The sequence below is a fragment of the Achromobacter pestifer genome (assembly GCF_013267355.1).
Taxonomy (GTDB): domain Bacteria; phylum Pseudomonadota; class Gammaproteobacteria; order Burkholderiales; family Burkholderiaceae_B; genus Achromobacter; species Achromobacter pestifer_A.
Genome location: NZ_CP053985.1, coordinates 6,926,579 through 6,981,496, shown reverse-complemented (window position 1 = coordinate 6,981,496; position 54,918 = coordinate 6,926,579). Strand labels below are relative to the sequence as shown.

Genomic DNA, 54,918 nt, shown 5'->3' with positions numbered 1-54,918 from the left:
CTGGGTGCCCGCGGGAATCTTGGCCACCGCCGCGTCCAGCAATAGATAGGCGTCGTAGGTGTAAGGCGCGAAGGCGTTGCGCGAGTCGGCGCCGTAGGTCGCTTCATACTGCTGGGCGTAACGCGTGGCGACCGGCTTGATCGGGCTGTCCGCGGGCAGCTGTTCCACCACCTGTACCGGGCCGCTGGGCACGATCACGCCATCCACGCCCTTGCCGCCCAGCTTCAGGAAGTCCTTGTTGATGACGCCGTGGGTGTTGTACTGCACGCCCTGATATCCGCGTTCGCGCAGCGACAGATGGGGCAGGGCGCCTGGCGTGCCCGAGCCGCCCACCAGCACCGCGCCGGGATTGAGCGAGACGATCTTCAGCACCTGCGCCGTGACCGAGTTGTCGGTGCGCGCGTAGCGTTCGTTGCTGAGCACCTTGATGCCGCGCTTGGCGGCCGATTCCTGCAGCGCGCGGTAGACAGCGTCGCCCCAGGCGTCCGAGAAGCCGATGTACGCCACGCTCTTCACGCCGCGCTTGACCATGTCGGCGGTCAGTGAATCCACCATCAGGTCTATGCCGTGGGCCACCACGAAGATCCATTCGGCGCGGTCAGGGCTGACCACGATGGGCGCCAACGACAACTGAGGCGTGCGCGCTTCGCGGGCGACCTCCGTGACCGCCATCGAGGTCGGCACATTGCTCGGGCCGATGATGGCGTCCACCTTGCTCTCGGTGACCAGCTTGCGCGCCGTCTTGACCGCCGACGAGGGATCGGTCGCATCGTCCAGCGCGATGTACTCCACGGGCTGGCCGCCCAATGTCTTGGGCAGCAGCGGCACGGTGCTGCGGTACAGCGAACCCATGGAGGCTCCGGGTCCGGTGCTGCTGGCGATCACGCCGATGCGGATGTCGGCGGACGCGGCGGCAGGCGCCAGGGCGCAGGCCAGCGCCAGCGCGGCAAGACGACGATACATGGCTATTCCCCTTTTTTCTGGATATGGCCCGGCTAGCGGGATGACCCCAGTATGAGCGTCTTGCCGATAACTGGATAATTGCGATTCCTTATCGATCGATAACCACTTGCCGGGCGCATTCCATGCCGGACATCCCCACTTTGCAGCAGCTGCGGTCGCGCCTGCGCATCCGTCACCTGGTCTTGCTGGACGAGCTGGGACGGGTCGGCAATCTGCACCGGGCGGCCGAAGCGATGCACCTCAGCCAGCCCGCGCTGAGCAAGCTCCTGGGCGAGGCCGAGGCGCTGGCAGGCCTGCCCTTGTTCGAGCGTTCGCATCACGGCGTCGCGCCGACCGCGCTGGGCCTGCTGATGATCGACCGCGCGCGTCTGCTGCTGAATGAACTGGACGCGACACATGCCGAGCTCGCGGCCGCTGCCAACGGCGCCAGCGGCAAGGTGCGGGCGGGCATTTTTCCGGTGGTGGCGCATCTGCTGGTGCCCTTGGCCGTGCAACGCCTGCAGGAAACTCATCCGGCCCTGCGCATCGAGTTGTCCGAAGGCCTGGAAAAGCAGTTGCTGCCCGCCTTGCGCGCAGGCGAACTGGATTGCGTCGTGGGGCGGCTGGGGGTGGAGGGCGCGGACGCGGACCTGCAATGCGAGATCCTTTACGACGAGGCCACCGCCGTCGTCTGCGGTCCGGCCCATCCGCTGGCCTCGCGCAGCCGCCTGAGCGGCACGGCGCTGGACAAGTGCCGCTGGGTGCTGCCGTCGCGCAACGCGGCGCTCTACAGCATGGTGGCTGCAGCCGTTTCGGCGCGCGGTGCGGGCTTTCCGCAGGTTGCCATCGAATCCAGCGCCATCCTGACCATCGTCTCGCTGCTGCAGCGGACCTCGCTGCTGTCGGCCATTCCGCTGCGCGTGGCGCGCGACCTGGCCGAAAACGGGCAGTTGGCCATCCTGCCGCTGGCCTTGCAGGCGCGGCTGCATCCCGTGGGCATCATGACCCGGCGGGATGCGCGCGCCGCGGCTGCGGCCTCGCTATTCCTGCATGCGTTGCGGGGCGCGGCGACGACGGTGCGCGTTGACGCAAACGCCTGAAAAGCGGCAAATTTCTAGGCCGTTCTGGGAAGCAGTGTAGGCCAGTCAGGGCTCAATGGGATTGGGATCGAGCCCGAAATCATTCCGCCGCGCGCAATGGGGATTGGCATAGAGAGTCGGCCATTTCTGTTGATACTGCTTCCAATCGGGGTGGTAGTTTTGCAGCAGCCAGCGCCGATAGATATCGGCGGCATCCTGTTTCTCCTGGGCGGTATCCAATCCCGCATCGTTGGCTGCCATTTCCTCAATTCTGGATATTGCCTGCGGCGGGGAAAAAAGACTCGGGCAGCGCGATCGATAGCCATACTCGCATTCCTGGCCCCATTCCCAGGTAATGCCCGCCGCGGACAGCCTTGCAAGAGACGCCTGAAAAGCCGGGTTCGCTTCCAGCAAGGCTTGCCGTGCGTCGGCTTGCGCATCCATGACCGCGATCTCCTCGGCCGTCGCGCCTATGCTGCGGGCCGTCGACAGAATGAGCGGCTGCGCGCGCTGACCTGCATGCTCGCGAGGCGCATTCCGTGTAATGCCGATCATCAATTCATCGAAAAGCCGCAGGGGCGAGAGTTGCTCCAGGGCATGCTGAAGATATTGCGCGTCGTCCCCTCGGTCGGGTACCAAGGTGCTGGCCGCAATGTCCATACGTATGGCAAGGAATTCAATGACAGGGAAAAGGTTTTTAGAAGCCGGAAATATTTATTCTCTAAGTCATTGTCGAACGAGTATATAAAAAGTGAACTGGTTATCACATTTATTTATATTTTGAAATATTTCAGGAGTTTAACTATATTGTGTCAGCGGCCACTTTATTTTCAGCCGTGCAACTTTCGAGTGCGAGCAATATAAATGCACGGGGATGGAATTTGGAATGAAGCCGTGGGTACATGAGTTACTATTAGTTACCAATAGGGCAACCACTGAGCAAGCCGTTTTCACCGAGGTGGCGGCTATCGCGCAAGAGTTGGGGTTTTCTTATTGCGCGTACGGTTTGCGGGCGGCCTTGCCGTTTACCAATCCTCAGGTCGTAATGATCAGTAATTATCCGGCCGTGTGGCAGGAACGGTACGCACAGGCGCGCTACCTGGAAGTCGACCCCACCGTAAAACATTGCAGCCGGTCCGCGATACCTATCGTATGGTCGGACAGGGTATTTGCCGATACGCCCCAGCTTTGGAACGAGATGCAGGCGGTGGGACTCTGTGTGGGATGGGCCCAGTCGAATCTGGACGCGTACGGAACTTGGGGAATGCTGACGTTGGCCAGGCAGAACGAGCAGCTTTCCGATGCGGAGCTGCTCGGCAAGGAATTGAGGATGCGATGGCTGGTAACCGCGGCACACCTCGCATTCAGCAGGGTTTTGCTGCCGCGATTCAAATTGACGCCGGATGTTCCATTGACCCGTCGCGAGACCGAAATTCTAAAATGGGCGGCGGACGGAAAGACCAGCAGCGACGTGTCCGAAATACTGGCAATTGCCGAGTCGACGGTCAGATTTCATACGAAGAACGCGATCTCCAAGCTTGGCGCCCGCAATCGGACGGCAGCCGTCGCCCGCGCTGCGCTACTCGGACTCCTGAGTTGATCGGCTGGAGTTCATCGGTGGGCCATCGCCTTGCACGCCGGATCGAGGCCGTGCACACGCCCGAAAACGGCCCATAAAGCAAGACAGGGCACTACATCGCTAAATGTAGTGCCCTGCGTAGTGCCCTGCGTAGGGCTCTGTCTTGGCGGGAATTTTGGTGGAGCGGAGGAGGATCGAACTCCCGACCTTCGCATTGCGAACGCGACGCTCTCCCAGCTGAGCTACCGCCCCAATGAAGCAAGACCAAAACTATACAGGAATATTCCTAGCGTGCGCAACATGCCGCCCGAACAAAAATTCAGGCGAATTCCAAGGTCGCGACGACCGGGGCGTGATCGGACGGCTGCTCGTTGCGGCGCGGTTCCTTGTCGATGACGCAGGCCGTGCAGCGTTTGACCAACGGGGCGGACAAGAGGACATGATCGATGCGCAGCCCGGCGTTGCGGCGGAACGCGAACTGGCGGTAGTCCCACCAGCTGAAGGACTTCTCGGGCTGCTCGAACAGCCGGAACGAGTCGGCCAGGCCCAGGTCGAGCAGGGCAGTGAAGGCCTTGCGTTCCGGTTCGGACACCAGCACCTGGCCTTCCCATTTTTCAGGATTGTGCACGTCTTCGTCGGCCGGCGCGACGTTGTAGTCGCCCAGCACCGCCAACCGCGGATACTGCTTGATTTCGTCGGCCAGCCAGGCGCGCATGGCTTCGAACCAGTCCAGCTTGTAGGCGTACTTGTCCGAGCCCACGGCCTGGCCGTTGGGACAATAGGCGCAGACGACGCGCACATCGCCTTCGGGGCTGGGAAAGGTCAGCGCCAGGACGCGCTGCTGCGGATCCTCATATCCGGGAATGTTGCGCACCATGGACGTGCCGGGCACGCGCGAGATGATGGCGACGCCGTTATAGGTTTTCTGGCCGGCCCAGACGGCGTGGTAGCCGGCTTCGGTGAAGGCGGCCTCGGGAAACTTGTCGTCCGTGAGCTTGAGTTCCTGGATGCACAGGACGTCGACGGGATGGGCGGCCAGCCAGTCCAGCACCTGCGGCAGGCGCACATTCAGGGAGTTCACGTTCCAAGTGGCTAATTTCATGATTTTGACAGACCGTTCGTTTATGCGGCTTTCGGCGGCGTCGCCTTCCACAATTCCGGTCCAGCGACTCATCTGGCCACACATCCGGGGCGGGGTTGGCGGTCGCCGGGGATAGAGGCAGATGATACCGTGGCTGCGCCGTCGGGGGGCGGCGGGCGGTCCGCGCCGAAGCCGGGCTTGCGATTCTCGGGGCGCCGCGCCGCAAGCTTCCGGCGGCCGGGTTTAGTCCTATAAAAAGCGCCAGGATAGGGCTTTGAACGCGCTGTAGCGATGGACATTCGCATCTTCACTAATGATAATTGTTCGCAATAAACTGAGTTATTACAAGTCACCATAAATCTGTGTGCGGAGGCACTTCGATGTCCATCGGTTTGCAGGGAGCGGGGGGGCTTGGAGATGTTTTTATTGCGCATCGAGCGCAACTCCGCCGTATCGCGCAAAGAATCGTCGGCACTCCGGAAATCGCGGACGAAGTGACGCAAGACGCCTACCTGAAGCTCATGGAAGGTTCATGCGCGCGCGAAGTCAACAAGCCTTATAGCTACTGCTGCCAGGTGGTCCGCAATCTGGCGTTGGACCATTGCCGCCGCCAGGCCGTCGAATCGACGTATCGCATCTATACGGACGATGGGGAATTGCCGCAGGTTGCTGGCGGTTGCGTGCCGGACCGGCGCTTCCAGGAGCGACAGGTGATCAATGCCATAGATCAGATTCTCGGCACCCTGCCGACCAGGACGCGGCGCGCCTTTGAACTCTACAGGCTGGGCGGCTTTACGCAGCGGGAGGTGGCGAGGCAGATGGGTTGCTCGGCCACGCTCGTGAACTTCATGCTCCGCGATGCGACCCAGGCAGTCGCCGGTTGCCGGGATTTGCTGGAGGTCTGATCCCGCCGGGATCAGGCTGCGGAGTGGTTCCATTGTTCGGGCTGCGGCAGGCACGCGGTCTGCGAGCCGAGGTCGCTCAAAAAAGTTATCGCAGATAAGCTTTTCCGATACCATAGCGCCACTTAGCCTTTCAGCTCCAAAAGGTGGCCTATGGGCGATGACATCAATCCGAAGCGGGATCCGGTCTGGGATGTTGCCTGGTCCTGGGTGCTGCGCCAGCACGAGCGCGAGAGTTTCGACGCAAATGCGCAAGCCGACCTGACGCAATGGCTTGCCGTCGATGCGACCCATCGCCAAGCCTATGACAAGGCTGGCCGCCTGTGGTTGATGGTGGGTCTGGTTCCTCCCGTCAGCGATATCGATATTCCCGGCGCCACGGAGCCTGAAGGCAAAGCCTAGCGCTCGGACCTTCACTGTTTTCCGGCAGGCCCTTGGGCGCGTGTGCTTCCAAGGCGATCCTCTTCCCCGTTCCATACTCATCAACGCCATGCCGCCTTATGGGGCTTGCGTCTTCTGTGCGCGACAGGTTTACCCGTCTGGCATCCGCAAGGGACGCCAGACGGGTAAACAAACCGAACACCTGACTCGTCTTTGATTGCGGTGACCCGTAAGTCGGCAGTGGGCCGGCTCGACGTGAAGTCACCTCATTCAATGCGCGAGGCAGTCCATGTCGACCAGTTGTTTTGACCGCGAAGACGAGACCTTCATCGTTCTCGTCAACCACGAAGATCAGTATTCGATCTGGCCTCATTGGAAGGCCGTGCCAGGCGGCTGGCGCGCCGTCGATGGGGTCAAGGGAGACAAGAAGACCGTTCTCGATTACGTCGAGAAAACCTGGACCGACATGCGGCCGCTGTCGCTGCGCAAGTGGATGGACGAACAGTCCGCGGCCGCGAATCGCTCCAGCGCCACGGCGGCCTGATGTCCGGCTCCACCCATACGCCCTCCATCGATCTGCTGGCGTTGCCTTGCGCGGGGGCGAGCGCGACCATGTACCTGCGCTGGCGTCGCCTCCTGCCGGAATGGATCCGCGTCGTTCCGGTGGAACTGCCGGGGCGGGGCGCCCGTACGGGCGAGCCCTACGTCGAGGATTTCGCGCGGTTGGTGGCGCGGATCTGCGATGAGCAGGCTACCGCGATGCAAAACCGCTATGCCCTGTTCGGCCACAGCATGGGAGCCCTGCTGGCCCATGCCGTGGCGCAGCGCCAGCATGCGCTGGCCCAGCCCATGCCTCAAGCTGTGTTCGTGTCCGGCAGCCCCGCACCGTCCCGCCGCGATCCGGACCGCTTTGCAGGCATGGACAACGACTCCGCCTTGATGGCCGATCTGCGCAAGCAGGGCGGCACGCCGGACGCGGTGTTCGAGAGCACCGAATTGTTGCGCCTGACGCTGGACGCGCTGGCCGCCGACTACCGGGTCTGCGGGAGCTTTCGCTATCACCCGTCCGAGCCGCTAGCCGTACCGATGCACACCTTCGCGGGGCGCCAGGACGACATCCACCCGGAGCGCATCGGAGCCTGGCGGCAAGAGACCCGCCATACCTTTACCCTTGATTGGTTCGAAGGCGGGCATTTCTTCATCCGCCAACAAGAGCAGCAGGTGCTGGCGGTCATCGTGCGCGAGCTGGCTCGCCTGTTTTCCGGAGTGGGCCATGCAGCCGCTGCATCTGCCTGAATTTCTTCCGGCTGGCATTCAGGTGTTCCAGCTCGCGCTGGATCTGGCTGCACCCTTGGCCGACAGCGCCCTGGCTTTGCTGAGCAAGGAAGAGGCCGCGCGCGCGCTACGTTTTCATCAGCACGGCGACAAGGTCCGCTTCGTGACTGCGCGTGCGGCATTGCGGCGGCTCCTGGGCGCGCGCCTGGACTGCCGTCCGGAGAGCTTGAGGTTCGCGGCCAACAAACATGGCAAGCCGCGTCTGGATGTGGCGTGCTCGGCCGATCCCGCCCCGTACTTCAACGTTTCCCATGCTGGGGCTTTCGCCCTGATCGCCTTGTCGGACCGTTTTCCTGTCGGCGTCGATATCGAACGTCGGGATCCGCATTGCGACATCGCCGCCATGTCGCGGCTGGCGCTGTCGACGCAGGAGCTTGAGTTGCCCCATGAGCGGCGCCTCGACTTCTTTGACTGCTGGACAGCCAAGGAAGCCGTACTGAAAGCGCTGGGCATGGGCGTGGCGGAGCACTTGCAGCGTTTAACGGTACTACTACCGGGGCTTGCCCAGGGAAGCCGCTATGGGCTGCGTCGTGAACACCTGGAAGGGCCGGGCGTGGATGTCCTGCGTCTCGATTCACCGTCCGACTATGCCGCCGCCCTGGCCTGGCAACCGGACGCCAAGGGAGGACTGCGATGAATGATCTTGTGACCCGATTTGAACGCCGGGCGCCGCTCGGATCCGACCTGCCGGCGCTGATTACGCCAGCCAGTCTCGGCGAGCCGCTGCTGGATGCCTTGCCGCGCCTGCGCGCCGAGATCGAGACCAAGGTGGCGACCGTAGGCGGCGTGCTGCTGCGCGGCTTCGACGTGCCCTCGGTCGAGGGCTTCCGGGAGTTTGCAGCCCGCTTCGGCCACCCGCTGTTGAGCTACGAGTTCGGTTCCACACCGCGGACCGCGGTGGGCGGCGGGGTCTACACCGCGACCGAGTATCCGGCCCACCAGTCCATCCCGCTGCACAACGAACAGGCCTACACGCGCCAGTGGCCGATGAAAGCCTGGTTCCATTGCGTGACGCCCGCGGAGGAGGGGGGCGAGACGCCGATCGCGGACAGCCGCGCGATCTACCGGCGCATGCCGGCCCCTATCCGGGACCGCTTCGCGCCCGGCGTCATCTACGTGCGCAACTACGGTGACTTCGATGTGCCCTGGCAGCAGGTTTTCAACACAGAGAGCCGCCAGGAAGTCGAAGCCTTCTGCCGCAGTAACGGCATCCAATGGGAATGGAAGCCCGACGGAGATTTGCGCACGACCCAGCGGTGCCAGGCCATCGAGACGCATCCCGCCACCGGCGAGGTGGTCTGGTTCAACCAGGCCCATCTCTTCCATGTTTCCAACCTGCAGTCCGAGGTGCGCGAGTCCCTGGTCGACCTACTGGGCATCGAAAACGTGCCGCGCAATACCTGCTTCGCCGATGGCTCGCCGATTCCGGACGCGATGCTGGACGAGGTGCGCGCCGTGCTGGATGCCGAGACGGTGTCCTTCAAGTGGGAGCAGGGCGACGTCACGATGCTGGACAACATGCTGGTCGCCCATGCGCGCTCGCCCTTCAAGGGGCCACGCAAGGTGGTCGTAGCCATGGCCGAGTCTCACGGCAATCTGGAAAAGTTCTGAACGTATCGCCGAACAAGGGAACCCTCATGACGAAGTCGTCCGAGCCGCAAGAAAAATTTGTTCATCCCGAGAATTTTGTCGACCGTCTGCGCCAACTGGCCGCCAGCCGTCCCGAGGACATTGCGCTGACAGTGGTCTCTGGCAGGGAAGGCGAGATCGTCGAGACGGTCTTGACCTATCGCGCCTTCGCACAGCGCGTGCTGGCCCTTGCCGCCGCGCTGCAAGACCGCTACGGGAAGGGTGACCGCGTGCTGATCCTGCTCGACAACGATGAGCACTATGCGGTCAGCATGTTTGCCTGCTTCCACGCCGGCGTGATTGCGGTGCCGGCGTTTCCGCCCGAATCCGCGCGGCCGCAGCATCTGGCCAGGCTTGCCGGCATCGCCGAGGATGCCCAGGCGCGGGGTGTGCTGACGACTGGCGCGCTGCGAGCCCTGGTCGGGGAGGCGGCGCGCCTGTTCGGCGTGCCCGATGTCGTGGCGGTGGACGAGGTCGATCCTGCTGCCGCCGGCCGCTGGCGGCCACAAACGCCGGACGGCGCGGACATCGCCTTCCTGCAGTACACGTCCGGATCCACCTCCGCGCCCAAGGGCGTGATGGTGACGCACGCCAACCTGATGGCCAATGAACGCGCCATCCGTGCAGGGCTCTCGATCGGCTCTGACGACAAGTTCGGCGTGTGGTCGCCCTTGTTCCATGACATGGGGCTGATCGGCGGACTGCTGCAGCCCTTCTACAGCGGCATCCCCTGCGTGCTGTCCTCGTCGCGCTTCTTCCTGGAGCGCCCGGTGCGCTGGCTCGAGATGATCTCGCGTCATCGGATAACGATCAGCGGGGGGCCGGACTTTGCATACCGGCTGTGCCTGGACAGGGTCAAGGAGGACCGGACCGAGGGCCTCGATCTGTCGAGCTGGCGGGTGACGATGGTGCGTAAGCGTGCGCATCCCGCCTTGAATTTCAAGCTACGCGACTTGATGCAAAAACCCACTATCTCCGGTTTGCTCGGGATTGGCGCGGCGTCCGGAGAACCAACCAATCTGGTCTTGCTCAACAGCCCGGTCGCAGAGGCGCCGCCTCTGTTTTGCATTCACGCTGGTTTTGGAACCATTTTTGACTACCGATTGTTGGCACAAGGGCTGCAAGGCACCCGGGCTGCGTCGGCACAGCGAGCTAGACGTTGAGCATCGGATCTTGTTTAGTCGGACCGGTCTGGTTGTTCCGGGGAACGCCGGGGAAAGATGGGGTCGGGAGGTTTCCGCTAAACAAACGAGCCGCGATTTCGTCCCCCATGCGTGGCTTGCGCTGGTGTCTGGCAGGCCGTTCGCTTTTGGACGCTGGGCGTGGCGCCGCGACAAGGCTTGCGGCCCCTGCGGATCCCTTCTTCAAATTTCCTTTCTATCGGGCGCAGATGGCGAAGACGAAGCTTGTTTACGTTTGGTCCCTGAGAAACGCCGCGGCCGACAGGGCTGGGCAATACATTGAATACAAGGGGGAGCAGCGCTATATGAAGTCGCCGCTGGAGTACTTGGCAGATGCCTTGAACGGGACCGGACTGGGCGACGCCTACTCGCTGGAAGCGGTCGTCTTTGACGACGATGAGGGGTCGCCCAGGGATCGCGCAAGCGTCGGGCACCATGACTTTTCATGTCGGCCGGGCGGGCAGTGGTTCTATCCGGCTCCGCTCGAGGCGCGCCTGCTGCACAAGCTGCAGGCCTTGGGCGCGGAGCTGGTGGTGCTCGATGGCCTGCTGGTCATCCTGGACGAGCTGGTGCGTCCCGGCGCTCCGTTCCACCGGAGGATCGTCAATATCCATCCCGGTATCACAAGAATCGAATCGCCGTACGAACGCCGGGGGGCCTACGCGACGCTCGATGCATTGCACGGCGCGCGCGGACAGAAGGTGGTGAATTGGCGGACGGCCGAAACGACGCGGGTACCGGTGGTGGACATGACCGGAGCGTCGTTTCACGACGTCGACTACGGCATCGATTCCGGCGAAGTGATCCTGGATGTGCTCAATACGCGCATCGATCCGCGGGACACCATCCTGGAGCTGCGCTGGAACAATTTCAACAACAGCCTGTTTCCGGCCCTGCATCAGGGACTGGCGCACAGGGCTGGGATGCCCGCGGCGTAGGGCCGGAGCGCGGCCGGGTCGGATATCTGGCATCGGCGTGAGGTACATACTGGAAGGATTGGAAGCATGGTCTTCATGTACTGGTTTTCGGCGGAACGGGATTCGGTCGTTGCTCGCCTTTGGCGCGGGATGCTCTGCGCGGCGCTGTCGCTGGCCGGCTGGTCGCATGCAAAAGCGGCTGAGCCCGCTGTCCGACTGGAAGTGGCGGGTGTCGAGATCCGGCGCACCACGGATGGCATGCCGCATATTCGCGCGGGCGGTTGGCGAGAACTCGGGGTCGGGGTGGGCTACGCGCAGGCCCAGGATGCACTGTGCACCCTGGCCGAAGCGTTCGTGACCTACGAGGGCAGACGTGCGTGGTTCTTCGGAGCCGAAGAGCGGCCGGCGCGGGACTCCACCTTCGGGCGGCCGAAGAACGTCGATCTGGACTTTTTCTTTCGCGCCTACGCCGATGACGAGGTGCTGACCCGCTACCGGCAGCAGGAGCCGCCCGAACTGAACGAACTCGTCGGGGGGTACGCCGCGGGCTACAACCGCTACCTTGCCGACGCCCGCGCTGGCCGGGCGCCGGCGGTCGGCCGTCCCTGCCTGAATCAGTCCTGGATGCGCGATATCTCGGCGGACGACATCCATCGGCGCATGTATGCGGCCCAGATCGCCGCCGGCTATGCCAAGTTCGTCACCGAGATGGCCAACTCCAGGCCGGCGGCTCCCGCCGCCGTGCCGCAAGATGGGGAGGGCGGACGCGCCGCGTTGCGTAGCCGGCTGGCTCAAACAATCGGCGCGCAGCCCGGCATCGGCAGCAATGTACTGGCCTTTGGAAGCGCTGCCACGGGCGGCGATGGAGCGGTGTTGTTCGGCAACCCGCACTGGTATTGGGGCGGGCCGGATCGCTTCTACCAGATGCAGCTGACGATACCCGGGAAGCTCGACGTGGCGGGCGTGGCCTTTCTGGGCTTGCCGATGGTCATGATAGGTTTCAACCACGATGTGGCCTGGAGCCATACGGTGTCGCAGGCGCGCCGCTTCGGATTGTTTGACCTGACGCTGGATGCGGCGGATCCGACGCGCTACCGGATCGACGGCAAGATGGAGGCGATGACGACGCGCGAAGTTGCCGTCGAGGTGCGCGCCGAAGACGGAAGTGCGCGGCGCCTGACGCGCACGTTCTATCGGACGCGATACGGACCGGTGGTGGACCTGGGCGGACACCACGCGGCGTTTGGCTGGGGAGCGGCGCACGCCTTGGCGATCCGTGACGTGAACGCCGACAACTTTCGCATCTTCCGCAATTTCTTCTACTGGAACCAGGCGAAGTCCCTGGATGAATTCATCGGCATCCAGCGCCGCGAGGCGGCTATCCCCTGGGTCAACACGGTGGCCATAGGCCGTGGCGAGGGAAATGGGGACGGCCGGGTATGGTATGGCGACGTTGGCGCCGCGCCCAACGTCCCGGATGCGTTGCGCAAGACGTGCGTCACGGCGTTGGCCACGGCGTTCGCCAGCGTGGACCCGAACACCCCGGTCCTGGACGGCGGCCGTTCGGCTTGCGAATGGCGGTCGGATCCGGCGGCGGTGCAGGCGGGCGCCATGCCGGTTGAGGCGATGCCCTGGCTGTTGCGTGACGACTATGTGGCGAACATGAACGACAGCTACTGGCTTGGCAATGTCGCCCAGCCGCTGGAGGGGTACGCGGCCGTGCTGGGCGGCGAACGCCAGGCGCTGGGGCTGCGGGGGAGGCTGGGGCACCGCATCGCGCTCGACCTGATTCAAGGCAAGGCCGCGTCGGCGGAAGTCCTGAGCCTGAGGCTGATGCGGGAGGTGCTCTTGCCCAGGGCCTACTCCGCCGAGTTGTTCAAGGATGAGATCCTGGCCCAAGCCTGCGCGCAGCCGGAGGTCGTGCTGGATGCCGATGCGTTGGCGGCGCCGGGCGGGCTGCGGCAGGAGGTATCGGCCCCGCACAAGGTCGACATCGGGCAGGCGTGCGACATCCTGCGCCGTTGGCCGAACAAGGCGGATGCCCGTGACAGAGGCGCCTTGCTGTGGGAGGCATTTTGGGCCCGGCTGGAACGGAGTCAGGCGGACGCGCTTTACGACGTGGCGTTTGCCAGCGATTCGCCCCTGGAAACCCCTCGCAAGCCGCGCGCGGGGCAGGGCGCGGCGGCCACGGCATTGGCGGCGGCGGTGCTGGAGTTCGGCGACAAGGGATGGCCATTGGATGGCGCGTTGGGAACGCGCCGCTTTGTGGCCAGCGGCGGACGCCACCTTCCGCTCTATGGCGGATGCGGTTCGGCGGGCTACTTCACCGTGGCCTGCAATGAGGATCGTGCCGACCTGTTGGGGCCGGACACCCTGGGCAACAGCTATCTTCAAGTCGTGCGTTTCAGCCCGCACGGCGTGCAGGCGCATACGCTGCTAGCGCACGGCCAGGATGAAAACGCGGTGGCCGACGGGCAAGGCTGGGGGCCAGTGCTGCGGTACGCCCGCAAGGCCTGGCTGCCTTTCCCTTTCAAGGAGGAGGAGATTACGCGGGATCCTGCGCTGGACCATTTGCGTTTGCTTCCCTGATGCCCGCCTAGCGATGGCCGAGGCGCGGCGCCGCGATTGATCTCGGCATTGCGGACGGGATGCCGTCCGCGCGTCCGCCCCCCTAAACATAGGGCCGCGCGGCTCGTCTAGGTGTAGATGGTTCCCGAAGCCATGGCCGCGCGAGCCGTGCCCGCGCTCCTCCCCCTCCCAGTCCAAGGCGATCTCCTTGCTTTCCTACTTGATTCGACAGTCGCGCAAGCTGCTGATGGCCGCGGGCTTGGCCAGTGTGGCCAACGGTGTGTGCAGCGTGCTGCTGCTTACGCAGATCAATGCGGCCTTGACCGCGTCCTCCACGGCAGAGCGCGCTGCGCTGGCGTGGCGCTTCGCGGCCTTCGCGGTGGCGGCCATGTTGAGCCAGATGACGGCCTCGGTGCTGTTCGAGCGGCTGAACCAACGCGCCCATGCCGACCTTCGGCGCTTCATTTCCGCGCGGGTGATCGCGGCGGATTACCGGCGGCTGGAGGAGATCGGCGGTCCCAAGGTGCAATCGGCCTTGTCGGAGCACAGCGCGCGGGTCGCCGAGTTCTTTGTCAGCTTTCCGACGATCCTGGTCAATGCCATCATCGTGTCGGGATGCCTGGCCTACATGGCATGGTTGTCCTGGCAGGTGTTCCTGGCGGCGGTGCTGGTCATCGGGCTCGGTTCTCTTGGCTACCACCTGGCGCATCTGCGCGCGATCCGGCATCTGGAGGTGGCATCCAAGGAGCAGGACCGCTTGTTCGGCCATTTCCGTTCGCTGGTGGAAGGGGCCAAGGAGCTGCGCCTGCACGCCGCCAAGCGCCGCCGCTTTTCCGACGATGTGCTGGGCCGCTCGATCGAGACCGTGCGGCGCGAGCGCGGGCTCGGCATGTCGATCTTCCTGGTGTCATCGGCCTGGGGCAATTTCCTGCTTTACGGCTTTATTGGATTGACCTTGTTCGCGCTGGTGGGCGACGTGCCCGACCGCGCCAGCGTCATGACCGGCTTCGCGCTGATCTTTGTCTATATCGTAGGGCCGCTGGAGAACCTGCTGCTGGCCTTGCCGCGCGCCAATCTGGCCCGGGTGTCCGGCGCGCGCATCGACGAAATCACTGCGCAGCTTGAACACAATGAGGGCGATGGCCCGTCCGCGATTGCGTCGGGTCTGACGAGTCTGGCGCTGCGCGGCGTTAGCCATCGCTACTACCACGAAGGGGCCGACGACCTGTTCACCCTGGGTCCCATAGACCTGGATTTTGCGCCGGGCCAGATCACGTATCTGGTCGGGGGGAACGGCAGCGGCAAGACCTCGCTGGCCAAACTGCTGGCGGGGCTGTACCGGCCGGAGGAGGGCGCCATCCTGATCAACGGCGAGCCGGTGGACGACGCCAGCCGCGATCGCTATCGCCAGACGTTTTCGGCCATTTTCTCGGACTTCCATCTGTTCGAGCATATGCTCGATGCCGCGTCGGCTGAATTGGACGCGCAGGGCAACGCCTTGCTTGAAAAGCTGCACCTGCAGCACAAGGTGCAGGTGCGCAACGGTGCCTTCAGCACGATGGCGCTATCGCAGGGGCAACGCAAACGCCTGGCCCTGACGGTGGCCTATATGGAAGACCGGCCTTTCCTGCTGTTCGACGAGTGGGCGGCGGATCAGGATCCTGTGTTCAAGGAAGTGTTCTACCGCGAGCTGCTGCCGGAACTGCGGGCCCGCGGCAAGGCGGTGCTGGTAATTTCGCACGACGACCGCTATTTCCATCTGGCCGATCGCCTGATCCGGATGGAGAACGGCCAGATCGTGGCGATCGAAATGCCGCCTGGGCGCGCATCCGAGAAATCGGCGTCCGCCGACATGGCCGTCGTGTAATGATGCCTGTGCGGCGCGAAAGCGCTGGCAAGCGCAAGGGCAGCCAGCGCGCCTGGCTGGTGCTGGCGCACCGCTGGGTGGGCTTGGTCATTGCCGGCTTTCTGCTGGTGGCCGGCCTGACAGGGGCGTTGCTGGCCTGGAACGACGAGTTGGAGGCCATGTTCGGTCCGGATCTGTTCCTGGTTGCGCCGCCAGCGGCGATACCCTGCGCACCTGGCTGACGAGCCTGCATATGGCGGCGGTGGGGGGGCGGTGGCCGGCCTGCCGATGAAGCTGTTCATCTGCGCGATCGGGCTGGCGGTGGCCATGCTGTCGATCACGGGCGCGGTGATCTGGTGGAAGAAGCGCCAGGCGCGGCGGCGTGCGGCATTTCCTAGATAGTTTATGTGTGAATCTTTATTTCCGGGTGCAGGCGCGGCCAGCCCAGGAGGCGGGGTTTGTCCGGGCCGCGTGCGGCGCGATATACAAAATGTTCTATTTTTTGCGGTTTTCTAATGCCTGAGACGTGATGTGGCGTCTACGCTTCCTACAGTCCCCTGAACGGAGAGGAGTATGAAGCCCCTTGATTTGGATCAGGTTTCTCCTGGTGTGGCCGGGGTTCCCGGTGTCCCCATCGTCGGTTGGCTGCTGGACGGGCCGCAACCCGAGTTCACCGATGTCGTCAGCGTGGCCCGTCAATGGATGGCGGACGGGCAGCGCGTTTCGGAAGTGGTGCGGGCGCAGGACTACCGGGGAACGCCCAGGATGGGGCCAGGATGCGACATGATGCGCGCCTGCCCCATCGCGGGCCGGTGCTGACGCGCGGAGAGAAAACCATGAGAACCGGCGTGATCAGGCTCAACGGCCACCAGCTCGAATACGAACTCCGGCCGCTTGCGGCGCAGCAGGGCTACGAGGCCTGGGTGCGCACCGCCCCAGGCCGGGAATGGACGCGGATAGGCGTGGGCGATTCCGCTTTCGTGACCGAGGATGCCGCGCTCAAGGGCATCAAGTACGCGGCCGTCGAGATCAGCGCGAGACGGCTGCAGGCCTAGGGCCTGCCGGGGCCCATGGCGCGCCAGGCTGGCGCGTCGTCCATCAGCCTTTTACCAAGCCGCCGTCGACGATCAGGTTCTGTCCGGTCACCGCGCGCGACCAGGGGCTGGCGAAGAACAGCACGGCGTCGGCGAATTGCTCGGGCGTGGTGACTTCGCGCAGCGGCGTGCCCGCGGCAATCATGTCGAAGACCGCGTCCGGCGTGGCCGCAGAGGCGTCGGTGGTGCGCAGCAAGCCGCCCGATACCATGTTGACGGTGATGCCGTCGGCCCCCAGTTCATGCGACAAGGTGCGGGTGAAGGCCAGCAGCGCGGCCTTGGCCGCGGTGTAGTCGTGGTACGGCACCACCGGGTTCTGGACTAGGTTGGTGCCGACGTTGATGATGCGTCCGCCGCCAGCAGTCCGCATGCCGGGCAGGGCGGCCTGGGTGGTGTTGAGCGCGGCGCGCACGCTGCCTTCCAGCTGCGCGTTCATCTGCGCCCAGTCCAGCGCGCCGGCTTGCGGGCGGGCGTCGCCATTGAACTGGAAGGCGGGCAGGGCGTTGTTGACGACCGTGTCCACGGGCTGGCCGAAATGCGCGCTGGCTTGCGTGAACATGGCGGCGACGGCGGCCGGGTCCCGCACGTCGGCCTGCAGCGCGATGGCGCGGTCCGGCGCGCTGGCGGCCAGGGCCTGCGCGCGTTCGGCGCTGTTCAGATAGTTGACGACGACCTTGGCGCCTTCGCGCAGGAAGGCGCGGGCGATGGCGGCGCCCAGGCCGCGGCTGGCGCCGGTGACGATGACGAGCTGCTGGCTCAGGTCCGGGGAAAGGCGTTGCTGTGATGACATGTAGTTAAGGCTTCCTGCTCAGTGTTCCGAGCCGCTGTTCAGCATGCGGCTGCGGGCTTTTTCAATATGGGCGCGCATGACGTTGCGCGCGCCGTCGGCGTCCTGTTCCTGGATCAGCCGGTAGATGTGGCGGTGTTCCTCGATGGCGGCGCGGGTGCGCTTCCAGGGTTCGCTGTGGACCAGGTGGCGCATGACGTTCACGGCATGGCTGACGTCGTACTCCAGCGATTTCAGCACCTGCACGAAGCGCTGGTTGCTGGTGGCCGCGGCGATGGCGCGGTGGAATCCGTAGTCGTGATGGTGGGCGATGGCGCCGGAGGCGTCGGCTTCTTCATAGCCGGTCAGCATGCGGTCCATTTCGCGCAGGTCTTCGTCGGTGCGGCGCAGGGCGGCCAGGTAGGCGCATTCGGGTTCGATCACCATGCGCAGCTCCAGGCCTTCCAGGATGTGGCCGACGCGGCGCGCAGGGTCGACCGCGGGCATGCCGCCCATGAGGTCGGGCTTGGCGCGCACATAGGTGCCCGAACCGCGGATGGACTCCACCAACTGGTCTTCACGCAGCCGGTCCAGCGCTTGCCGCACCACCGGCCGCGAGACCTCGAACAAAGTGGCCAGTTCCATTTCCGTGGGCAGCTTGTTGCCGGGCGCGATCTTGCCGGTCGCGATGGCATAGAACAGGCTCTCGTAGACGCGTTCGGCAAAGCGTTCGGCGCGCACATAGCCCAGGCCCGAGGCCACTTCCGCCAGCACGTCCAGTTCGGGACGGGGGCGGTCTATCGCCACCAACAGCGATTCAAGCTGCGGGTCACGCACATTGCTCATCGGCGCTCCTAATTTGTATTGCCCTGTATTGCCGGGATTGTCAGTCGCCATGACAAATCCAGGGTGGCGTTAAGCCGCTGAATTATTAGGGATTACCCCGAGTGATCAGAAAATATCCTGACTCTTGGGATAAAAGCTGTCAATTCAATTGACAAGTTACGGGCCGCTCCCGTACTTTGACCCGAAACCAAAACGCAACTCGCGCGCGACGCCGCGAGCGGCGCGCTGCCGGTGTCCGCCGGTCCGCGCCTGGAGACGAAACCATCCCGCAACCGGCCGTCCGGCCGCTACTTTACTCCGCACATCGTGACTCAGAAGAACTTTATCGCCAACCAATGGGTGGACGCCGCCACCGGCGCAACCATTCCCGTCCTGAACCCGTCCGATGGCGCGCCTTTCGAGGCAATCGCGCGTTCGACCGCCGAGGACGTGGACCGCGCCGTGACGGCGGCGCGCGAGGCTTATGAAGGCGAGTGGGGCCAGATGGCGCCCGCCGCGCGCAGCCGCCTCTTGATGCGCATCGCCTTTGCGCTGCTGGACCGCCAGGAAGAGCTGGCGCAGCTGGAATCGGCCGACACCGGCAAGCCGATCAAGCAGGCGCGCGCCGATGCCGCCGCCGTGGCCCGCTACTTCGAGTTCTATGCCGGCGCGGTCGACAAGCTGCACGGCGAGACCATTCCCTACACCCCGGGCTTCACCGTGTTGACGGTGCGCGAAGCGCACGGCGTCACCGGCCACATCGTGCCCTGGAACTATCCGCTGCAGATTTTTGGCCGCAGCGTGGGCGCGGCCCTGGCCGCCGGCAACGCCTGCGTGGTCAAGCCGGCGGAGGACGCCTGCCTGTCGCTCTTGAAGTTGGCGGAGATCGCCGCTGAAGTCGGCCTGCCGGCCGGCGCCCTGAATATTTGCACCGGCTACGGCCATGAAGCCGGCGCGGCGCTGTCTGCTCACCCGGGCATCGACCACATCTCGTTCACCGGTTCGCCGCAGACGGGCAAGATGGTGGCGCATGCCGCCGCCGAGAACCACGTGCCGGTCACGCTGGAACTGGGCGGCAAGTCGCCCCAGATCGTGTTCGATGATGCCGACCTGGACGCCGCCATGCCGGTGCTGCTGGCCGCCATCATCCAGAACGCGGGCCAGACCTGCTCGGCCGGCAGCCGCGTGCTGATCCAGCGCGGCGTGTACGAGACCGTGCTCAAGCGCCTGTCGGACGCGTTCTCGGCCACCGTCACCGGTCCGGCCGCGGCCGACCTGGACGTGGGTCCCCTGATCAACGCGCGCCAGCAGGACCGGGTGCGTGGCTTCCTGGCCGAAGCCGAGGCCGAAGGCATGAAGGTCGCGGCCCGCGGCAAGCTCAAGGAAGGTACGCCCGAGGCCGGCTTCTACCAGCCGCCCGTGCTGTTCCGCGACGTGCCGCCCAACAGCCGCCTGGCGCAGGAAGAAGTCTTTGGCCCGGTGCTGGCCGCCATGGTGTTCGACACCGAGGAAGAGGCGCTAGCCATCGCCAACGGCACGCTGTACGGCCTGGTGGCCGGCGTCTGGACCCGCGACGGCGGCCGCCAGCTGCGCCTGGCGCGCAAGCTGCGCGCCGGCCAGGTGTTCATCAACAACTACGGCGCCGGCGGCGGCGTGGAGCTGCCGTTTGGTGGTTCGCGCCAGTCGGGCTACGGCCGCGAGAAGGGCTTTGAAGCGCTGTACGGCTTCACCACCCTGAAGACGATCGCCATCCGCCACTGATCCCGGCTTGCGGGCGGCCCGGCCCCTGGCAAAATATCGGTTAACGTTGATGTTTTGCTTCAGGGGCGCCGCCCCGCATTCAGGATCCGTATGTTCACCGGTATTGTTCAAGGCACCGCGAAGATCGCCAAGATCGCGGATCGCGAAGGCCTGCGCACTTTCACGCTGGATTTCCCCCCTGGTTTTTGCGTGGACCTGGCCATCGGCGCCAGCGTGTCCACCGATGGCGTCTGCCTGACCGTCACGGAAATCCTGTCCGAGAACCAGGCCACCTTCGACGTCATGCTGCAAAGCCTGGCCATCACCACCCTGGGCAGCTATCAGGAGGGCGACCGCGCCAACGTCGAGCGGGCTGCCAAGGACGGCGCCGAAATCGGCGGCCATCCCTTGTCCGGGCACGTGGATTTCACCTCTGAAGTGGTCATGGTGAAGTCGTCCGACACCAATCGCCTGATGCGCTTCAGCATCCCCGAGGCCTTCCGCAAGTACGTCTTCGCCAAGGGTTATATCGCCATCAACGGCGCCAGCCTGACGGTATCGGAAGTCAACCGCGCCGAGGGCTGGTTCGAGGTCTGGCTGATTCCGGAAACCCGCCGCATGACGGTGTTCGAGGACAAGCAGGTGGGCGATTTCGTCAATATCGAGATCGAACGCAGCACCCAGGTCGTGGTCGATACCGTGCGCGAAACCGTGCAGGAAAGCCTGGGCAGGCTGCAGCCGCTGCTGGAAGCCATCCTGAAGGAAAAGGGGCTGACGCTGGAAGACTTCGTCAGTCCGCAGGGCAAGCTGAAGTAGCCTATCGCGCGGGGGGCGGGCGGCGCCCGGCCCTCAGCCGGAAAGCCGGGCGGAAGTCAGGTCGGTCAGCACGCCGTTTTCCAGGACCGCCATCGTCAACTTGTCGACCGTGCCGCGGATTTCGAGTCCGTTGCGGTTCAGTTCATCGCACAGCGATTTCATCAGTGCGCGGTTGGTGGAGGCCCCCATGGTGATGTGCGGCACATAGGGGATGTCCAGGCGCAAGGTCGGAGCCAGCACCTGGCGGTACAGGGCGTCGTGCAGGCGTGCGAGCTGGCTATGGCCTTCGTCGGGGACCAGGTACGCGTAGGCGTGCGCCGGGTCGGCGCCCAGCATGGCGTAGCGGCATACGAAGTCTATCGGGCCGTGCAGGCGGGCGACCTCTTCGAGGTGCAGCTGGTAGGCCTGTTCATCGATGCCCGCGCACCCGAACGCCATGGTGAAGTGCGCCCTGACCAGGGGATGCTGGCCATCATGCTGGCGTCGGAACTCGTCGATGAACCCGGCGTCCTGCGCACCGAGGCGCGGGTAGGCGAGCGTGTGGAGTTTCTTCATGCCGCCAGTCTGCCACCGCGGTGCGCGAAAAAGCAAACCCCGCCGGCGGGCGGCGGGGCGGCGCTCAATAAGAGAACGCCTTGCCTTGCGGGCGCACGCGGATGCCCGGCTGCAGCCGGGTCCAGGGCAGGTCAGCCGGATCGGCCTGCATCGGGCCGGGCGCCTTGGCCACCAGCACTTCGTGGGCGATGGGCTGGAAGTCCGCGCGGAAATGCACGGAACTCTTCACCACCAGTATCGCCATTTCCTCGGGCTGCACGCCGCCCACGCGGAACAGGTTGCGGTCCAGCATCTGCGACTTGGTGGCGCTGACCACCACCCGCACGCCGCCGATCCGCAGGCCGGCCACGGCTTCCAGGTCCACGTCCATGCCGTTCATCATCGGCCCGTCAAAGCGCAGCTTGCCGGGCGACAGGGTTTCGACCACGAATTCGCCTTCGAAGGCCGAGTCGCCGGCCACGCCGGATTGGCCGCCCAGGCTCAGGCGGACCTTGCCGCCGATGCCGGCCGCCGTGGCCTGGCGCACCGCCTCGGGATCGTAGAAGAGCCCCAGCGCGGCGTTCTGGGCGTCGGCCTGCACCAGCGCGCGCAGCATGCCGGTGGTGTTGGCGTCGCCGCCCGCGCCCGGATTGTCCTGCGTGTCGGCGATGACCACCGGACGCGACGCGCCCGCCGCCAGCGCCTGCGCGCGGCGCACGGCCTCGGAGGGCTCGAGGAAGTCGGGCGACCATTGCGGCTCCAGTTCCAGCACGCGCTGGTACAGGGTGTCGGTCACGCGTTCAACGGCCGCCGCGTCGGTGCCGTAGGCCCAGACCACCGGGCCGCACTCGGGGAAGTCCGCCGCCGGAAAGCCGGGCGCGAACGAGATGGAGACCACGCCCGGGGTCTGCTCCAGGCTTTCCAGCAGTTCGTACACGCCCTTGGACGGCTGCAGCATCGTGCACATGCCGTTGATCGGAATCAGGAAGGGCAGGCGGCGCTCGCTGCGGCTCCAGCTGTCGCCCGCCGCGATGCGGGCCTGCAGCAGGCGCGCCGCGTGTACACCGGTGTCGGCCATGTCCACGTGCGGATAGGTGCGGAACGCGGCCAGGCCGTCGGCTTCCTGCAGCATCCGCGCGGTGACGTTGGCATGCAGGTCCAGGCTGGCGATCACCGGCACGCCGGGCCCGACGATCTGGCGCATGCGCGCCAGCAGTTCGCCTTCGCCGTCATCCAGGTGCTCGGCGACCATGGCGCCGTGCAGGTCGAGATAGACGGCGTCATGGCTGCCGTTGCGGGCGGCGTCCAGGATTTCGCCGGCGATCCGTTCGTAGGCGTCGCGGGTCACATGGGCCGACGGGCTGGCGCCCGCCCAGATCACGGTTTCGACCGTGTGGCCCTGGGCCAGCGCCGCGTTGATGAAGCCGCCGGCGGGGATGTTGACCTCGCGCAGCGCCAGCATGTCCTTGCCGCGCACCATGGCCGGGAAGCCTTCGCCGCGCACGAAGTTGTCGTAGGCGGCGAGCGACGGCGCAAAGGTGTTGGTTTCGTGCTGGAAGCCAGCAACCAGAATGTGCATGATCGTTTCCTGTGGGTGGGACTTCAGGCGCGGGCGGGCGCGGAACGGGGCGGACGGTTCACCAGCAGCAACAGGGCGCCTGCCACCAGCAAGGCGGAGATCACGTACAGGCCGCCAGCCAGCGTGCCGGTGGCTTGCTTGGACCAGCCGATGATGGACGGGCTGAGGAATCCGCCGAGCAGGCCGATGCTGTTGATGAGGGCGATGCCGCCGGCCGCCGCCTCTCCTTTGAGGTACTGCGAAGGAATCGCCCAGAATACCGTGTAGGAGGCCCACATGAAGCCCGTGGCCAGCGTGATGGCCGTCAGGGATAGCGCGAATTGCGTCGGCGCGGCGGTAGCCACGCACAGCGACACGCCGGCCAGCAGGGCGGGTACCAGGGTGTGCCAGCGCCGCTCCTGCATGCGGTCCGAACTGCGCGCAAACCACAGCATGAAGACGGCCGCCGCGATGTAGGGAACGGCGGAATACAGGCCGATTTCCATGGTGTCCTGCACGCCGGCCAGCTTGAGCAGCGTGGGCAGCCAGAAGCTGACGGCATAGATGCCGCAGATCAGGCAGAAGTACGTCAACGCCATGCCGTAGATGGCGGGATCGCGCAGCACCTGCTTGAAGGCATGCTTCTGCTGCGCGCCGCGGGTTTCAAGATCGGCGGCCAGCAGCGCCTTGTCCTCGGCGCTGAGCCACTTGGCCTCGGCGGGCTTGTCGTCCAGGTAGCGGTAGGCGATCACGCCCAGCAGCACGCAGGGCAGGCCTTCCAGCAGGAACATCCATTGCCAGCCGTCCAGGCCGTGCGCGCCCGAGAACGCGGTCATGATCCAGGCCGACACGGGGCCGCCGACGATGCCGCCGATGGGGCCGGCCAGCATCACCACCGCCATGACGCCGGCCATGCGCGACTGCGAGTACCAGTAGGTCAGGTAGAAGATCATGCCGGGCGCGAAGCCGGCTTCGAACACGCCCAGCATGAAGCGCAGGACGTAGAAGCTCCATTCGCCCTGCACGAACAGCATCGAGGCCGAGGTCAGGCCCCACAGCACCATGATGCGGCTGATCGTGCGGCGCGCGCCGATGCGGGTCAGCAACAGGTTGCTGGGCACTTCGAAGATGACGTAGCCCAGGAAGAAGATGCCGGCGCCCAGGCCGTAGACGGCGTCGGAGATGCCGATGTCCTGCTGCATCTGCAGCTTGGCGAAGCCGATGTTGATGCGGTCCAGGTAGGCAAAGACGTAACAGAGCAGCAGGAAGGGCAGCAGGCGCCACGTGATCTTGCGATATAGCGGGGCCAGGCGCGGGTCCGTGCCCGGCGTGGTCGGATTTGGCATTGCATGTCTCCTCGCGCGGGTCTGGCGCCCGCGGTGGCTGGGGTTGCGCCGGAAACCCTATGGCTTCCGGGGCCGCCATTATTGGAAGACAGCGGTGTTCCGAACAATGACCGGAGTGATAAATTATCGTTGCCCTGTGGGCAACGATCGACTCACCTTCAACTGGCGCGGCCCAGCGCCCCGGGAATGCGGGATATGCAGGAAATCAGCCAGGTCCGCCTGAAGTACTTCAACGAGGTCATGGCCTGCGGCTCGATACGGGGCGCGGCGGACAAGCTGGATACGGCGGCCTCCGTCATCAGCCGGCAGATCCAGCTGCTGGAAAAAGAGCTGGGCGTGCAGCTGTTCGAGCGGCGCTCGCGCGGGCTGACCCCCACCGAGGCGGCCGACATGCTGCTGGAGTACCACCGCGGCTGCCGCGCCCAGCAGGAACACCTGAACGCGCGCCTGCAGGAATTGCGCGGCATGCAGCGCGGCAACGTGCAGCTGATGATCAGCGAAGGTTTCATCGACGGCCTGATGGAGCATGTGGTCGGACCGTTCTGCATCGAATATCCGCAGATCAACATCAGCGTCAACGTGGGATCCGTGAATGAAGTGGTCGAGGCGGTGGCTTCTGATGCCGCCCACATCGGACTGGCCTACAACCCGCCCGTGGATCCGCGGCTGCGCTGCCGCGCCAGCCGCAAGCATCCGGTCTGCCTGCTGGCGGGCCGCGGCCACGCGCTGGCCGCGCGACGGGGCCCGCTGACCATCGCCGACATCCTGCCGTATCCCTTCGCGCTGATGTCCGCGCCCTACGGGCTGCGCCAGGCGGTGGACCTGCTGGAATTCACCGAGCGCATCCATCTGACGCCCAGCCTCACCACCAATTCGCTGCGTGTCTTGAAGCAGTACGCGATGACGGGGGCGGGCGTGACCTTGATGCCCAACCTGGGCGTGCATCACGAACTGGCAAGCGGCGAATTGGTCGCGATACCCATCGCGCATCCGATCCTGAGCGCGCCGGAATGCCAGGCGCTGCTGCGGCTGGGACGGCCCCTGTCGTCCGCCGCCAACGAGGTCATGCGGCGCATCGAACAACGCCTGCCGGCGTTCTCGGGCGGCTGAGCGCCAGCGCGTCGGGCCGCGTCCGCTTACAATGGGCGCACTTTCGGAGGTATCACCATGTCGGTCACAACCGATATCAAAATACGCCCCCTGGAGCGTGGCGACCTGCACTTTGTGCACAAGATCAACAATAACGACGTCATCATGCGTTATTGGTTCGAAGAGCCCTACGAGGCCTACGACGAACTGGTCGCCCTGTATGACCGCCACTTGCACGACCAGAACGAGCGGCGCTTCATCATCGAGCACGACACCGGGCAGCCCGCCGGCCTGGTCGAGCTGGTGGAAATCGATTACATCCACCGCCGTGCCGAATTCCAGATCATCATCGCGCCCAGCTATCAGGGCCGGGGCTACGCCAAGGCGGCGACGCGCATCGCGGTGGGCTACGCCTTCCGCGTGCTGAACCTGCACAAGGTCTATCTGGTGGTGGACAAGGACAACACCGCCGCCGTGCACATCTACGAGCGCTGCGGCTTCCAGATCGAAGGGCTGCTGAAGGAAGAGTTCTTTTCCAACGGCGACTATCGCGACGCCTACCGCATGGCGCTGCTGCAGCACGACCATCTGCGCGATGTGGGGCCTGGCGCACCGGATGCGCCGGTGCTGCGCGACTGGCCGCAGGAAGAGCAGGCGGGCTGAAGCGTGCTTTTACCGGCGGCCATGCACGGCATGCGCCGCCGGGAAATCGGATTGCCCCGCGTCAGTGGGCGGCTGGCGCCGCCCGCAGCAGCCGCAGGCCGTTGGCCACCACCAGCAGGCTGGCGCCCACGTCGGCGAACACCGCCATCCACAGCGTGGCGTTGCCGGTCATGGCCAGGGTCAGGAACACGGCCTTGATGCCCAGCGCCAGCACGATGTTCTGCACCAGCACACGATGCGTGGCGCGCGACAGGCGCAGGAAGGTGCCGATCTTGCGCAGGTCGTCGTCCATCAGGGCCACGTCGGCCGTTTCGATGGCGGTGCCGGTGCCGGCCGCGCCCATGGCGAAGCCGATGTCGGCGCGGGCCAGGGCGGGGGCGTCGTTGATGCCGTCGCCCACCATGCCGACGCGGCCGCCCGACGCCAGCTTGCTTTCGATGGCGGTCAGCTTGTCTTCGGGCAACTGGTCGCCGCGCGCTTCGTCGATGCCGACCTGTTGCGCGATGGCTTGCGCCGTGGGCGTGTTGTCGCCCGTCAGCATCAGGGTGCGCACACCCAGGGCGTGCAGGTCCGCGATGGCGGCGGCGCTGGTCGGCTTGACCGTGTCGGCCACGGCGGCCACGGCCAGCACGCGGCTGCCGTCGGTCAGCGCGATGGCGCTCTTGCCCTGGCGTTCCAGTTCGTCCAGGCGCGTTTCCAGCTTGGGGCTGGAGACGCCGAGTTCGCGCATCAGGCGGCGGTTACCCAGTTGGAAGGTCACGCCGTCCAGTGTCGCGCTGACGCCGCGGCCGGGCAGGGCGGTGAATTCCTGCACGTCCAGCAAGGTCGTGCCGGCTTCGCGCGCGGCATTGGCCACGGCCAGTGACACCGGATGGTCGGAGCGGGCGGCCAGGCTGGCGGCGATTAGCGCGGCCGGCTGGCGGCTTTGGTCGGACACGTCCCAATCCTGGATGTCGGTCTGCACCGGCTTGCCGTGGGTCAGCGTGCCGGTCTTGTCCAGCGCCAGCCATTTCAGGTTGCGGCCTTCTTCGAGGTACACACCGCCCTTGACCAGGATGCCCCGGCGCGAGGCCGCGGTCAGGCCGCTGACGATGCTGACCGGGGTGGAGATGACCAGCGCGCAGGGGCAGGCGATGATCAGCAGCGCCAGGGCGCGGTAGATCGCGTCGAACCAGGGCTGGCCCCAGAACAGCGGCGGCAGCACCGCCACCAGCAGCGCGATGCCTACTACCGTCGGCGTATAGATGCGCGAGAAGCGGTCAATGAAGCGCTGGGTCGGCGCGCGCGCGCCTTGCGCCTGTTCGACGGCGTGGATGATGCGGGCCAGCGTGGTGTTGCCGGCCGCCGCGGTGACGCGGTATTCGAAGGAGCCGGCGGCGTTGACGGTGGCGGCGTAGACCGGGTCGTCCTGCGTCTTTTCCACGGGCAGGCTTTCGCCGGTGATGGGGGACTGGTCCACGGCCGAACTGCCGCTGACGATGATGCCGTCGGCCGCGATGCGTTCTCCCGGCCGCACCCGCACGATGTCGCCTACCTGCAGCCTGGCGGCAGGCACTTCCAGCCAGTCGCCATTGGCCTGGCGCACGGTGGCGGTTTCCGGCGCCAGGTCGAGCAGGCCGCGGACGGCGTTGCGCGCCCGGTCCAGGGAGCGGGCTTCGATCAGTTCGGCCACATTGAACAGGAACATCACCATGGCCGCTTCGGGCCATTGGCCGATCAGCACGGCGCCGGTGACGGCGATGCTCATCAGGGCGTTGATGTTGAGGTTGCCGTTGCGCACGGCGATCCAGCCCTTGCGGTAGGTACTGACGCCGCAGGCCAGGATGGCGGCCACGGCCAGGGCCGCGGTGACGCCCAGCGGCCAGCCGGCGAAATGCGACAGTTCCGACAGCGCCGCCAGGATGCCGGAGCCGCCGATCAGCCACCAATTCACCGGTTTGGCGGCAGGGGCCGGCGTGCCGGGGGCGTTGTCGGCCAGGGGCTCGGGCGTCATGTCCAGCGACTTGATGGCGGCCATGACGCGGTCCAGCGCGCCTTCGGCGTGCACCACGGTCAGTACGCGCTGCATCAGGTTGAAGTCCAGCGCATGCACGTCGGCCATGCTGTCTAGCTTCTTGCGGATCAGCGTTTCCTCGGTGGGGCAGTCCATCTGGCCGATGCGCAGGCGCGCCAGCGACTGGCCCGGGCCGGCGCTGAGCGTGGCCGCGCCGGCGCCCGAGAGGCTGAAGGGCTGGCCGTCGCCGTGGCCGCAGCAGGCGTCGCCGCCGTGATCGTGCTTGTGGCTGTGGTCGTGCTTGTGATCGTGGGCGTGATCATGGCCGGCGTGGTCGTGGCTGTGATCGTGGCCCGCGTGGCTGTGGTCGGCGTGATCATGGCCCGCATGATCGTGTCCGGCATGGGCCTGGGCGTTGTTGGCGGGGGCGTCGCATCCGTCGTGCGCGCAGCAGGCGCCGCCTTGCCCGGCGGGCATATGTTCGTGTTTTTTGACCGGAGGTAAAGACATCGTCCTCTGCCTTGAAATAAGCTGGTGACGCTATTCCACACCTTGGAGTTACTATAGGGTCAACCCCCTAAATCAATCGGATGCGATCCGGGAGGCAGCGATGCGTATCGGCGAATTGGCCACGGCGGCCGGAACCACGGTCGAGACCGTCAGGTATTACGAGAAAGAAGGGCTGTTGCCGGCCCCGGAAAGGGGGCTGAACAACTACCGCAGCTATGGCCAGCCACACCTGGAACGGTTGCGCCTGATCCGCAACTGCCGCGCGCTGGACATGACGCAGGACGAGATCCGCGCCATCCTGTCGCTGGCGGACAACCACCAAAGCGGTTGCGGGCCCATCAATGAGCTGTTCGACGAGCACATCTCCCACGTGGACGAGCGCATCGCCGAACTGACCCAGCTCAAGACCCAGCTCACCGAACTGCGCCAGCGCTGCCTGTCGGCCCGGCCCGACACGGAAGACTGCGGCATCCTGCATGGCCTGAGCGAAATGCAGGTCGAAGAGCGCCAGGAACGCCACACGCACCTGGGCTGAACGCCTCCCGCCAGGACGAACACCACTGAGGGCCGGTAGCCGGCCTAGGGAAAACCCGCCGCGTGAAAAGCGCGGCGGCGTCTTGTTGCGTCCAACATCAACATGTAAGATGTCCAACATCCAACAAATAATGACAAGGCAGCCGCGGTCGAAGATCAGCGGCGCCGTACAGAGAGGCAGACAAGCATGGATTCCAAGCCCTTGGGCCGATTCACCGTCCTGGACCTGACGCGGGTGCGCTCGGGTCCGGCCGCCGTGCGCCAGTTCGCGGACTGGGGCGCCACCGTCATCAAGATCGAAGAGCCGGGCGACGAGCAGGACGACAAGCCGGGCGGTTCGGCCCAGTTCGCGGATTACCAGAACACCCACCGCAACAAGCGCAGCGTCACGCTGAACCTGAAGCATCCGCAGGGCCGGGCGTTGTTCCTGGACCTGGTGCGCCAGGCCGACGTGGTGGTGGAAAACTACCGGCCCAACGTCAAGTTCAAGCTGGGCATCGACTACGAGACGCTGCGCCAGGTGAATCCGCGCATCGTCTACGCCAGCGTGTCCGGCTTCGGACAGGACGGCCCCTACGCCGGGCGCCCAGGGCTGGACCAGATCGCTCAGGGCATAGGCGGGCTGATGTCGGTGACGGGCGAGCCCGGCCGCGGTCCCATGCGGGCGGGGATTCCGGTGGCGGACCTGACCTCCGGCCTGTTCTGCGCCATCGGCATCTTCATCGCGCTGCTGGAGCGCGAGGTGTCGGGCCAGGGGCAGTGGGTGCAGACCTCGCTGTTGCAATCGCAGGTCTGGATGATGGATTTCCAGGCGATGCGCTGGCTGATGAATGGCGAGGTGCCCGGCCAGAGCGGCAACGACCATCCCACCAGCAGCCCGACCGGCGTGTTCCCCACCAGCGACGGCTACATGAACATCGCGGCCATGGGCAACGACATCTATGCGCGCCTGTGCCGCGTGCTGGAAGTGCCGGAACTGATCGAGGACGAGCGCTTCCTGACCGTGCCGCTGCGGGCGCGCAACCGTCCCGCGCTGAACGCGGCGATCGGCGCGCGCACCGCGACCCGGCCCACCGCCGAATGGATTGCGCTGATGAACAAGGAGGGCGTGCCTTGCGGCCCGATCCTGGGCATGGATCAGACTTTCGAGGATCCGCAGGTGCGCCACCTGGGGCTCAGCCGCGAAATCCGCCATCCCTCGCTGGGGCCGATTTCGGTGGTGGGGCAGCCCATGATCCTGAGCCGCTCGGCGGCAGGGGAAATGGCGCCCGCGCCGGAACGCGGCCAACACAACGGCGACGTCTACGGCGGCATGCTGGGTTTGGCGCCTGCCGACTTGCAGCAGCTGGCCCGCGAAGGCGTCATTTGAGGGCTCCGTCCTGACGCCGAGCATAAAATCGCCGCCAAGGCCGCCCGCGTATCCGGCGGTCCAGACGGAGACAGCCCAGACATGAACGCACCATCCACCGCCCCCGCCGACCAGGTCTTTTCCAGCCTGGGACGCCCCGAGAACTTGCCGGACGAGATCGCCTCGCAGATCCGCCAGAAGATCGTGGCGCGCGAGTTCGAGCCGGGCCAGCGCCTGCCCACGGAATTCGAGCTGGCGCAGATGTTCGCCGTCAGCCGCAACGTGGTGCGCGAGGCGATCGCGCGGCTGAAGCTGTCGGGGTATGTGGACACGCGCCGCGGCGTGGGCTCCTTCGTGGCGCAGGACGTGGGCACGCGCAATTTCGAGATCGCGCCCGAAGACCTGCTGCAGCCCGAACCGCTGCTGCACATTTTCTGGCTGCGGGTGGAACTGGAGTCGGGTGCGGCCGCGCAGGCGGCCTTGCATCGCACCCCCGAGCAGATCGAAAGCCTGCGCCAGGCCCTGCAACGGGTCGACGCCGCGGGCAATGACTGGCAGGCCGGCGCCGACCATGCGCTGGACTTCCACATGGCCGTGGGCGAAGCCACCAACAACCCTTATTTCGTGCGCCTCTTGGCGCACCTGCGCCACGTGTTCCGCGGCGCCGTGCGCACGCTGCGCTACACCAGCGCCGGCACCGAGCGCGTGCCGGAAATCGAGCGCGAACACCACCGCATCTTCGACGCCATCGTGGCCGGCGACAGCGAGGCCGCGCGCCTTGCCATGCGCGCGCACCTGACCAACGGCATTCAACGGCACCAGACAGTCATACAAGGAAAGCAACCGTGACCATACTACGCATCCTGCAGGGCGAAATCACCGACAACATCGTGGCCGAGAAGCGCGGTGCGATAGGCTGGCTGACGTTCAACGATCCGCAGCGGCACAACGCCGTGTCGTTCGCCATGTGGGAGGCGGTGCCGGTGGTGCTGGAAGCCTTCCGCCAGGACCCGGAGATCCGGGCGGTGGTGCTGCAGGGCGCGGGCGGCAAGGCCTTCGTCAGCGGCGCGAACATTTCGCAGTTCGACACGCTGCGCAGCGGCGAAGACGCGGTGGTCGAATACGAGCGCGTCGCCGAAACCGCGCAGCTGGCGCTGTATGACTACGACAAGCCCACGATCGCGTATATCCAGGGCTATTGCATCGGCGGCGGCCTGAACATCGCCCTGTGCTGCGACATCCGCATCGCCTCGGACAACAGCAGTTTCGCCATCCCCGCCGGCAAGCTGGGCCTGGGCTACCGCCTGACCGCGATCCGCAACCTGGTGACCGCGGTCGGCCCGGCCAACGCGCTGGAAATCTTCCTGACGGCGGCGCGCTATGACGCCCACCAGGCCAAGGAGCTGGGCCTGATCCGCAAGGTGGCGCCGGTGGCAGAACTGCCGCAGGTGCTGGAGGCCATGCTGGCGCAGATCCAGGCCAACGCGCCGCTGACGCTGCGCGCAGGAAAGAAGATGATCCGCCAGCTGCAGCAGCTGGGACCGGAAGTCGATGTGGAAGGCATGCGCCGGCTGGTGCTGGAGTGCTTCGAAAGCAATGACTACCGCGAGGGCCGCAAGGCGTTCGCGGAAAAGAGAGCGCCGGTGTTCACCGGCACCTGATCTCCGGCCGCGGGCCGGATTCCCTACGCGGCTTGCAGGTCCGCGCCGTTGCCGGCGCGGCCGGGGGAGGCTTGCGTCCTGAATCCGCGCGCGGACCGGATCAACCCGGCCACCGATCCCACCGGGGACGGCCAGGCCACAGACCGCGCAACAAGCGCGGCGACGAGGAGACAGACATGAAAGCGGTTCATCTGAGGGCAGGCCTGGCGGGGTTGGCGGCATGGCTGTGCGCGGCGCCGCTGCACGCGCAGGGGGCCTATCCCAGCCAGCCGGTGCGCATCGTGGTGGGCTACGCCGCCGGCGGCACCACGGACATCCTGGCGCGGGCGCTGGGCGAGCAGCTGAGCAAGGAGCTCAAGCAGCCCGTCATCATCGAGAACAAGGCCGGCGCGGCTGGCAACATTGCCGCGGCCTCCGTGCAGCAGGCCGCGCCCGACGGCTACACGCTGTTCATGGCCACCGTGTCCAGCCACGGCATCAATCCGGTCGTGTACAAGAAGTCGCTGGGTTACGACCCGGTGGGCGGCTTCACGCCGGTCAGCATGATCGCGTCCATCCCGCTGGTGCTGGTCGCCAATCCCAAGCTGCCGGTGGCGTCGGTGGCCGACCTGGTCAAGCTGGCGCGCGAGAAGCCGGGCGACCTGAACTATTCTTCCAGCGGCAATGGCTCGCCGGTGCATGTGGCCGGCGCCATGTTCGCCTCGGAGGCCAAGGTGCAGATCCAGCACGTGCCGTACCGCGGCGGGTCGCTGGCCAATTCCTCGGTCATGAGCGGCGAAACCCAGTTCAGCTTCGCCACCTTGCCGGCGGCCTTGCCGCAGGTCCGCGCAGGCAGCCTGCGCGCGCTGGCCGTCACCACCCGGGACCGTTCGGCGGAGCTGCCCGAGGTGCCCACGGTGGCCGAGGATCCGATGTTCAAGGGCTACGAAATCAATACCTGGAATGCGCTGATGGCGCCCAAGGGCACGCCCGACGCGGTGGTGGCCGTGCTGAACCAGGCGGTGGCGCGGTCGCTGGCCGTGCCGGCCTTGCAGACCCGCTTCAAGGGCGAGGGGGCGACGCCGGGCGCCAGCAGCCCGGCCGAGCTGGGCCAGTTCGTCAACGCGGAGCTGGCGCGCTGGGCGGGCGTCATCCAGGAAGTCGGCATCCAGATCGAATGACCTCTGGCGGTCCGGGGGGATGACGGTCCGAGGCAGCGGAGTGGCGTAATATGAATTGTGTTTCTTTCTCATTGACGCCAGATCCGATGACCACGACCCCGACCGCCACCCCGCTGCACGCCCTGAATACGCGCCGTTCCTTCAAGTTCCTCCGCGCCCCGGCGCCCAAGCCCGAGGAACTCGAACAGATCCTGCAGGCCGCCATGTCGGCGCCCGACCATGGCGCCTTGCGGCCGTGGCGCTACGTGGTGATCCGCGGCGAGGCCATCGGCAAGCTGGCCGATCTGGCGCTGGACGCGGTCAAGCGCAGCGGCGATCCGCGCATGACGCCGGAAAAGGAAAAGTCCGTGCGCGAGTGGATGGCGGGCGTGCCGCTCTTCATCGCGGTGGCGCAGAAGATCGCGCACGACAACACCAAGATCCCGGAACAGGAGCAGCTGCTGGCCACCGGCGCCGCCACCATGAACCTGCTGAACGCCGTGCACATGCTGGGCTACGGCGCGTTCTGGAGCACCGGCATCGGCACCTACGTGGAAGACGTGCAGAACGCGCTGGGCCTGGACGCGCTGGACTACCGCTTCCTGGGCTTCCTGGCCATCGGCACCCCGGCTTGCGCCGTGCCGCCGGCCAACCGCCCGGACTACCGTGAATTCGTCACGGAGTGGACCGGTCCGGTCTGAGTCCGCTGTCCAGCATGAAAAAACCGGCCATAGGCCGGTTTTTTCATGGGCGGCCTGCCTAGTGCCGGCCCGCGATCGGCCGGAAAGCGGCGCGCACGAGCTTCTCCAGGCCCCAGCCCGCGAAGTAGAAGAGGGCCAGCGTGGGTAGCCCGATCAGCAGGTAGCCGCCGACCCATGACAGGTCGCCAAGCAGGCGATCCAGGTTCAATTCATGCAGCAGCGCCAGTTGCAGTGCCAATGGCAACTGCAGCAATACGAATCGTCCTTTGTCATCGCCGTCCGCCGAAAGGGCGCCGGCAACGCAGAGGATGACGATGGCAAGGTAAAGCGCGGCGAACACAACGCCGGTCCAGCTGAACCATTTCGAGGCGGTCGATCGGGGCACGTCGGCTTCCAGCGTATCAGGGACAGGCAGTATATGACGCCGCCGGCTGCCGCCGCCGCGATCCGCGCACGCGCCGCGCGGCCCTCGACCGGCGCTGGGAGCGAGGCCCGGCGCGGCCCCTGTTTCGGGGCTGCGCCCTGTGCTACTCTGGCTGCCGGCCGTGCATGTTCATCCCTTTGCACCGGCCGACGATGGCAATGTTCGAGGTCATCCCCTTGGGCAGTGTCTTGGTAAGAAGAATGCGCATGACACGATCAAGCGTGGAGACAATACATGAGCCAATATGGGCCGTTGAAGTTGCACGTCCCGGAGCCTACAGGGCGTCCGGGTTGCAAGACCGACTTTTCCTACCTGCACCTGTCGCCGCCCGGCGATGTGCCCAAACCCCCCATTGATGTTGCCGCGGTCGATACCGGCGGACTGGCCTACAGCCTGGTCCGGGTGATCGCGGACGACGGCAGCGCCGTCGGACCGTGGGCGCCCGAGCTCAGCCATGAGCAACTGCGCGCCGGCATGCGCAACATGCTGATGACGCGCCTTTTCGATGCGCGCATGCTGACCGCCCAGCGCAAGAAGAAGATCTCCTTCTACATGCAGAGCCTGGGCGAAGAGGCCATCGGCACGGCCCACGCCATGGCGCTGGAGCAGGGCGACATGTGCTTCCCGACCTACCGCCAGCAGAGCATCCTGCTGGCGCGCGACGTTTCGCTGGTCACCATGATGTGCCAGCTGATGTCCAACGAACGCGATCCGCTCAAGGGCCGCCAACTGCCGGTCATGTACTCCGACCGTGAACGGGGCTTCTTCAGCATTTCGGGCAACCTGGCCACGCAGTTCATCCAGGCGGTGGGTTGGGGCATGGCCTCGGCCATCAAGGGGGATACCCGCATCGCTTCCGGCTGGATCGGCGACGGCGCCACCGCCGAGGCCGACTTCCACACCGCGCTGACCTTCGCCCACGTCTACCGCGCGCCGGTCATCCTGAACGTGGTCAACAACCAGTGGGCCATTTCCACCTTCCAGGCGATCGCCGGCGGCGAAGGCGCGACCTTCGCGGGCCGCGGCGTGGGCTGCGGCATTGCGTCGCTGCGGGTGGATGGCAACGATTTCCTGGCGGTCTATTCCGCCTCGCGCTGGGCCGCCGAGCGCGCCCGCAGCAACCTGGGGCCGACCCTGATCGAATGGGTGACCTACCGCGCCGGCCCGCACTCCACGTCCGACGATCCCTCCAAGTACCGTCCCGGCGACGACTGGAGCCACTTCCCGCTGGGCGACCCGATAGCGCGCTTCAAGAAGCACCTGATCTTGCTGGGCATCTGGTCCGACGAAGAACACGAAGCCGTCAAGGCCGAGCTCGACGCCGAGATCCTGGCAGCCCAGAAGGAAGCGGAAAGCTACGGCACCCTGGTGGACGGCCACGTCCCCAGCGCCGCCAGCATCTTTGAAGACGTGTACAAGGACATGCCGGAGCATCTGCGCCGGCAGCGTCAGCAGCTCGGAGTCTGATCATGGCTATCGATAACAACGCTGGTCCGGCCTCCGCGCCGATGACCATGATCCAGGCTTTGCGCTCGGCCATGGATGTGATGCTGGAGCGCGACAACAACGTGGTGGTGTTCGGGCAGGACGTCGGCTATTTCGGCGGCGTGTTCCGTTGCACCGAGGGCCTGCAGGCCAAGTACGGCAGCTCGCGCGTGTTCGACACGCCCATCTCCGAAGGCGGCATCGTCGGCGTGGCGGTGGGCATGGGCGCGTATGGCCTGCGCCCCGTCTGCGAGATCCAGTTCGCCGACTATTTCTATCCCGCTTCGGACCAGATCGTGTCCGAGGCCGCGCGCTTGCGCTACCGCTCGGTCAACGAGTTCGTCGCGCCCATGACCATCCGCATGCCTTGCGGCGGCGGCATCTACGGCGGACAGACGCACAGCCAGAGCCCCGAGGCCATGTTCACGCAGGTCTGCGGGCTGCGCACGGTGATGCCGTCCAATCCGTATGACGCCAAGGGCCTCCTGATCGCGGCCATCGAGAACGACGATCCGGTCATCTTCCTGGAGCCCAAGCGGCTCTACAACGGCCCGTTCGACGGCCATCACGACCGGCCCGTCACGCCTTGGACCGGACGGCCGGGCAGCGTGGTGCCCACCGGGTACTACACCGTGCCGCTGGACTCGGCCGCCATCGTGCGGCCCGGCAACGCGCTGACCGTGCTGACCTACGGCACCACCGTGCACGTGTCGCTGACGGCCGCCGAGGAAACCGGCATCGACGCCGAGGTCATCGACCTGCGCAGCCTGTGGCCGCTGGACCTGGATGCCATCGTCAATTCGGTCAAGAAGACCGGCCGCTGCGTGGTGGTGCACGAAGCCACGCGCACCTGCGGCTTCGGCGCCGAGCTGATTTCGCTGGTGCAGGAACACTGCTTCCATCATCTGGAGGCGCCCGTGGAGCGCGTGACCGGCTGGGATACGCCGTATCCCCACGCGCAGGAATGGGCGTACTTCCCCGGCCCGCGCCGGGTCGGCGAAGCGTTCAAGCGCGCGATGGAGGGTTGAGAGATGGGTATTCATGTCATCAAGATGCCCGACATCGGCGAAGGCATCGCGGAAGTGGAACTGGTCGCCTGGCACGTGAAGATCGGCGACCTGGTGGCCGAGGACCAGCCGCTGGCCGACGTCATGACGGACAAGGCCACGGTCGAGATTCCCGCGCCGGTGGTCGGCCGCGTGGTCGCGCTGGGCGGGGACGTGGGCCAGGTCATGGCCGTGGGCGGCGAGCTGATCCGCCTGGAAGTCGAAGGCGAGGGCAACCTCAAGCCGGGCGCGGACGCGCCGCCTGCCAAGGCGGCCGCGGCTCCTGCCGCGGCGCAGCCCGCGGCTTCGGCGTCCGCGCCGCAGGCCGCGCCTGCGCCGAAGGCTGCCGTCGAAGTCGCCGCGCCCGCCAAGCCGTCCGCGGCGCCGGCCAAGCCCGCGCGCCAGGCGCCCGCCGCCGTCGCGCGCCAGCCCGGCGACAAGCCGCTGGCTTCGCCGGCCGTGCGCAAGCGCGCCTGGGACCTGGGCATCGAACTGCGCTACGTGCACGGCAGCGGCCCGGCCGGCCGGATCCTGCACGAGGATCTGGACGCTTACCTGCAAGGGCAGGGCGGGGGGGCTCAAGCCCGCGGCGGCGTGGCCTATGCCGAGCGCAACGACGAGGAAAACGTGCCGGTCATCGGCCTGCGCCGCAAGATCGCGCAGAAGATGGCCGAGTCCAAGCGCCGCATCCCGCACTTCAGCTACGTCGAGGAAATCGACGTGACCGAACTGGAAGAGCTGCGCGCCAGTCTCAACCAGAAGTGGGGCGCGACGCGCGGCAAGCTCACGCTGCTGCCGCTGCTGGCGCGCGCGATGGTAGTGGCGCTGCGCGATTTCCCGCAGATCAACGCGCGTTACGACGATGAGGGCGGTGTGGTCACGCGCTACGGCGCGGTCCACATCGGCATCGCCACGCAAAGCGACGGCGGCCTGATGGTGCCGGTCATGCGCCACGCCGAGGCGCGCGATCTCTGGTCCATGGCGGCCGAGATCGTCCGTCTGGCCGAGGCGGTGCGCACGGGCAGCGCCAGCCGCGACGAGCTGTCGGGGTCGACCATCACCATCACCAGCCTGGGGCCTTTGGGCGGCATCGTCACCACGCCGGTGATCAACCATCCCGAGGTCGGCATCGTGGGCGTGAACCGCATCGTCGAGCGGCCCGCCATCCGCAATGGCGCCGTGGTGGCGCGCAAGCTGATGAACCTGTCGTCGTCCTTCGACCACCGCGTGGTGGACGGCATGGACGCGGCGCGCTTCATCCAGGCGGTGCGCGCGCTGCTGGAACAACCCGCGCTGCTTTTCGTGGAGTAAGCATGAGCCAGATCACTAAGACTACGACTTTGCTGGTGATCGGCGGCGGCCCCGGCGGCTACGTCGCCGCCATCCGCGCCGGCCAGCTGGGCGTGCCGACCATCCTGGTCGAAGGCGCCCAACTGGGCGGCACCTGCCTGAACATCGGCTGCATCCCGTCCAAGGCGCTGATCCATGCAGCCGAGGAATTCGACAAGGCGCGCCACTACGCGGGCAAGTCGGCGCTGGGCATTTCCGTGTCGGCGCCCGCCATCGACCTGGCCCAGACCGTGGCCTGGAAGGACGGCATCGTCGGCAAGCTGACCGGCGGCGTGGCCGCGCTGCTGAAGAAGAACGGCGTGGAAGTGGTGCGCGGCTGGGCCCGCCTGCTGGACGGCAAGACCGTGGAAGTGGACGGCGGCGAGTCCGGCGCCATCCGCATCCAGTGTGAACACCTGCTGTTGGCGGCGGGCTCCGAGCCCACGCCGCTGGCATCCATGCCGTTCGGCGGCATGGTGGTGTCGTCCACCGAGGCGCTGTCGCCCGCCAGCATCCCCAAACAGCTGGTGGTGGTGGGCGGCGGCTACATCGGCCTGGAACTGGGCACCGTGTACCGCAAGCTGGGCGCCGAAGTGGCGGTGGTGGAAGCGCAGGACCGCATCCTGCCGACCTACGACGCCGAACTCACCAAGCCGGTAGCCGCCGCGCTGTCGAGAATGGGCGTGGATCTGCACCTGGGCCGCAAGGTGCTGGGCTTGAACGGCGCTGGCAACGCGGTGCGCGTGCAGGACGCGGCGGGCGTGGAAACCCTGCTGCCGGCAGACCGCGTGCTGATCGCGGTGGGCCGGCGTCCCCGCACGCAGGACTGGGGGCTGGAAAGCCTGCAACTGGACCGCAAGGGCAACGCGTTGCGCATCGACGACCAGTGCCGGACTTCCATGCGCGACGTCTGGGCCATCGGCGATATCGCCGGCGAGCCCATGCTGGCGCATCGCGCCATGGCGCAGGGCGAGATGGTGGCCGAACTGGTGGCGGGCAAGCGCCGCCACTTCCAGCCTGCCTCCATTCCGGCGGTCTGCTTCACCGATCCCGAGGTCGTGGTGGCGGGCCTGTCGCCTGGCGAGGCGGAAAGCGCGGGGCTGGACTGCCTGACGGCTGCCTTCCCGTTCGCGGCCAACGGGCGCTCGATGACGCTGGAATCCACCGACGGCTTCGTGCGCGTGGTCGCGCGCCGCGACAACCACCTGATCGTGGGCTGGCAGGCGGTGGGGCGCGGCGTCTCGGAGCTGTCGACGGCCTTCGGCCAGTCGCTGGAAATGGGCGCCACGCTGGAAGACGTGGCGGGCACCATCCACGCGCATCCGACCCTGGGCGAAGCCGTGCAGGAAGCGGCGCTCAAGGCGCTGGGCCACGCGCTGCATATCTAGGGGATTTTGTGGGCAAGGCGCCGTGCGCGGCGGCCTTGCCCGGTCCGCCTTCCGGCCGGGTCCTTACTGACTGCCGTCGATATACGGCCGGGCCTGCAGGATCAGGATGTTCTCACCCTGCACGGCCCATTCGATGTCCTGGTCCGCGCCGCCCAGGCGCTGCTTGATCTGGCTGCCCACCGTAGCCAGGCGCGCCACCAGCGCATCGTTCAACACCTGGCGCGCGCCTTCGATCGGCACTTCGCGCACGCCGCCCGCCGCGTCCGGCACCAGCTGGGTGTCCTCGGCGGAACGGCTCAGCACCTGCACCGCCTTGGACCAGCTGGAGTACATCAGCTGCTCGGCCTGCCGCTTGCCTTCCACCACCTTGATGCCCAGGCCGCGCTTGGCCGAGAGGTAGGTGACGTAGCGGCGCGAGGCGTCGAAGGGATCGCGTGTGATCATGACGCCCGAACTGTCCGACGCCGCGGCCTGCTGCACCAGCACCGCCATTACCACGCCGTCCTGGCCGATGCCGGCCGCGCGCCGCGCTTCATAGGCTTCGTAGTTGTAGACCGAGGCCCACACCGTCTGCACGGCTTGCGCCAGCGCGTCGGCCTGCGTCACGTTGGGCACGGTGGTGTAAAGCCCGGCGCCGCTGAACCCCGGCAGGTCCTCGGAATTGGACGAGCTGCGCACGAATACGCCGCGGCCCTGCAATTGCTGCTGCCAGCGTTCGCGCCAGGCGGAGGCCTGCGCCGCATCCGGCGGGGCCTGCACGATGTCCCGGCGCAGCGCGGCCAGTTCGGCGCGCCGCACGTTGCCGTCGCTGGCGAAGTCCGGCCGCTGCTCCAGCGCGGCGATGCGTTGCGGCACGCCCAACTGGGCCATGAAGGCCGCGTACTGCGCGAAGGGTATGCAAAAGCCGTCCGGCACGGTGGCCGCGGGCGGCAGCGCGGACTTCAGCGCGCCCAGGTTGGCGGCCTTCACGCCGCAATGGCGGCTGTCGCGCGTGACCATGCCGGAGAGCGGCTTGATCGCCTTGACCGTCAAGTCGGGCTTGGGCAGGGGCAGGGAGGCCTTGGGCGGCGGCGCGGTTTCAGGCTTGGCGATGCGCTGCAGCTGATAGCCGTTGCTGGTGACGGTCAGCTCGACCCACTGGCCGTCATGCTCGCGCAGCGCGGCCACGGCATCGCGCACGTAGGCGTTGGGAATGCGCCAGCCCTTGGCCAGCAGATTGACATGGGACAGCAGGGTGGAGGGCCGTTGCGTCACCAGGCCTGCCACCGGCGGCAGCGCGACCGGAACCTCGTCCAGCACCAGGATGTCCGTCGGCGACAGGTCCGGCGTGTCGTCCACCGAGGCCACGATGCGCAGCCGGCCCTGGGCGACGCCGGTGTTCAGCGGCAGGAAGGTCTGCTCGCGCAGCAAGGATTCCTGCGTCACCGCGTTCAGGCCGGCGTTTTTCGCGACCTGTTCGTGCAGCGTGGAATTGGCCTTGAAGCGCACCGGTTGGTAGAAGCTGGCCTGCAGTTTCTCTTCGGTCAGCTTCAACAACTCCGGGTTGATCCGGTCGCCTTCCCAGAATTCATAGGTGTAGCCGGGCAGGTCGCGTTGCCAACTGAGGGTGCCGAACAGCAGGCGCCGCTGCGGGTCCTTGTACTGAGCAATCAGCGTGGCCTTGTCGTCGGCGGGCAAGAGGCGCCGCTCGCGCGCGAAGTTCTCGTGCAGCGTATAGCGGGGCGTGTCGACGTAGTAGATCTTGCCGCCCTGTTTTCGATCGATCACGAACAGCACGTGCGGGATCTCCAGCGGCGTGCCGGGGTTGTAGACCCGGGCAAGTTGCTGGAATTCGGCCTGGGTCCGGATCTGGCCGAGGAAGGCCGGGCCGTTTTTTTTGGCGTCTTCCGCCTGCTGCGCCGCGCGCTCGTCGGGGTTCAACGGGCGGGAGTTTTCATAGGGCGAGGGTTTGCGGGCGGTCTGCGCCTGGACGGACGGACCCAGGCTGACGGCCAGCGCGCCCAGCGCGGCCAGGACAATCAGGCGGGTCAGGCGGCGGGAGGCAAGGCGGCGAGGGACGGGCAATGGACTCATGAACGGGCGGGCGGGGCGCAGGGACTGGCGATGATATCGGAGCCGTGCCGGCGTTTGTTTCCGGATGTGGCCAACTATGCATTGAAGTTGCTGCGGGGGCGCAAAATACCCAATTTCAGTGATGTGCTTCTGGCTGCGGATGTCGTTTAATCCAGCCCAGGCTTAATCGCGCCCGCCGGCGCCGCGGGAAACCGGCCATCTCCGCACGCGGTGATGGAGACGGTTTTTCGTAGGGCCCTTTTAAAGGAGCAGCTCTCGCTGCTCCTTTTTTTTCTGCCTGCTCGGGAAACTCCCTATCTTCCAAAGATGCGCGGCCCGTTGACAGCGGACTGCGGCGAATCGATACTCGAATCCAGTACGTATACGTACAAAAATCGGCAGGCCTCGCAGCATCGGTCGAAACCCGGTTCCCACTGCACTCGCAAAGGAGTAAGCAATGAAGGACGGCGAAATTCTTTCCGGATTCCTGGCTCCCCATCCGCCGCACCTGGTGTACGGCGAGAACCCGCCGCAGAACGAGCCGCGTTCGCGCGGCGGCTGGGAAAGCCTGCGATGGGCCTACGACCACGTGCGCGAGAGCATTGAACGCTTGCAGCCCGACGTGTTGCTGGTGCATTCGCCGCACTGGATCACCCAGGTCGGCCACCATTTCCTGGGCGTGCCGCGCCTGGCGGGCCGCTCGGTCGATCCGATCTTTCCCGACCTGTTTCGCTACGACTTCGGCATGGACGTGGACGTGGCGCTGGCCGAGGCCTGTTGCGAGGAAGGCCGCAAGCTGGGCCTGGTCACCAAGATGATGCGCAACCCGAAGTTCAGGGTGGACTACGGCACCATCACCACGTTGCACATGGTGCGGCCGCAATGGGACATCCCGGTGGTGGGGCTGTCGGCGAACAACACGCCGTATTACCTCAACACCCAGGAAGGGCTCAAGGAAATGGACCTGCTGGGCCGGGCCACGCGCGAAGCCATACGCAAGAGCGGGCGGCGGGCGGTCCTGCTGGCCAGCAATACGCTGTCGCACTGGCATTTCCACGAACAGCCCGAGGTGCCCGAGGACATGTCCAAGGAGCATCCGGCGCGCTACGACGGCTATCTGTGGGACATCCGCATGATCGAACTGATGCGCAAGGGCCGGATGGGCGAGGTGTTCGAGCTGCTGCCCCAGTTCATCGACGAAGCCTTCGCCGAAGTGAAATCGGGCGCCTTCACCTGGATGCACGCGGCCATGGGCTATCCGCAGCTGGCGGGCAAGTTCCACGGCTATGGCACCGTGATCGGCACCGGCAACGCGGTGATGGAATGGAATCTGCAGGAGGCGGGGCTGTCCCGCCTCGAAGCATCCGCCGGCGCGGCGGCCTAGCCCTCGAAGGAGACATGCCATGACCCTCGTATCCGCATTTCTCGTTCCCGGCAGCCCGCTGCCGCAGCTGCGCAGCGACGTGGCGCCCTGGGGACGGCTGAACCAGGCGCTGCGCGCGGCCGGCAAGACGCTGGCAGCTTCCCGGCCCGACGTGGTGCTGGTGTATTCGACACAGTGGATGGCGGTGCTGGACCAGCTGTGGATCACGCGCGCGCGCAGCACCGGCGTGCACGTGGACGAGAACTGGCACGAGTACGGCGAGCTGCCCTTCGACATCGCCGGCGACGCGAGCCTGGCCGAAGCCTGCGTGCAGGGCTGCCGCGACGCCGGCATCCATGCGCGCGGCGTGGACTACGACCAGTTTCCCATCGACACGGGCACCATCACGGTCAGCACGCTGATGGGCTTCGGTTCGGATGCGCTGCCCGTGACGCTGGCGGCCAACAACCTGTACCACGACAACGCGCAGACGGAGCAGCTCAGCCGCATCGCGGTGCAGGCGGCCGCGGCGCAGGGCAAGCGGGCGGCGGTCATCGGCATAGGCGGGCTGTCCAACACCATGTTCCGCGAGCCGGTGGCGCCGGAATCCGACCGCCTGATCTCGCAGTCCGACGACGACTGGAACCGCCGCATGCTGGCGCTGCTGGAAAGCGGCGACGCCGCGCAACTGCGCGCGGCGATGCCGGAGTACGCCGGGCAGGCCAAGGCGGAAATGGGCTTCAAGCACATGTCCTGGCTGCTGGGCGCGCTGGGCGACCGGTTCCGCGGCGCCAAGGTGCTGGAATATGCGCCGCTGTATGGCAGCGGCGGGGCGGTGGTGGAATTCAAGCTGGGCTGAAGGCACGCTGAGCCGTGGCGCATTCCAGGAAGCACCTTGGAGGGCTGCGCTGACCTCCGTGGTCATGCAGCCCCCGCCAAGGCCACCGGTATCTCCCTGGCCCCCGCCGCCCGCCGCCACTGCGCGGGCCCCGACACATGCAGGTTGCCGCCCTCGGCGTCCACCGCCACGGTCACGGGCATGTCCGTGACTTCGAATTCATGGATCGCTTCCATGCCCAGGTCCTCGAAGGCGACGACGCGGGCGCTGCGGATGGCGCGGGACACCAGATAGGCCGCGCCGCCCACCGCGATCAGGTAGGCCGCCCGGTGGCGCCGGATCGCTTCGACCGCCTGCGGGCCGCGTTCGGCCTTGCCTATCATCGTCAATAGCCCCGTTTGCGCCAGCATCATGTCGGTGTAGCCGTCCATGCGGGTCGAGGTGGTGGGGCCGGCGGGGCCGACGGCCTCGTCGCGCACGGCGTCCACCGGGCCCACGTAATAGATGGCGCGGCCGCGGAAGTCGGCGGGCAGGGGTTCGCCGCGGGCCAGCATTTCGCGGATGCGCTGGTGCGCGGCGTCGCGTCCGGTCAGCATGCGGCCATTGAGCAACAGGGTTTCACCGGCGCGCCAGGACGCGACTTCCTCGCGGGTGAGGGTGTCCAGGTTCACGCGACGGCCCGTGCCGGCTGCGCGTTCCGGTCCCAGGTCGGGCCAGAGATCCAGCGAGGGCGGGGCCAGGTGGGTGGGGCCGGAGCCGTCCAGCACGAAGCTTGCATGGCGCGTGGCCGCGCAATTGGGGATCAGCGCGATGGGCTTGGCGGCCGCGTGCGTGGGGTAGGTCTTGATCTTCACGTCCAGCACGGTGGTAAGGCCGCCCAGACCCTGCGCGCCCACGCCCAGGGCGTTGACGCGCTCGTGCAGTTCGAGCCGCAGCGCGTCTTCGGACGCCAGTGTTTCGCCGCGCTGCGCCCGGGCCTGCAGTTCATGCATGTCCAGGGGCTGCATCAGGCTTTCCTTGGCCAGCAGCACCGCTTTTTCGGCGGTGCCGCCCACGCCTATGCCCAGCATGCCGGGCGGGCACCAGCCGGCGCCCATGGCGGGAATCTGCGCCAGTACCCAGTCGACAATGCTGTCGGCCGGGTTCAGCATGGCCAGCCGCGCCTTGTTCTCCGAACCGCCGCCCTTGGCTGCCACGGTGACGGCCACGCTGGCGCCCGGCACGATGCGCATGCTGATGACGGCGGGCGTGTTGTCGCGGGTGTTGCCGCGGCCGAACAGCGGGTCCGCCACCACCGAGGCCCGCAGCGGATTGTCCGGGTCCAGGTAGGCGCGCCGCACGCCGGCGTTGACGGCATCTTCCAGGCCGCCGGTAAAGCCCTCCCAACGCACGTCCATGCCGACTTCCAGGAACACGTTGACGATGCCGGTGTCCTGGCAGATGGGCCGCCGGCCGATGGCGGCCATGCGCGAGCTGGCCAGGATCTGCGCCATGGCGTCGCGCGCCGGCGCGCTGGCTTCGCGTTCGTAGGCGCGGGCCAGGTGCGCGATGTAGTCGGCCGGGTGGTAGTGGCTGATGTACTGCAGCGCGCTGGCGATGGACTCGATCAGGTCGTCCTGGCGGATGGTGGGGCTCATGGCGTGCGTGGATGAATGGCTTCAGGAGGGATCGGGTTCAATCGGCGTGCAGCGTGACGCCGGGCCGGTCCTTGACCAGGGTCACGGCGACGAAGGACACCACCGCCATGGCGATGACGTACACGCCCACATGCCAGGACTGGCCCGTGGCGGTGATGATGGACTGCGCGATCATCGCGGCGAAGGCGCCGCCCAGGATGGAGCCCAGCGCATAGCCTGCCGACACGCCGGAGTAGCGCACGTCGGCCGGGAACATTTCGGCGTACAGCGCGGCCTGCGGGCCGTAGGTCAGGCCCAGCGGCACCGACAGCACGGCCAGGGCGAAGGCAAACTGCATGACATCGCCGGATTCGATGAAGGACCACATCGGTATGGCCCACAGCGCCAGCAGCACGTAGCCGAGCTGGAAGGTGCGCACGCGGCCGATGCGGTCGCCCAGCCAGCCGCCCAGCAGCGTGGTGCCCAGCCAGCAGGCGGCGGCCAGCGTGCAGATCATCAGCACCTGCTGCGGCGGCATGTGCAGCGTGCGGCTGCCGTAGCTGATGAAGAAGCCGACCAGCAGGTAGCCCGCCGTGCTGTTGCCCACGAAGATCAGCGTGGTCAGCAGGATCTGGCGCGGATGCTTGCGCAACAGCGTGCCCAGCGGCGCCGATGAATGGCTGCGGCGCGACTGCATTTCCAGGAATACAGGCGATTCCTCGACGGCGCGGCGGATGAAGACGCCGACGATGATGAGCGCGATGGACAGCAGGAAGGACACGCGCCAGCCCCAGGCCATGAAGTTGTCCGGGCCGACCAGGGAGGTAATGCACCACAGCACGCCGGTGGCGACGATCATTCCCAGCGGCACGCCGATCTGCGGGAAGGCGCCGAACAGCGAGCGCCGGTCGCGGGGCGCATGCTCGACCGCCATGAGCGCCGCGCCGCCCCATTCGCCGCCGGCGGAAAAGCCTTGCAGCACGCGCAGCGTCACCAGCATCACCGGCGCCCAGAGGCCGATCTGCGCGTAGGTGGGCAGCACGCCGATCAGCGCGGTGGACACGCCCATCAGGATCAGCGTGGCCGCCAGCACCCGCTTGCGGCCATAGCGGTCGCCCAGATGGCCGCAGACGATGGCGCCCAGCGGCCGGAACAGGAAGGCCACGCCCACGGTCGCGAAGGACAGGATCAGCGACAGTTCCGGGTTCTCCTTGGCGAAAGGCGCGAAGAACAGCGAACCCAGCACCAGGCCGGCGGCCTGGACGTAGATGAAGTAGTCGTACCACTCGATGGCCGAGCCGACCAACGTGGCGGCCAGCACCTTGCGGTCGTCGGCGCTGACCAGCGGCCCGGACGCGGCCCGGTGGGCGGATGCGACGGCGGCGCCGTCGGCGGGGATTTCTGTCTGCATGGTTGTCTCCGTTGGGGGAATGCGGCGGTTCAGCTTCTTATTGGGGGGCGTTGCCTAGGCCGCCGCGCTCTGCGGCGCGTCGGGCTGGTTTTCCGGGCGGGCCGCTTCGAAGGCAGGCTGGCCGGCGCAGGCCTGGACGATGGCGCGGACCCGTTCGAAGGGCGCCAGGTCCGCGCCGTAGCGCAAGGCGTTGTAGACCTGCGGGATCAGGTAGCACTCGACCAGCGTGGGCGCGGCGCCCAGCGCGTAGCCGCCTTCCTGCGCCGCGGGCAACGCCGCCTCGAAGGCCTGGAAGCCTTCCGCGCACCAGTGGCGGTACCAGTCCTGGATCTGTTCGTCATCCGCGCCGAACTGCGCGCGCAGGCGCTTGAGCGCCCGCAGATTGTTGAGTGGATGCATTTCACAGGCGATCAGCTGCGCCAGCGCGCGGGCCTGCGCGCGCAGCGCCGGATCGGCCGGCAGCAGCGGCGCGCCGGGATGGCGCTCGTCCAGGTACTCGATGATGGCCAGCGACTGCTGCAGGCGCAGGCCGTCGATTTCCAGCATGGGCACCAGGCCGAAGGGCGCCAGCGAGCGATAGGCGGGCTGCTGGTGTTCGCCTTTGACCATGTGCCAGGTGACCTGCCGGTAGGGCAGGCCCTTCAAGGCCAGGGCGATGCGGACCCGGTAGGCCGCGGAACTGCGCCAGTAGCTGTGCAGGGTGAGGGCGGGCGTGTCGTTCATGAGGCTTTCCGGTCAGGCGGCGGTGGTTTCGGGCGCGCTGGCCGATACGGCGCCAGGCATGGGGCGCGTGCCAGGAATGCGCACCTGTTGGTCGATGTCGCCGAACAGGCTTGCGCCCGCGTCGTCGCGCATGCCGATGCGCACGCGGTCGCCGTGTTTGAGGAAGGGCGTGCGCATTTCGCCGTCGCGCAGTTTTTCGCGCACGCGTGCTTCGACCAGGCAGCACACGCCGGCGGCGTCGCTGGCATTCGAAATGGTGCCGCTGCCCACCAGGGTGCCCGCGCCCAGGCGGCGCGTGCGGGCGGCGTGCGCGATCAGCTCGCCGAAATGGAACTGCATTTCCTCGCCCGCCTGGGGCTGGCCGATCTGCTGGCCGTTGAGCCATACCTGCATGGCGCGGTGCAGCTTGCCGCCGCGCCAGTAGGGTGCCAGCTCGTCGGGCGTGACCAGCACGGGCGATAGCGCCGAGGCCGGCTTGCCCTGCAGGAAGCCGAAGCCCTTGGACAGTTCGGGCAGCACCACGTTGCGCAAGGTCACGTCGTTGACCAGGCCCAGCAGCGCTACGTGCGCAAGCGCCGTGTCCGCGTCCACGCCCAGCGGCACGTCGTCGGTCACCACCACGATTTCGGCTTCCAGGTCCACGCCCAGTTCCTCGCTGGCGGCGGTGATGTCCTCGCAGGGACCCATGAAGTCGTCCGATGCGCCCTGGTACATCAGCGGATCGCTCAGGAAGGAAGGCGGCATCTCGCCGCCGCGGGCGCGGCGCGTCAACTCGACGTGGTTCAGGTAGGCCGACGCGTCCAGCCATTGGTAGGCGCGCGGCAGGGGCGCGGCGCAACGGGCAGGATCAAAGGGCTGGCTGGCGCCTTCGCCGGCGTTCAGCGCCTCGTATTCGGCCTGCAGCAGCGGCGCGGCGCGGGCCCAGTCGTCCAGCGCCTGCTGCAAGGTGGCGGCGATGTGGGGCACGGCGCGCAGGCGGGTCAGGCCGCGGTCGACGACGGCCAGGGCGCCGTCGCGGGCGCCGTTGCTCAGGGTGGCGAGTTTCATGTTCAGGTGCTCCGTATCGGATGAAAAGGCCCGCGGCGGGGCCTCGTGGCGCGGGGGCGTGCCGGGATCAGGCGGTGAGTTCGGCCCACATGTCGCGGTCGCGCTGGGCGGTCCAGACGCGCGGATCGGTGATGCCGCTGGCCTCGTCATAGGCGCGCGAGACGTCGAAGGGAATCGCGTGTTCGTAGATGACGACGTGGCCGAACTCCGGGTCCATCACGCGGCGCGTGTCTTCATAGACCTGCTTCAGGCTCTTGCCTTGCTCCACGCCCTGGCGGGCGCAGCCGTACAGCGTTTCGACCCAGCTGCGCGTGTAGCCGATGGCCTCGCGGCAGGCGGCGGGCGTGGTCAGCGCGGGGCCGCGGCCCGGCACCATCTGGCGCGGTTCCAGCGCTTGCAGCGCGTCCAGCGTGGCGGGCCAGTCGGACAAGTAGGCATCGCCCGTGTACACGCCCGCGTTGAACTCCACCAGGTCGCCGGAGAAACAGATGCCCTGCGATGGAATCCAGACGATGGAGTCGCCGCGGGTGTGGCCGGCGCCCAGGTGCAGCATGCGCACTTCGAGGCTGCCCAGGAACACGGTCAGTTCGCGCTCGAACACCACGGTGGGCCAGGTCAGTCCCGGAATGCCTTCGGCGGACTGAAACAGCCGCGGGAAACGGCCGATCTCCGAATCCATGTCGGCCTGGCCGCGCTCGACGATGAGTTCATGCGTGCCGCGGCTGGCGTACACGTTGGCCGCGCCTTCGGCGGCGAAGGCGGATGCGCCCAGCACGCGCACGGCGTGATAGTGGGTCAGCGCCACGTGGCGGATGGGCTTGTCGGTGACGCCGCGGATGGCGCGGATCAGCGCCTGGGCCATGGCCGGCGTCGCGGTCGCGTCGACCACCATCACGCTGTCGTCGCCGATGATCACGCCCGAGTTGGGGTCGCCGTCGGCCACGTAGGCGTAGGCGTTGTCGGACAGGCGCTCGAAGGAGATCTTCTTTTCCGCCAGGTCGGCCTGGGAGGCGAAGGGTTTGCTCATGGTGTTCCTTGAATGGATGGAAAGTGGGGCGGCTCAGCCGGCGTGGGCCTGGCTGCGCTGCTGGCTGCTGGTGCCGCTGGCACCGGGCATCAGGCCGGCGGCCTTGTCGCGGGTCCAGGCCGCCAGGTCGTCATGGGCGCTGCGGCGCTTGCGGGCGACGTAGTCGTCCACCGGCAGGCGCAAGGTCAGTTCGAGCCGGACGCCGTTGGGATCGAAGAAATAGATCGAGCGGATGAAGTGGTGGTCGGTCGGCCCCACCACCTCGACGCCATGGGACAGCAGCCGCTGGCGCATCCGCTCCAGCTCGGCGTCGCCGCGGATTTCCATGGCGAAGTGGTTGACCCAGCGCGGCGTGGCGGGGTCGGGCTGGCTCTGGCCGTTGTCGCCCAGGTCGAAGAAGGCGATGTGCGAACCGTCGGCGAATTCGAAGAACAGATGCACGAAGGGGCAGTGCTCGCCAGTGGAGGGCACGCGTTCTTCCTTGACCACGTGCACCAGCGGCAGGCCCAGGATGTCTTCATAGAAATGCCGGGTTTCCTCCGCGTCGCGGCAACGCCAGGCGAAGTGGTGCAGGCCCTGGATGGCGGGGCGGGCGCCCGCCGGGGAGGCATGGGATGGGGTGAGCGTCATGGCGCCGTCTCCGTGGTTCATGGAATGTTCAGGGCGGGCGAATCCGGCTGGAACGCCAGCATTTCGTCGACCGCCGCCTGCACCCGGGCCGCGTCGTCCACGGCTTCGATGAGCAGCAGCGACAGCCGGGCCAGGCTGTCGCGCTGGGCTTCGGGGTCGGGTACGTTGGTGAGCGCGATGAGGCGCTCCAGCAGGTCGTCAAGTTGTTGCTGGGATAGCGGCATGGCTGGCGCCTCCGGTTGAGCGGTAGAGGCCGCGGGTTTCGGGTTGGGATTCGGGACAGGCGCAGGCCGGGTCCAGCGCTTCGCTTATCCAGGCCCGCACGGCCTCGGGGTCGCCGTTCTCGGGCTGGGCGGCCGCCATGACGTGCTGGTCGGGACGCAGCAGCCAGGCTTGGCCGTCCAGCGTCTGGCCGAGCTGGTGCGCCAGGGCGGCGCGTCCGCGTTCGTCGCACAGCGGCCCAACGGCGACCCAGCGCAGCAGGCCGTCGTCGTCCTTTGCGGCGGCGGGCAGGGCATTGCCGAACACCAGCACGGTGAACCAGGGGCCGAGCAGCCCGTGCAGGGTCAGGCCGTCGCTTTGCCGCAGCACCACGTTGGGCAGCGCGCGCCCCGCCAGGGCATGAGAGCCCCGCGCCAGCGCCGACGCGGGATAAACGGCCGGCATGCACAGGCGGCCGGTGTTGATCATGCGGGCGGCGGTGGCGTGGCGCGGCGCCAGGTCGATGATGGCGTCGCGCCATAGCGCGGCCGAGCGGGCCGTGCCCGGGTAGACGAAGCGCGAGGAGCGACGCGCCTGGCGGATGTTCTCCATCGCCGCGTGCTTGCGCTCCACGCTGTAGGTGTCCAGCAGGGAGTCGCCCGCGCGGCCTTGCAGTAGCAGGGCCAGCTTCCAGCCCAGGTTGTCGGCGTCCTGGATGCCGCCGTTGCCGCCGCGCGCACCGAAGGGCGCGACCAGGTGGGCTGAATCGCCGGCGAACAGCACGCGGCCGTGGCGCAGGCTGTCCAGGCATTCATGGCGGTAGGCCCAGACGCCGTGCCAGGCGATGTCGAACGCCACGCGTTCGCCCAGCAGGTCCCAGACGCGCTGGCGCATGGCGGCGTCGGTGGCCGCCTCGGCGCAGTCCTCGTCGGGGCGCAACTGGAAATCCAGGCGCCAGGTGTCGTCGGCCATCTTGTGGCGCCAGACCGCGCGGCCGTGGTTGCTGCGGGCGTCCAGCCAGGTCCAGCGTTCTTCCGGCCAGGCGGTGTCGCGCAGCACGATGTCGATGATGATCCAGCGGTCCTCGGTCTGGTCGTAGACGCGCGGGCTCAGGCCCAGCATGCCGCGCACCGCGCTCTTGGCGCCGTCGCAGGCGACCACCCATTGCGCGCGGCAGGCGTAGGCGCCATCGGGCGTTGCCACCTGCAGCGTCGCTGTGCCGTCCGCGCGTGGCTCGATGCCGGCGACGCGGTTCAGCCAGCGCAGCTCGGCCAGCGGCTCGCGCATCAGCGCATCCACCAGGAAGGCTTCCAGGTAGTACTGCTGCAGGTTGACGAAGCCGTTGTGGCGCATGTCGGGCTGGTCCTGCAGCGTGAACGACGCCACCGCCATGTCGCGGCACAGCACGCGGCCCACGTTCCAGCGCACGCCCTTGCCGACCACGTCGCCGGCCATGCCGAGCCGGTCGAAGATGTCCAACGTGCGTTGCGCCCAGACCATGCCGCGCGATGCCAGGCCGCGCACGCCGACGGTGTTGTCGTCGTCCTGCACGACCACGGGAATGCCGCGCCGCACCAGGTCCAGGGCCAGCGTCAGGCCGGTCAATCCGGCCCCCACGACGGCCACGGGATGCGGATCGCGGCGGGGGCGGTCCATTTCCCCGGGCCTGACGTATGGATAGATGGGAAGCTCTTTCATCGTTTTCCCTAGTTCGATGTGGTTTCGATGCAGGCCTCACTCTAGGAGCGCGCGGCCGGCCCGTCATGTCCTCACGGAAGAGGACACCGCGCCGGCGGAGGATGACTTTAGAATCGGGAAAACACGCGCAAGCGGGGAAAACGACACCATGGAAGAGACAAACAACCCTATGCCCGCGGGCGGGGGGCCGGACCGCTGGGCCGAGTCCGCCGTCATGGACCTGGGCGGTCCGATGTTCCATGCCGCGCTGCTGCTGGCGCTGCGCGAAACCGTGGCCGCCGACCACGTGTCGCACGTGTTCTACGGCCATGAGGGCTCGGTGCAGTATTCATCGGCGGCCAGCCTGTTGAACCAGTCCTTGATCGAATGGACCACCAACGTGTTCGTGGACAACGAGTTCTACCGGCGCGATCCCAATTACGGCCTGCTGCGCGACATGGCTTGCCGGCCCGGCCAGCATCCGGACCTGGTCGTCCAGACCGCGTCGCCTGAACGCATCGCGGATGACGAGTACCGCCGCCTGCTGTTCGAGCGCCCGGGCTTTGCCAGCAAGATTTCGCTCATCGGCTCCCGCGACGAAGGCATCAGCTACCTGAACCTGTACTTTTCGCGCATGCATTCGCCGAACGTCACCGAACTGATGCGGGGACGCGCGCCCTTGCTGATCGCGCTGGCGCGGCGCCATCACCAGCTGTGCCGCTTGGAAACGGAGCCGCCGCGCGCGGCCTCGTGGTGCAGCGGCTTGTCCTTGCGCGAGATCCAGGTGGCGGACCTGCTGCGCCAGGGCCATACCGCCAAGGAAGTGGGGCGCGAGCTGGGCCTGTCGCCCACCACCGTGGTCACCTACAAGAACCGCATCTTCAAGAAGAACAACGTGGCCAGCCTGAAGGAGTTCCTGATCAAGGCGCCGGCCGCGTGTGTCACGCCGGCCTGTATGCCGGAGGCGGGCGGGCGCTGAGCATTGCGCTTACGGCCGGGGCTGCGCAGCTGTTGCCGTTGCTACTGTCGCCGGGTTGCGGCACCGGCTCGCGGGCGCCGGGTAGCGCTCGCGCGATCCGCGGTCAGGCCGCGACGGACGGCCGCAGACGGGCGATGGCAGGAACCGCCAGCGCCGCCAGCAGCGCCACGGTCCCGGCGACGTAGCCCACGCTGCCCAGCCCCCATTGCACGATCGTCCATCCGCCCAGCATGGCGCCGGCGCCGATGCCGGCATTGGCCGCCGACACGTTCAGCGTGCCCGCCATGGCCTGGGCTTGCGGCGCTACCTGCATCACGCGCACCTGGCACACCGGATACAGCGCGGTATTGGCGATGCTCCAGGCGGCCAGCGCGGGCAGCAGCCCGGCCAGCGTCGACGCCAGGGGCACGGCGGCCATCATGCCCAGGCCCAGCAGCAGGGTGAACGCCAGGGTCGCGGCCAGCGGATTGCGGTCAGCCGCCAGCCCGCCCAGCCAGTTGCCCAAAAGGCCCGCCGCGCCAAAGCCCATCAGCCACCATCCCACCTGCGCCGGCGGCACGCCGGCGATGCGCTCCAGCACATCGGCCAGATAGGTATAGGCAGCGAACATGGCCGTGAACACCGCGACGGACAGCCCGATGTGGGCCAGCATGCGCGGGTCCTGCAGAATCCGCGCCTGCTCGCGCAAGCCCGCGCGCGGCGGGCGCGGCAAGGCCGGCATGCAGGTCCACATCAGCGCGGCCAGCGCCAGGGACAGCGCGGCCAGCGCCCAGAAGCTGCCGCGCCAGCCTATGGATGTGGCCGCCAGCGTACCCAGCGGAATGCCGAACAGCAGCGCGGCGGAGATGCCCAGGTAGACGCGCGCCACCGCCTGGCCGGCGCGGCGCGGGCCGGCTAGCTGCGCCGCGGCTTCGCTGGCCGTGCCCCAGAACACCGGCAGGGCCAGCGCCGGAATGAAGCGCGCCAGCGCCAGCACCCAGATGTTGGGCGCGGCCGCGGCCAGGGCATTCGAAGCGGCGAAGACCAGCAGGATCGCCACGAACAGGCGCTTGCGCTCCAGGTGCGACACCGCCGCCGTCAGCAACGGCCCGGATAGCATCACGGTGAACGCGAACAGCGTCACCAGCTGGCCGGCGGCGGAGACGGAGATGGACAGGTCGCGGGCCAGTTCGGGCAGCAGCCCCACGATCAGGAATTCCGTGGAGACGATGACGAAGGCCGCGACGGCCAGAATGCCGATAGAAAGCGCGCCGGAGCGGGCGGGGACGGATGGCGAGGCGAGGGAGGATTCGAGCATGGATGGGTTCAAGAGCAATACGGCCTTGAACGATATTGGAGATAGAATTTCTTATCTCAGGTATTTTTTCCAGTGATTAAGGAATCTAAATCCTTAATTGACCCGCCATGATCTCCTCCGAACGCCTCAAAGGCATCGAAGCCTTCGTCACCACCGCCGACGCAGGCAGCTTCACCGCCGCCGCCGACCGGCTCAGCCTTACCGCCTCGGCCGTGGGCAAGAGCGTCGCGCGGCTGGAGGCCCGCCTGCGCACCCGCCTGTTCGAACGCAGCACACGCCGCCTGGCGCTGACGGATGCGGGCAGCGCCTATTACCGCACCTGTGTGCGCGTGCTGGCCGAATTGCAGGACGCCGAGGCGGTGCTGGCGGCGCAGCGCCAGGAGCCGGCCGGCCGCCTGCGCGTGGACCTGCCCGCCACCTTCGGTCGTAGGGTCGCGTTGCCGCTGCTGTTGCAGTTCGCCAAACGCCATCCGCTGTTGCGCCCGCAGGTATCGTTCACCGACCGCCACGTCGATCTGGCTGCCGAGGGCATAGACGTGGCGGTGCGCATCGGCGGGCCGCAGCAGTGGGCGCCCGGCCTGGGCCACCGCTACCTGGGCTCGGAGCGCGTGATTTTCTGCGCTTCGCC

Annotated in this window: 54 protein-coding genes and 1 tRNA gene (2 of these 55 only partly in view); 34 read left to right on the top strand and 21 right to left on the bottom strand. The window is 66.9% G+C overall.

Features of this window, described 5'->3' with window-relative positions; translation table 11 throughout:
- Positions 1-963 carry the 5' portion of an ABC transporter substrate-binding protein gene (locus FOC84_RS32830; protein ID WP_173149727.1) on the bottom strand. 171 nt of this gene lie to the left of the window's left edge, so only the first 963 of its 1,134 coding nucleotides appear in the window; it begins with the start codon at positions 961-963; its stop codon lies off the left edge, out of view.
- Between the two features lie 122 nt (positions 964-1,085).
- Here FOC84_RS32830 and FOC84_RS32825 point away from each other — a divergent pair, with 122 nt between their 5' ends.
- Positions 1,086-2,042, top strand: a complete 957-nt coding sequence (locus FOC84_RS32825) for a LysR substrate-binding domain-containing protein (RefSeq protein ID WP_173149725.1) — start codon at positions 1,086-1,088, stop codon at positions 2,040-2,042.
- Positions 2,043-2,087: 45 nt separating this feature from the next.
- Here the strand turns inward: FOC84_RS32825 and FOC84_RS32820 are convergent, their stop codons facing one another.
- The gene (locus tag FOC84_RS32820) at positions 2,088-2,681 is read right to left on the bottom strand and encodes a hypothetical protein (RefSeq protein WP_173149723.1); all 594 of its coding nucleotides are present in this window, start codon (positions 2,679-2,681) and stop codon (positions 2,088-2,090) included.
- A gap of 226 nt (positions 2,682-2,907) precedes the next feature.
- Here FOC84_RS32820 and FOC84_RS32815 point away from each other — a divergent pair, with 226 nt between their 5' ends.
- The gene (locus FOC84_RS32815; RefSeq protein ID WP_173149721.1) at positions 2,908-3,621 is read left to right on the top strand and encodes an autoinducer binding domain-containing protein; all 714 of its coding nucleotides are present in this window, start codon (positions 2,908-2,910) and stop codon (positions 3,619-3,621) included.
- A gap of 155 nt (positions 3,622-3,776) precedes the next feature.
- On the opposite strand, the gene FOC84_RS32810 is transcribed toward FOC84_RS32815, so the two are convergent.
- A tRNA-Ala gene (locus FOC84_RS32810) sits at positions 3,777-3,852 on the bottom strand.
- A 67-nt stretch (positions 3,853-3,919) separates the two neighbouring features.
- The gene (gene xth, locus FOC84_RS32805; RefSeq protein WP_173149719.1) at positions 3,920-4,702 is read right to left on the bottom strand and encodes an exodeoxyribonuclease III; all 783 of its coding nucleotides are present in this window, start codon (positions 4,700-4,702) and stop codon (positions 3,920-3,922) included.
- Positions 4,703-5,061: 359 nt separating this feature from the next.
- Between xth and FOC84_RS32800 the strand changes: the two genes are divergently transcribed.
- The 14 genes from FOC84_RS32800 (at position 5,062) to FOC84_RS32735 (ending at position 16,495) form a co-directional block, all read left to right on the top strand.
- Positions 5,062-5,586: a sigma-70 family RNA polymerase sigma factor gene (locus tag FOC84_RS32800; protein WP_173149717.1), complete on the top strand. Its 525-nt coding sequence runs from the start codon at positions 5,062-5,064 to the stop codon at positions 5,584-5,586.
- Between the two features lie 150 nt (positions 5,587-5,736).
- Complete coding sequence (locus FOC84_RS32795) at positions 5,737-5,985, top strand: FecR/PupR family sigma factor regulator (protein WP_173149715.1); 249 nt, start codon at positions 5,737-5,739, stop codon at positions 5,983-5,985.
- Between the two features lie 268 nt (positions 5,986-6,253).
- Entirely contained in the window at positions 6,254-6,508 is a 255-nt protein-coding gene (locus FOC84_RS32790) for an MbtH family protein (protein WP_173149713.1), read from the top strand.
- Positions 6,508-7,260, top strand: a complete 753-nt coding sequence (locus tag FOC84_RS32785) for a thioesterase II family protein (RefSeq protein WP_173149711.1) — start codon at positions 6,508-6,510, stop codon at positions 7,258-7,260. The genes FOC84_RS32790 and FOC84_RS32785 overlap by 1 nt, the downstream gene beginning before the upstream one ends.
- Positions 7,238-7,936 carry a 4'-phosphopantetheinyl transferase family protein gene (locus FOC84_RS32780; RefSeq protein ID WP_173149709.1) on the top strand — a complete coding sequence of 233 codons (699 nt, stop codon included), beginning with the start codon at positions 7,238-7,240 and terminating at the stop codon, positions 7,934-7,936. The genes FOC84_RS32785 and FOC84_RS32780 overlap by 23 nt, the downstream gene beginning before the upstream one ends.
- Complete coding sequence (locus FOC84_RS32775; protein ID WP_173149707.1) at positions 7,933-8,910, top strand: TauD/TfdA family dioxygenase; 978 nt, start codon at positions 7,933-7,935, stop codon at positions 8,908-8,910. The genes FOC84_RS32780 and FOC84_RS32775 overlap by 4 nt, the downstream gene beginning before the upstream one ends.
- Positions 8,911-8,936: 26 nt before the next feature.
- A complete protein-coding gene (locus tag FOC84_RS32770; RefSeq protein WP_254241852.1) occupies positions 8,937-10,091 on the top strand; it encodes an AMP-binding protein in 1,155 nt (384 codons plus the stop codon).
- Positions 10,092-10,318: 227 nt separating this feature from the next.
- Positions 10,319-11,047 carry a N(5)-hydroxyornithine transformylase PvdF gene (locus tag FOC84_RS32765; RefSeq protein ID WP_173149705.1) on the top strand — a complete coding sequence of 243 codons (729 nt, stop codon included), beginning with the start codon at positions 10,319-10,321 and terminating at the stop codon, positions 11,045-11,047.
- A gap of 66 nt (positions 11,048-11,113) precedes the next feature.
- Positions 11,114-13,615, top strand: a complete 2,502-nt coding sequence (locus tag FOC84_RS32760; RefSeq protein WP_173149703.1) for a penicillin acylase family protein — start codon at positions 11,114-11,116, stop codon at positions 13,613-13,615.
- Between the two features lie 187 nt (positions 13,616-13,802).
- Entirely contained in the window at positions 13,803-15,461 is a 1,659-nt protein-coding gene (locus tag FOC84_RS32755; protein WP_173149701.1) for a cyclic peptide export ABC transporter, read from the top strand.
- Entirely contained in the window at positions 15,461-15,682 is a 222-nt protein-coding gene (locus FOC84_RS32750) for a PepSY domain-containing protein (RefSeq protein ID WP_438800858.1), read from the top strand. Before FOC84_RS32755 ends, FOC84_RS32750 begins: the two co-directional genes overlap by 1 nt.
- Before the next feature lie 46 nt (positions 15,683-15,728).
- A complete protein-coding gene (locus FOC84_RS33570) occupies positions 15,729-15,842 on the top strand; it encodes a hypothetical protein (protein ID WP_217278782.1) in 114 nt (37 codons plus the stop codon).
- Between the two features lie 171 nt (positions 15,843-16,013).
- Positions 16,014-16,259, top strand: a complete 246-nt coding sequence (locus FOC84_RS32740; protein WP_173149699.1) for a hypothetical protein — start codon at positions 16,014-16,016, stop codon at positions 16,257-16,259.
- Positions 16,260-16,276: 17 nt separating this feature from the next.
- The gene (locus tag FOC84_RS32735) at positions 16,277-16,495 is read left to right on the top strand and encodes a hypothetical protein (RefSeq protein WP_173149697.1); all 219 of its coding nucleotides are present in this window, start codon (positions 16,277-16,279) and stop codon (positions 16,493-16,495) included.
- Between the two features lie 43 nt (positions 16,496-16,538).
- On the opposite strand, the gene FOC84_RS32730 is transcribed toward FOC84_RS32735, so the two are convergent.
- Positions 16,539-17,324 (bottom strand): 3-oxoacyl-ACP reductase, encoded by a 786-nt coding sequence (locus tag FOC84_RS32730; protein ID WP_173149695.1) that lies wholly within the window; start codon positions 17,322-17,324, stop codon positions 16,539-16,541.
- 18 nt (positions 17,325-17,342) lie between these two features.
- Positions 17,343-18,146 carry a FadR/GntR family transcriptional regulator gene (locus FOC84_RS32725; protein ID WP_173149693.1) on the bottom strand — a complete coding sequence of 268 codons (804 nt, stop codon included), beginning with the start codon at positions 18,144-18,146 and terminating at the stop codon, positions 17,343-17,345.
- Between the two features lie 303 nt (positions 18,147-18,449).
- Here FOC84_RS32725 and FOC84_RS32720 point away from each other — a divergent pair, with 303 nt between their 5' ends.
- Complete coding sequence (locus FOC84_RS32720) at positions 18,450-19,886, top strand: aldehyde dehydrogenase family protein (protein ID WP_173150574.1); 1,437 nt, start codon at positions 18,450-18,452, stop codon at positions 19,884-19,886.
- Between the two features lie 90 nt (positions 19,887-19,976).
- Entirely contained in the window at positions 19,977-20,681 is a 705-nt protein-coding gene (locus FOC84_RS32715; protein WP_059374277.1) for a riboflavin synthase, read from the top strand.
- Positions 20,682-20,714: 33 nt separating this feature from the next.
- Here FOC84_RS32715 and FOC84_RS32710 read toward each other — a convergent pair whose 3' ends face one another.
- The 3 genes from FOC84_RS32710 to FOC84_RS32700 all read right to left on the bottom strand — a co-directional run bounded on the left by FOC84_RS32710 (position 20,715) and on the right by FOC84_RS32700 (position 24,119).
- Positions 20,715-21,236, bottom strand: a complete 522-nt coding sequence (locus FOC84_RS32710) for a 2'-5' RNA ligase family protein (protein WP_173149691.1) — start codon at positions 21,234-21,236, stop codon at positions 20,715-20,717.
- Positions 21,237-21,300: 64 nt separating this feature from the next.
- A complete protein-coding gene (locus FOC84_RS32705; protein ID WP_173149689.1) occupies positions 21,301-22,794 on the bottom strand; it encodes a M81 family metallopeptidase in 1,494 nt (497 codons plus the stop codon).
- Between the two features lie 23 nt (positions 22,795-22,817).
- Positions 22,818-24,119 carry an MFS transporter gene (locus FOC84_RS32700; protein WP_173149687.1) on the bottom strand — a complete coding sequence of 434 codons (1,302 nt, stop codon included), beginning with the start codon at positions 24,117-24,119 and terminating at the stop codon, positions 22,818-22,820.
- A gap of 195 nt (positions 24,120-24,314) precedes the next feature.
- On the opposite strand from FOC84_RS32700, the gene FOC84_RS32695 reads away from it, so the two are divergent.
- The gene (locus FOC84_RS32695; RefSeq protein WP_013393256.1) at positions 24,315-25,229 is read left to right on the top strand and encodes a LysR family transcriptional regulator; all 915 of its coding nucleotides are present in this window, start codon (positions 24,315-24,317) and stop codon (positions 25,227-25,229) included.
- Between the two features lie 57 nt (positions 25,230-25,286).
- Complete coding sequence (gene speG / locus FOC84_RS32690; RefSeq protein ID WP_173149685.1) at positions 25,287-25,871, top strand: spermidine N1-acetyltransferase; 585 nt, start codon at positions 25,287-25,289, stop codon at positions 25,869-25,871.
- A gap of 61 nt (positions 25,872-25,932) precedes the next feature.
- Here speG and FOC84_RS32685 read toward each other — a convergent pair whose 3' ends face one another.
- Positions 25,933-28,341: a heavy metal translocating P-type ATPase gene (locus tag FOC84_RS32685; protein WP_254241850.1), complete on the bottom strand. Its 2,409-nt coding sequence runs from the start codon at positions 28,339-28,341 to the stop codon at positions 25,933-25,935.
- Positions 28,342-28,474: 133 nt separating this feature from the next.
- On the opposite strand from FOC84_RS32685, the gene cadR reads away from it, so the two are divergent.
- From cadR to FOC84_RS32655, 6 genes are all read left to right on the top strand, one after another.
- Entirely contained in the window at positions 28,475-28,909 is a 435-nt protein-coding gene (cadR, locus tag FOC84_RS32680) for a Cd(II)/Pb(II)-responsive transcriptional regulator (protein ID WP_054456564.1), read from the top strand.
- A 186-nt stretch (positions 28,910-29,095) separates the two neighbouring features.
- The gene (locus FOC84_RS32675; protein ID WP_173149681.1) at positions 29,096-30,277 is read left to right on the top strand and encodes a CaiB/BaiF CoA transferase family protein; all 1,182 of its coding nucleotides are present in this window, start codon (positions 29,096-29,098) and stop codon (positions 30,275-30,277) included.
- An 81-nt stretch (positions 30,278-30,358) separates the two neighbouring features.
- On the top strand, positions 30,359-31,105 hold the full coding sequence (locus FOC84_RS32670; RefSeq protein ID WP_173149679.1) for a FadR/GntR family transcriptional regulator: 747 nt from the start codon (positions 30,359-30,361) through the stop codon (positions 31,103-31,105).
- A complete protein-coding gene (locus tag FOC84_RS32665) occupies positions 31,102-31,917 on the top strand; it encodes an enoyl-CoA hydratase (RefSeq protein WP_173149677.1) in 816 nt (271 codons plus the stop codon). Before FOC84_RS32670 ends, FOC84_RS32665 begins: the two co-directional genes overlap by 4 nt.
- A 176-nt stretch (positions 31,918-32,093) precedes the next feature.
- The gene (locus tag FOC84_RS32660) at positions 32,094-33,077 is read left to right on the top strand and encodes a Bug family tripartite tricarboxylate transporter substrate binding protein (RefSeq protein ID WP_173149675.1); all 984 of its coding nucleotides are present in this window, start codon (positions 32,094-32,096) and stop codon (positions 33,075-33,077) included.
- Between the two features lie 86 nt (positions 33,078-33,163).
- Complete coding sequence (locus FOC84_RS32655; RefSeq protein WP_173149673.1) at positions 33,164-33,757, top strand: nitroreductase family protein; 594 nt, start codon at positions 33,164-33,166, stop codon at positions 33,755-33,757.
- A 58-nt stretch (positions 33,758-33,815) separates the two neighbouring features.
- Here the strand turns inward: FOC84_RS32655 and FOC84_RS32650 are convergent, their stop codons facing one another.
- A complete protein-coding gene (locus FOC84_RS32650) occupies positions 33,816-34,142 on the bottom strand; it encodes a hypothetical protein (protein WP_173149671.1) in 327 nt (108 codons plus the stop codon).
- Positions 34,143-34,415: 273 nt separating this feature from the next.
- Here FOC84_RS32650 and FOC84_RS32645 point away from each other — a divergent pair, with 273 nt between their 5' ends.
- The 4 genes from FOC84_RS32645 to lpdA are packed head-to-tail and all read left to right on the top strand — an operon-like array spanning position 34,416 to position 39,429.
- The gene (locus FOC84_RS32645) at positions 34,416-35,648 is read left to right on the top strand and encodes a 3-methyl-2-oxobutanoate dehydrogenase (2-methylpropanoyl-transferring) subunit alpha (RefSeq protein WP_173149669.1); all 1,233 of its coding nucleotides are present in this window, start codon (positions 34,416-34,418) and stop codon (positions 35,646-35,648) included.
- Positions 35,649-35,650: 2 nt separating this feature from the next.
- Entirely contained in the window at positions 35,651-36,694 is a 1,044-nt protein-coding gene (locus FOC84_RS32640; protein ID WP_173149667.1) for an alpha-ketoacid dehydrogenase subunit beta, read from the top strand.
- Between the two features lie 3 nt (positions 36,695-36,697).
- Positions 36,698-38,023 (top strand): dihydrolipoamide acetyltransferase family protein, encoded by a 1,326-nt coding sequence (locus FOC84_RS32635; RefSeq protein ID WP_173149666.1) that lies wholly within the window; start codon positions 36,698-36,700, stop codon positions 38,021-38,023.
- Between the two features lie 2 nt (positions 38,024-38,025).
- Positions 38,026-39,429 carry a dihydrolipoyl dehydrogenase gene (gene lpdA, locus FOC84_RS32630; RefSeq protein WP_173149664.1) on the top strand — a complete coding sequence of 468 codons (1,404 nt, stop codon included), beginning with the start codon at positions 38,026-38,028 and terminating at the stop codon, positions 39,427-39,429.
- 63 nt (positions 39,430-39,492) lie between these two features.
- Here the strand turns inward: lpdA and FOC84_RS32625 are convergent, their stop codons facing one another.
- Positions 39,493-41,502: a PEP/pyruvate-binding domain-containing protein gene (locus FOC84_RS32625; RefSeq protein ID WP_173149662.1), complete on the bottom strand. Its 2,010-nt coding sequence runs from the start codon at positions 41,500-41,502 to the stop codon at positions 39,493-39,495.
- Between the two features lie 436 nt (positions 41,503-41,938).
- Between FOC84_RS32625 and FOC84_RS32620 the strand changes: the two genes are divergently transcribed.
- Positions 41,939-42,865: a tRNA U-34 5-methylaminomethyl-2-thiouridine biosynthesis protein gene (locus FOC84_RS32620; protein ID WP_173149660.1), complete on the top strand. Its 927-nt coding sequence runs from the start codon at positions 41,939-41,941 to the stop codon at positions 42,863-42,865.
- Positions 42,866-42,884: 19 nt separating this feature from the next.
- Entirely contained in the window at positions 42,885-43,703 is an 819-nt protein-coding gene (locus tag FOC84_RS32615) for a tRNA U-34 5-methylaminomethyl-2-thiouridine biosynthesis protein (RefSeq protein ID WP_173149658.1), read from the top strand.
- A gap of 62 nt (positions 43,704-43,765) precedes the next feature.
- Here FOC84_RS32615 and FOC84_RS32610 read toward each other — a convergent pair whose 3' ends face one another.
- From FOC84_RS32610 to FOC84_RS32575, 8 genes are all read right to left on the bottom strand, one after another.
- Entirely contained in the window at positions 43,766-45,319 is a 1,554-nt protein-coding gene (locus FOC84_RS32610; RefSeq protein WP_173149656.1) for a fumarate hydratase, read from the bottom strand.
- A gap of 37 nt (positions 45,320-45,356) precedes the next feature.
- Positions 45,357-46,709 carry an MFS transporter gene (locus tag FOC84_RS32605; RefSeq protein ID WP_173149654.1) on the bottom strand — a complete coding sequence of 451 codons (1,353 nt, stop codon included), beginning with the start codon at positions 46,707-46,709 and terminating at the stop codon, positions 45,357-45,359.
- A gap of 54 nt (positions 46,710-46,763) precedes the next feature.
- Positions 46,764-47,432 carry a maleylacetoacetate isomerase gene (gene maiA, locus FOC84_RS32600; RefSeq protein ID WP_173149652.1) on the bottom strand — a complete coding sequence of 223 codons (669 nt, stop codon included), beginning with the start codon at positions 47,430-47,432 and terminating at the stop codon, positions 46,764-46,766.
- 12 nt (positions 47,433-47,444) lie between these two features.
- Positions 47,445-48,479, bottom strand: coding sequence for a fumarylacetoacetate hydrolase family protein (locus FOC84_RS32595; RefSeq protein ID WP_173149650.1), 1,035 nt, complete (start codon positions 48,477-48,479; stop codon positions 47,445-47,447).
- A gap of 67 nt (positions 48,480-48,546) precedes the next feature.
- On the bottom strand, positions 48,547-49,506 hold the full coding sequence (locus FOC84_RS32590) for an MBL fold metallo-hydrolase (RefSeq protein ID WP_173149648.1): 960 nt from the start codon (positions 49,504-49,506) through the stop codon (positions 48,547-48,549).
- Positions 49,507-49,539: 33 nt separating this feature from the next.
- Positions 49,540-50,136: a VOC family protein gene (locus FOC84_RS32585; protein WP_173149646.1), complete on the bottom strand. Its 597-nt coding sequence runs from the start codon at positions 50,134-50,136 to the stop codon at positions 49,540-49,542.
- Between the two features lie 17 nt (positions 50,137-50,153).
- Positions 50,154-50,360, bottom strand: a complete 207-nt coding sequence (locus tag FOC84_RS32580) for a DUF2783 domain-containing protein (RefSeq protein WP_173149644.1) — start codon at positions 50,358-50,360, stop codon at positions 50,154-50,156.
- Positions 50,335-51,993, bottom strand: a complete 1,659-nt coding sequence (locus tag FOC84_RS32575) for an FAD-dependent monooxygenase (RefSeq protein ID WP_254241849.1) — start codon at positions 51,991-51,993, stop codon at positions 50,335-50,337. Before FOC84_RS32575 ends, FOC84_RS32580 begins: the two co-directional genes overlap by 26 nt.
- Before the next feature lie 190 nt (positions 51,994-52,183).
- On the opposite strand from FOC84_RS32575, the gene FOC84_RS32570 reads away from it, so the two are divergent.
- Positions 52,184-52,993: a helix-turn-helix transcriptional regulator gene (locus FOC84_RS32570; protein WP_173149640.1), complete on the top strand. Its 810-nt coding sequence runs from the start codon at positions 52,184-52,186 to the stop codon at positions 52,991-52,993.
- A 103-nt stretch (positions 52,994-53,096) separates the two neighbouring features.
- On the opposite strand, the gene FOC84_RS32565 is transcribed toward FOC84_RS32570, so the two are convergent.
- Positions 53,097-54,290 (bottom strand): MFS transporter, encoded by a 1,194-nt coding sequence (locus FOC84_RS32565; RefSeq protein WP_173149638.1) that lies wholly within the window; start codon positions 54,288-54,290, stop codon positions 53,097-53,099.
- Between the two features lie 107 nt (positions 54,291-54,397).
- Between FOC84_RS32565 and FOC84_RS32560 the strand changes: the two genes are divergently transcribed.
- Positions 54,398-54,918, top strand: the 5' portion of a protein-coding gene (locus tag FOC84_RS32560) for a LysR family transcriptional regulator (RefSeq protein WP_173149636.1). It continues 388 nt past the right edge of the window; only the first 521 of its 909 coding nucleotides appear in the window; its start codon is at positions 54,398-54,400; its stop codon lies beyond the right edge, outside the window.

Excerpts from the sequence above, each read along its gene's own strand:
- FOC84_RS32610 (WP_173149656.1), bottom strand. The coding sequence starts at position 45,319 with ATGAGCCCCACCATCCGCCAGGACGACCTGATCGAGTCCATCGCCAGC.
- FOC84_RS32750 (WP_438800858.1), top strand. The coding sequence starts at position 15,461 with ATGATGCCTGTGCGGCGCGAAAGCGCTGGCAAGCGCAAGGGCAGCCAG.
- FOC84_RS32615 (WP_173149658.1), top strand. The coding sequence starts at position 42,885 with ATGACCCTCGTATCCGCATTTCTCGTTCCCGGCAGCCCGCTGCCGCAG.
- FOC84_RS32780 (WP_173149709.1), top strand. The coding sequence starts at position 7,238 with ATGCAGCCGCTGCATCTGCCTGAATTTCTTCCGGCTGGCATTCAGGTG.
- FOC84_RS32795 (WP_173149715.1), top strand. The coding sequence starts at position 5,737 with ATGGGCGATGACATCAATCCGAAGCGGGATCCGGTCTGGGATGTTGCC.
- FOC84_RS32770 (WP_254241852.1), top strand. The coding sequence starts at position 8,937 with ATGACGAAGTCGTCCGAGCCGCAAGAAAAATTTGTTCATCCCGAGAAT.
- FOC84_RS32640 (WP_173149667.1), top strand. The coding sequence starts at position 35,651 with ATGGCTATCGATAACAACGCTGGTCCGGCCTCCGCGCCGATGACCATG.
- FOC84_RS32590 (WP_173149648.1), bottom strand. The coding sequence starts at position 49,506 with ATGAGCAAACCCTTCGCCTCCCAGGCCGACCTGGCGGAAAAGAAGATC.
- FOC84_RS32705 (WP_173149689.1), bottom strand. The coding sequence starts at position 22,794 with ATGCACATTCTGGTTGCTGGCTTCCAGCACGAAACCAACACCTTTGCG.
- FOC84_RS32580 (WP_173149644.1), bottom strand. The coding sequence starts at position 50,360 with ATGCCGCTATCCCAGCAACAACTTGACGACCTGCTGGAGCGCCTCATC.
- cadR (WP_054456564.1), top strand. The coding sequence starts at position 28,475 with ATGCGTATCGGCGAATTGGCCACGGCGGCCGGAACCACGGTCGAGACC.
- FOC84_RS32790 (WP_173149713.1), top strand. The coding sequence starts at position 6,254 with ATGTCGACCAGTTGTTTTGACCGCGAAGACGAGACCTTCATCGTTCTC.
- FOC84_RS32670 (WP_173149679.1), top strand. The coding sequence starts at position 30,359 with ATGAACGCACCATCCACCGCCCCCGCCGACCAGGTCTTTTCCAGCCTG.
- FOC84_RS32695 (WP_013393256.1), top strand. The coding sequence starts at position 24,315 with ATGCAGGAAATCAGCCAGGTCCGCCTGAAGTACTTCAACGAGGTCATG.
- FOC84_RS32785 (WP_173149711.1), top strand. The coding sequence starts at position 6,508 with ATGTCCGGCTCCACCCATACGCCCTCCATCGATCTGCTGGCGTTGCCT.
- FOC84_RS32620 (WP_173149660.1), top strand. The coding sequence starts at position 41,939 with ATGAAGGACGGCGAAATTCTTTCCGGATTCCTGGCTCCCCATCCGCCG.
- FOC84_RS32800 (WP_173149717.1), top strand. The coding sequence starts at position 5,062 with ATGTCCATCGGTTTGCAGGGAGCGGGGGGGCTTGGAGATGTTTTTATT.
- FOC84_RS32765 (WP_173149705.1), top strand. The coding sequence starts at position 10,319 with ATGGCGAAGACGAAGCTTGTTTACGTTTGGTCCCTGAGAAACGCCGCG.
- FOC84_RS32740 (WP_173149699.1), top strand. The coding sequence starts at position 16,014 with ATGAAGCCCCTTGATTTGGATCAGGTTTCTCCTGGTGTGGCCGGGGTT.
- maiA (WP_173149652.1), bottom strand. The coding sequence starts at position 47,432 with ATGAACGACACGCCCGCCCTCACCCTGCACAGCTACTGGCGCAGTTCC.
- FOC84_RS32760 (WP_173149703.1), top strand. The coding sequence starts at position 11,114 with ATGGTCTTCATGTACTGGTTTTCGGCGGAACGGGATTCGGTCGTTGCT.
- FOC84_RS32825 (WP_173149725.1), top strand. The coding sequence starts at position 1,086 with ATGCCGGACATCCCCACTTTGCAGCAGCTGCGGTCGCGCCTGCGCATC.
- FOC84_RS32815 (WP_173149721.1), top strand. The coding sequence starts at position 2,908 with ATGAAGCCGTGGGTACATGAGTTACTATTAGTTACCAATAGGGCAACC.
- FOC84_RS32570 (WP_173149640.1), top strand. The coding sequence starts at position 52,184 with ATGGAAGAGACAAACAACCCTATGCCCGCGGGCGGGGGGCCGGACCGC.
- xth (WP_173149719.1), bottom strand. The coding sequence starts at position 4,702 with ATGAAATTAGCCACTTGGAACGTGAACTCCCTGAATGTGCGCCTGCCG.
- FOC84_RS32710 (WP_173149691.1), bottom strand. The coding sequence starts at position 21,236 with ATGAAGAAACTCCACACGCTCGCCTACCCGCGCCTCGGTGCGCAGGAC.
- FOC84_RS32635 (WP_173149666.1), top strand. The coding sequence starts at position 36,698 with ATGGGTATTCATGTCATCAAGATGCCCGACATCGGCGAAGGCATCGCG.
- FOC84_RS32585 (WP_173149646.1), bottom strand. The coding sequence starts at position 50,136 with ATGACGCTCACCCCATCCCATGCCTCCCCGGCGGGCGCCCGCCCCGCC.
- FOC84_RS32735 (WP_173149697.1), top strand. The coding sequence starts at position 16,277 with ATGAGAACCGGCGTGATCAGGCTCAACGGCCACCAGCTCGAATACGAA.
- FOC84_RS32575 (WP_254241849.1), bottom strand. The coding sequence starts at position 51,993 with ATGGACCGCCCCCGCCGCGATCCGCATCCCGTGGCCGTCGTGGGGGCC.
- FOC84_RS32565 (WP_173149638.1), bottom strand. The coding sequence starts at position 54,290 with ATGCTCGAATCCTCCCTCGCCTCGCCATCCGTCCCCGCCCGCTCCGGC.
- FOC84_RS32685 (WP_254241850.1), bottom strand. The coding sequence starts at position 28,341 with ATGCCCGCCGGGCAAGGCGGCGCCTGCTGCGCGCACGACGGATGCGAC.
- FOC84_RS32660 (WP_173149675.1), top strand. The coding sequence starts at position 32,094 with ATGAAAGCGGTTCATCTGAGGGCAGGCCTGGCGGGGTTGGCGGCATGG.
- FOC84_RS32725 (WP_173149693.1), bottom strand. The coding sequence starts at position 18,146 with ATGAGCAATGTGCGTGACCCGCAGCTTGAATCGCTGTTGGTGGCGATA.
- FOC84_RS32675 (WP_173149681.1), top strand. The coding sequence starts at position 29,096 with ATGGATTCCAAGCCCTTGGGCCGATTCACCGTCCTGGACCTGACGCGG.
- FOC84_RS32775 (WP_173149707.1), top strand. The coding sequence starts at position 7,933 with ATGAATGATCTTGTGACCCGATTTGAACGCCGGGCGCCGCTCGGATCC.
- lpdA (WP_173149664.1), top strand. The coding sequence starts at position 38,026 with ATGAGCCAGATCACTAAGACTACGACTTTGCTGGTGATCGGCGGCGGC.
- FOC84_RS32625 (WP_173149662.1), bottom strand. The coding sequence starts at position 41,502 with ATGAGTCCATTGCCCGTCCCTCGCCGCCTTGCCTCCCGCCGCCTGACC.
- speG (WP_173149685.1), top strand. The coding sequence starts at position 25,287 with ATGTCGGTCACAACCGATATCAAAATACGCCCCCTGGAGCGTGGCGAC.
- FOC84_RS33570 (WP_217278782.1), top strand. The coding sequence starts at position 15,729 with ATGAAGCTGTTCATCTGCGCGATCGGGCTGGCGGTGGCCATGCTGTCG.
- FOC84_RS32715 (WP_059374277.1), top strand. The coding sequence starts at position 19,977 with ATGTTCACCGGTATTGTTCAAGGCACCGCGAAGATCGCCAAGATCGCG.
- FOC84_RS32605 (WP_173149654.1), bottom strand. The coding sequence starts at position 46,709 with ATGCAGACAGAAATCCCCGCCGACGGCGCCGCCGTCGCATCCGCCCAC.
- FOC84_RS32700 (WP_173149687.1), bottom strand. The coding sequence starts at position 24,119 with ATGCCAAATCCGACCACGCCGGGCACGGACCCGCGCCTGGCCCCGCTA.
- FOC84_RS32595 (WP_173149650.1), bottom strand. The coding sequence starts at position 48,479 with ATGAAACTCGCCACCCTGAGCAACGGCGCCCGCGACGGCGCCCTGGCC.
- FOC84_RS32730 (WP_173149695.1), bottom strand. The coding sequence starts at position 17,324 with ATGTCATCACAGCAACGCCTTTCCCCGGACCTGAGCCAGCAGCTCGTC.
- FOC84_RS32820 (WP_173149723.1), bottom strand. The coding sequence starts at position 2,681 with ATGGACATTGCGGCCAGCACCTTGGTACCCGACCGAGGGGACGACGCG.
- FOC84_RS32655 (WP_173149673.1), top strand. The coding sequence starts at position 33,164 with ATGACCACGACCCCGACCGCCACCCCGCTGCACGCCCTGAATACGCGC.
- FOC84_RS32645 (WP_173149669.1), top strand. The coding sequence starts at position 34,416 with ATGAGCCAATATGGGCCGTTGAAGTTGCACGTCCCGGAGCCTACAGGG.